The 57,671-nt window shown below is 43.2% G+C and carries 44 protein-coding genes, 1 tRNA gene and 1 pseudogene (1 of these 46 running past the window's edge); 37 read left to right on the top strand and 9 right to left on the bottom strand.

Going from position 1 to position 57,671, the window contains the following annotated elements; all coding sequences use genetic code 11:
- From RZO55_RS01710 to RZO55_RS01625, 18 genes are all read left to right on the top strand, one after another.
- Positions 1-816: the 3' portion of a 6-phospho-beta-glucosidase gene (locus RZO55_RS01710; RefSeq protein ID WP_318062572.1), read on the top strand. It extends 573 nt beyond the left edge of the window; only the last 816 of its 1,389 coding nucleotides appear in the window; its start codon lies beyond the left edge, outside the window; the stop codon is at positions 814-816.
- Between the two features lie 66 nt (positions 817-882).
- The gene (locus RZO55_RS01705) at positions 883-2,718 is read left to right on the top strand and encodes a beta-glucoside-specific PTS transporter subunit IIABC (protein ID WP_318062571.1); all 1,836 of its coding nucleotides are present in this window, start codon (positions 883-885) and stop codon (positions 2,716-2,718) included.
- Between the two features lie 12 nt (positions 2,719-2,730).
- Positions 2,731-3,903 carry a mandelate racemase/muconate lactonizing enzyme family protein gene (locus tag RZO55_RS01700; RefSeq protein ID WP_318062570.1) on the top strand — a complete coding sequence of 391 codons (1,173 nt, stop codon included), beginning with the start codon at positions 2,731-2,733 and terminating at the stop codon, positions 3,901-3,903.
- Between the two features lie 258 nt (positions 3,904-4,161).
- Positions 4,162-4,542 (top strand): GntR family transcriptional regulator, encoded by a 381-nt coding sequence (locus tag RZO55_RS01695; RefSeq protein WP_318062651.1) that lies wholly within the window; start codon positions 4,162-4,164, stop codon positions 4,540-4,542.
- A gap of 28 nt (positions 4,543-4,570) precedes the next feature.
- Positions 4,571-5,122, top strand: coding sequence for a UvrB/UvrC motif-containing protein (locus RZO55_RS01690; protein WP_318062569.1), 552 nt, complete (start codon positions 4,571-4,573; stop codon positions 5,120-5,122).
- A complete protein-coding gene (locus RZO55_RS01685; RefSeq protein WP_336624242.1) occupies positions 5,106-6,149 on the top strand; it encodes an ATP--guanido phosphotransferase in 1,044 nt (347 codons plus the stop codon). Before RZO55_RS01690 ends, RZO55_RS01685 begins: the two co-directional genes overlap by 17 nt.
- A gap of 16 nt (positions 6,150-6,165) precedes the next feature.
- Complete coding sequence (locus tag RZO55_RS01680; RefSeq protein ID WP_318062568.1) at positions 6,166-8,619, top strand: ATP-dependent Clp protease ATP-binding subunit; 2,454 nt, start codon at positions 6,166-6,168, stop codon at positions 8,617-8,619.
- A gap of 95 nt (positions 8,620-8,714) precedes the next feature.
- On the top strand, positions 8,715-9,128 hold the full coding sequence (locus tag RZO55_RS01675) for an endosialidase (protein WP_097003634.1): 414 nt from the start codon (positions 8,715-8,717) through the stop codon (positions 9,126-9,128).
- A 78-nt stretch (positions 9,129-9,206) separates the two neighbouring features.
- Entirely contained in the window at positions 9,207-10,598 is a 1,392-nt protein-coding gene (gene radA / locus RZO55_RS01670) for a DNA repair protein RadA (protein ID WP_318062567.1), read from the top strand.
- Positions 10,599-10,783: 185 nt separating this feature from the next.
- The gene (locus RZO55_RS01665; RefSeq protein ID WP_318062566.1) at positions 10,784-12,142 is read left to right on the top strand and encodes an ABC transporter substrate-binding protein; all 1,359 of its coding nucleotides are present in this window, start codon (positions 10,784-10,786) and stop codon (positions 12,140-12,142) included.
- Between the two features lie 96 nt (positions 12,143-12,238).
- The gene (locus RZO55_RS01660) at positions 12,239-13,093 is read left to right on the top strand and encodes a carbohydrate ABC transporter permease (RefSeq protein WP_318062565.1); all 855 of its coding nucleotides are present in this window, start codon (positions 12,239-12,241) and stop codon (positions 13,091-13,093) included.
- Entirely contained in the window at positions 13,093-13,917 is an 825-nt protein-coding gene (locus RZO55_RS01655; protein ID WP_318062564.1) for a carbohydrate ABC transporter permease, read from the top strand. The genes RZO55_RS01660 and RZO55_RS01655 overlap by 1 nt, the downstream gene beginning before the upstream one ends.
- Before the next feature lie 79 nt (positions 13,918-13,996).
- The gene (locus RZO55_RS01650) at positions 13,997-15,733 is read left to right on the top strand and encodes a sensor histidine kinase (RefSeq protein WP_318062563.1); all 1,737 of its coding nucleotides are present in this window, start codon (positions 13,997-13,999) and stop codon (positions 15,731-15,733) included.
- 20 nt (positions 15,734-15,753) lie between these two features.
- Positions 15,754-16,527: a response regulator transcription factor gene (locus RZO55_RS01645; RefSeq protein ID WP_318062562.1), complete on the top strand. Its 774-nt coding sequence runs from the start codon at positions 15,754-15,756 to the stop codon at positions 16,525-16,527.
- Between the two features lie 17 nt (positions 16,528-16,544).
- On the top strand, positions 16,545-17,666 hold the full coding sequence (locus RZO55_RS01640; RefSeq protein ID WP_318062561.1) for a glucuronyl esterase domain-containing protein: 1,122 nt from the start codon (positions 16,545-16,547) through the stop codon (positions 17,664-17,666).
- Between the two features lie 193 nt (positions 17,667-17,859).
- Positions 17,860-18,792 (top strand): ABC transporter permease subunit, encoded by a 933-nt coding sequence (locus RZO55_RS01635; protein ID WP_318062560.1) that lies wholly within the window; start codon positions 17,860-17,862, stop codon positions 18,790-18,792.
- Between the two features lie 12 nt (positions 18,793-18,804).
- Positions 18,805-19,716 (top strand): carbohydrate ABC transporter permease, encoded by a 912-nt coding sequence (locus RZO55_RS01630; protein ID WP_336624241.1) that lies wholly within the window; start codon positions 18,805-18,807, stop codon positions 19,714-19,716.
- A gap of 11 nt (positions 19,717-19,727) precedes the next feature.
- Positions 19,728-21,485 (top strand): extracellular solute-binding protein, encoded by a 1,758-nt coding sequence (locus RZO55_RS01625; RefSeq protein WP_318062559.1) that lies wholly within the window; start codon positions 19,728-19,730, stop codon positions 21,483-21,485.
- 23 nt (positions 21,486-21,508) lie between these two features.
- On the opposite strand, the gene RZO55_RS01620 is transcribed toward RZO55_RS01625, so the two are convergent.
- Positions 21,509-23,071, bottom strand: a complete 1,563-nt coding sequence (locus RZO55_RS01620) for a response regulator (protein WP_318062558.1) — start codon at positions 23,069-23,071, stop codon at positions 21,509-21,511.
- Entirely contained in the window at positions 23,068-24,876 is a 1,809-nt protein-coding gene (locus tag RZO55_RS01615; RefSeq protein WP_318062557.1) for a sensor histidine kinase, read from the bottom strand. Before RZO55_RS01615 ends, RZO55_RS01620 begins: the two co-directional genes overlap by 4 nt.
- A 167-nt stretch (positions 24,877-25,043) precedes the next feature.
- Here RZO55_RS01615 and RZO55_RS01610 point away from each other — a divergent pair, with 167 nt between their 5' ends.
- Complete coding sequence (locus RZO55_RS01610; protein WP_318062556.1) at positions 25,044-25,847, top strand: hypothetical protein; 804 nt, start codon at positions 25,044-25,046, stop codon at positions 25,845-25,847.
- Between the two features lie 133 nt (positions 25,848-25,980).
- Here RZO55_RS01610 and RZO55_RS01605 read toward each other — a convergent pair.
- Positions 25,981-26,051, bottom strand: a tRNA-Trp gene (locus tag RZO55_RS01605).
- A gap of 433 nt (positions 26,052-26,484) precedes the next feature.
- Between RZO55_RS01605 and RZO55_RS01600 the strand changes: the two genes are divergently transcribed.
- The 3 genes from RZO55_RS01600 (at position 26,485) to RZO55_RS01590 (ending at position 29,691) form a co-directional block, all read left to right on the top strand.
- Positions 26,485-26,709 carry an HPr family phosphocarrier protein gene (locus RZO55_RS01600; protein ID WP_336624240.1) on the top strand — a complete coding sequence of 75 codons (225 nt, stop codon included), beginning with the start codon at positions 26,485-26,487 and terminating at the stop codon, positions 26,707-26,709.
- A 92-nt stretch (positions 26,710-26,801) separates the two neighbouring features.
- Entirely contained in the window at positions 26,802-29,213 is a 2,412-nt protein-coding gene (locus RZO55_RS01595; RefSeq protein WP_318062554.1) for an ATP-dependent DNA helicase, read from the top strand.
- A complete protein-coding gene (locus tag RZO55_RS01590) occupies positions 29,182-29,691 on the top strand; it encodes a GNAT family N-acetyltransferase (protein WP_318062553.1) in 510 nt (169 codons plus the stop codon). Before RZO55_RS01595 ends, RZO55_RS01590 begins: the two co-directional genes overlap by 32 nt.
- On the opposite strand, the gene RZO55_RS01585 is transcribed toward RZO55_RS01590, so the two are convergent.
- Entirely contained in the window at positions 29,692-30,567 is an 876-nt protein-coding gene (locus tag RZO55_RS01585) for a LysR family transcriptional regulator (RefSeq protein ID WP_318062648.1), read from the bottom strand. It abuts the gene before it with no gap.
- Positions 30,568-30,693: 126 nt separating this feature from the next.
- Here RZO55_RS01585 and RZO55_RS01580 point away from each other — a divergent pair, with 126 nt between their 5' ends.
- On the top strand, positions 30,694-31,296 hold the full coding sequence (locus tag RZO55_RS01580; RefSeq protein WP_318062552.1) for a sigma-70 domain-containing protein: 603 nt from the start codon (positions 30,694-30,696) through the stop codon (positions 31,294-31,296).
- A gap of 15 nt (positions 31,297-31,311) precedes the next feature.
- The gene (locus RZO55_RS01575) at positions 31,312-31,938 is read left to right on the top strand and encodes a histidine phosphatase family protein (protein WP_318062551.1); all 627 of its coding nucleotides are present in this window, start codon (positions 31,312-31,314) and stop codon (positions 31,936-31,938) included.
- Between the two features lie 14 nt (positions 31,939-31,952).
- Here RZO55_RS01575 and RZO55_RS01570 read toward each other — a convergent pair whose 3' ends face one another.
- Positions 31,953-32,270 (bottom strand): hypothetical protein, encoded by a 318-nt coding sequence (locus RZO55_RS01570; RefSeq protein ID WP_318062550.1) that lies wholly within the window; start codon positions 32,268-32,270, stop codon positions 31,953-31,955.
- 280 nt (positions 32,271-32,550) lie between these two features.
- Here RZO55_RS01570 and RZO55_RS01565 point away from each other — a divergent pair, with 280 nt between their 5' ends.
- Together RZO55_RS01565 and RZO55_RS01560 are read left to right on the top strand one after the other, a co-directional pair.
- Positions 32,551-33,789: a 6-phosphofructokinase gene (locus RZO55_RS01565; RefSeq protein ID WP_439100009.1), complete on the top strand. Its 1,239-nt coding sequence runs from the start codon at positions 32,551-32,553 to the stop codon at positions 33,787-33,789.
- A gap of 174 nt (positions 33,790-33,963) precedes the next feature.
- Positions 33,964-37,713 (top strand): phosphoribosylformylglycinamidine synthase, encoded by a 3,750-nt coding sequence (locus RZO55_RS01560; protein WP_318062549.1) that lies wholly within the window; start codon positions 33,964-33,966, stop codon positions 37,711-37,713.
- Between the two features lie 56 nt (positions 37,714-37,769).
- Here RZO55_RS01560 and RZO55_RS01555 read toward each other — a convergent pair whose 3' ends face one another.
- Entirely contained in the window at positions 37,770-38,573 is an 804-nt protein-coding gene (locus RZO55_RS01555) for an AraC family transcriptional regulator (RefSeq protein WP_318062548.1), read from the bottom strand.
- A gap of 280 nt (positions 38,574-38,853) precedes the next feature.
- Here RZO55_RS01555 and RZO55_RS01550 point away from each other — a divergent pair, with 280 nt between their 5' ends.
- From RZO55_RS01550 to RZO55_RS01530, 5 genes are all read left to right on the top strand, one after another.
- A complete protein-coding gene (locus tag RZO55_RS01550) occupies positions 38,854-40,815 on the top strand; it encodes a glycoside hydrolase family 20 zincin-like fold domain-containing protein (protein ID WP_318062547.1) in 1,962 nt (653 codons plus the stop codon).
- Between the two features lie 32 nt (positions 40,816-40,847).
- Positions 40,848-42,197, top strand: a complete 1,350-nt coding sequence (locus RZO55_RS01545) for an ABC transporter substrate-binding protein (RefSeq protein WP_318062546.1) — start codon at positions 40,848-40,850, stop codon at positions 42,195-42,197.
- Between the two features lie 79 nt (positions 42,198-42,276).
- Positions 42,277-43,149 (top strand): carbohydrate ABC transporter permease, encoded by an 873-nt coding sequence (locus tag RZO55_RS01540; protein WP_336624239.1) that lies wholly within the window; start codon positions 42,277-42,279, stop codon positions 43,147-43,149.
- Between the two features lie 11 nt (positions 43,150-43,160).
- Positions 43,161-44,036 carry a carbohydrate ABC transporter permease gene (locus RZO55_RS01535; protein ID WP_318062545.1) on the top strand — a complete coding sequence of 292 codons (876 nt, stop codon included), beginning with the start codon at positions 43,161-43,163 and terminating at the stop codon, positions 44,034-44,036.
- A gap of 6 nt (positions 44,037-44,042) precedes the next feature.
- Positions 44,043-45,911: a sialate O-acetylesterase gene (locus RZO55_RS01530; RefSeq protein ID WP_318062544.1), complete on the top strand. Its 1,869-nt coding sequence runs from the start codon at positions 44,043-44,045 to the stop codon at positions 45,909-45,911.
- Positions 45,912-45,961: 50 nt separating this feature from the next.
- On the opposite strand, the gene RZO55_RS01525 is transcribed toward RZO55_RS01530, so the two are convergent.
- The 3 genes from RZO55_RS01525 to RZO55_RS01515 all read right to left on the bottom strand — a co-directional run bounded on the left by RZO55_RS01525 (position 45,962) and on the right by RZO55_RS01515 (position 50,111).
- Complete coding sequence (locus RZO55_RS01525) at positions 45,962-46,756, bottom strand: MerR family transcriptional regulator (protein ID WP_318062543.1); 795 nt, start codon at positions 46,754-46,756, stop codon at positions 45,962-45,964.
- Between the two features lie 107 nt (positions 46,757-46,863).
- Positions 46,864-48,714, bottom strand: a complete 1,851-nt coding sequence (asnB, locus tag RZO55_RS01520; protein ID WP_318062542.1) for an asparagine synthase (glutamine-hydrolyzing) — start codon at positions 48,712-48,714, stop codon at positions 46,864-46,866.
- Between the two features lie 26 nt (positions 48,715-48,740).
- Positions 48,741-50,111, bottom strand: a complete 1,371-nt coding sequence (locus RZO55_RS01515) for a citrate transporter (protein ID WP_318062541.1) — start codon at positions 50,109-50,111, stop codon at positions 48,741-48,743.
- Between the two features lie 128 nt (positions 50,112-50,239).
- On the opposite strand from RZO55_RS01515, the gene RZO55_RS01510 reads away from it, so the two are divergent.
- From RZO55_RS01510 to RZO55_RS01485, 6 genes and pseudogenes are all read left to right on the top strand, one after another.
- Positions 50,240-52,093 (top strand): ATP-dependent nuclease, encoded by a 1,854-nt coding sequence (locus RZO55_RS01510; RefSeq protein WP_318062540.1) that lies wholly within the window; start codon positions 50,240-50,242, stop codon positions 52,091-52,093.
- Positions 52,094-52,194: 101 nt separating this feature from the next.
- Positions 52,195-53,718, top strand: coding sequence for a xylulokinase (gene xylB, locus RZO55_RS01505; protein ID WP_318062539.1), 1,524 nt, complete (start codon positions 52,195-52,197; stop codon positions 53,716-53,718).
- 34 nt (positions 53,719-53,752) lie between these two features.
- Complete coding sequence (gene fsa / locus RZO55_RS01500; RefSeq protein WP_318062538.1) at positions 53,753-54,406, top strand: fructose-6-phosphate aldolase; 654 nt, start codon at positions 53,753-53,755, stop codon at positions 54,404-54,406.
- A 20-nt stretch (positions 54,407-54,426) separates the two neighbouring features.
- On the top strand, positions 54,427-55,053 hold the full coding sequence (locus RZO55_RS01495; protein ID WP_318062537.1) for a DUF4867 family protein: 627 nt from the start codon (positions 54,427-54,429) through the stop codon (positions 55,051-55,053).
- 60 nt (positions 55,054-55,113) lie between these two features.
- Positions 55,114-56,595, top strand: a complete 1,482-nt coding sequence (locus tag RZO55_RS01490; RefSeq protein WP_318062536.1) for an L-fucose/L-arabinose isomerase family protein — start codon at positions 55,114-55,116, stop codon at positions 56,593-56,595.
- Positions 56,596-56,934: 339 nt separating this feature from the next.
- A pseudogene (locus RZO55_RS01485) lies at positions 56,935-57,671 on the top strand (hypothetical protein); the annotation flags it as partial.

Raw genomic sequence — 57,671 nt, 5'->3', positions numbered from 1 at the left:
GATTTAAACTACCAATTTGCAGGGCTGAACCATTTCCATTGGCACAGAGTATTTGATAAAAATGGCAATGAAGTAACCGGACAGTTAATCGACCACATCAACGAAAAGAACGGCGGAACACCGGCCAATATTTATCAGGCTGAATTTCCGTTAGAATTGTTGCATTCAATGAATTTGCTGCCATGTGGATATCATCGTTACTATTATCTTGGAAAAGAGATGCTTGAACATAGTATAGAAGAATTCAAAAAAGGCGGAACCCGGGCGGAACAGATGAAGGCAGTGGAGGCTTCCCTCTTTGAAATATATAAAAATCCTGACTTAAATAAAAAGCCGGAGGAGCTTCAAAAACGTGGAGGTGCTTATTATAGCGAGGCTGCCTGTGAATGTATTAATGCAATCTACAATAATAAAGGAATTCATATGGTGGTAAGTACCCAGAATCAGGGAGCAATCCCCTGTCTGGATACAGATTCAATTGTAGAAGTATCCTGTTTAATTTCCGCAAGAGGAGCCACACCTATGGCATGGGGAGACATGGGATCATTTGAAAGAGGGCATCTTCAGGTTATGAAAGCAATGGAAGAATGTACAATCAGTGCGGCATTATCGGGTGATTATGGTATGGCTTTACAGGCATTTACCATAAATCCGTTAATACAAAAGGGAGGTGAAGCCAGACTGGTGTTAGATGAATTGCTGGTAGCACATGAAAAATATCTTCCGCAGTTCAAAGAAAAAATAGCTGAGTTAAAGAAGTTGGGGGTAGAGTCTAAAGATCCTGTAGTATTGGATTTAATGAAGAATGGCTATTGATTGCTTTTGCTTGATCCAGGGGTTACTAATTATAATTAAATATTGATGTATAGGAGAGGATCCGGTATGAATCAGAGAGAGATTACTAATTTAATTATCAAACATGTTGGTGGAGTGGAGAATATCGGTGATATGTATCACTGCATGACGCGATTAAGATTTAATTTAATTGATAAAGGGAAATTTAACACAGAGGAATTGAAAAAGATACCTGGTGTTATTAACACAGTACAGTCCGGTGATGAGTCCCAATTAATTATCGGAGCGGAAGTGGATAAGTTTTACAATGATTTACAGGCCCAGGGTATTGGGAAGAATAAGGGTGGAGGAAACTCAAAAACACCGTTTAGCGTATCAAACGTTTTAAAAGCTGTTTTAAATACAATTGTTGGTATTATGGCACCAATTCTGCCCATCATTATCGCAGGTGGTATGGTAAAGGTGATACTTGCCGTATTAGTAATTCTGGGTATGAGCAATGATACACAAAGTTATAAAATTTTATCACTGATATCCGATGCACCATTTTATTTCCTGCCGTTTTATATCGCTAACAGTGCTGCGAAGAAATTTCAGACAAACAGCTATATGGCAATGGTAATTGCCGGTGTCATGCTTCATCCGAATTTTTTGAAATTAGTAGCAGATGGTGATAAAATTTCTTTGTTTAATTTACCTGTACATTCCGTAAAGTATGGGGCCAGTGTAATCCCGATTATTCTGACTGTATGGTTTATGAGTTATGTGGAAAAAGTTGTAGAGAAATTCACGCCCAAAATGATAAAGACTATGTTAAGGCCTATGCTGCTATTAATTATAACAGCCCCTGTTGCATTGATTGTAATTGGACCAATCGGCGCTTATATGGGAGATGGAATTTATTTCATTATTAAGAATATTAATGAAAATATTCCTTGGGCTGTACCAACTTTAATGGGTATTTTCTCTCCTCTTCTTGTTATGGTAGGCATGCATTTATCAATCACACCATTTGCCGTTCTGTCTGTTTCCCAATTAGGTTATGAGACACTGATGGGTCCGGGAATGCTGGGAAGCAACGTTGCACAGGGCGGAGCAGCATTGGCAATTGCTTTAAAAGAAAAGAAACTGGAGAAACGGGAAGTTGCAATATCAGCTGGTATTACTGCATTATCAGGAATTACGGAGCCTGCATTGTATGGTGTTACATTAAAATATAAGAAAACCTTAGCCTGTGTAATGATTTCAGGTGGAATTGCAGGATTTTATGCAGGTATTACAGGATTAGTAAGATATGCGATTGCATCTGCCGGATTTTTATCTTTACCTGTATTTATTGGTGATAATCCTCAAAACCTTATTCATGCAGTAATTACTGCAACAATTGCTTTAGTACTTTCCTTTGTTCTGACCTCTATATTTGTAAAAGTGGATCGTGAAGAACAAATAGTGGTTCCAAACAGCAGTAAAACAGGTGAAATCTTAAAAAGTGTAGCCCGTGGAACCGTAATACCTCTTGAAGAAGTAAAGGATGAGGCATTTTCATCAGGCGCATTAGGAAGCGGAGTTGCAGTTCTGCCGATGGAAGGAACCGTTTATTCTCCCGTTGAAGGTCAGATTTCAATGATTTACCCAACTGGACATGCAATAGGAATAACAACCAAAAACGGCAGGGATGTCCTGATTCATATCGGGATTGATACTGTAAAGATGGAAGGAAAAGGATTTAAATCCTATGTGGAAAAAGGAGCTATGGTTCGCCCAGGTGATCGTCTTGTTGATGTTGATTTAAATTTAGTAAAAGAAAATGGATATGATACCAGTATTATTGTTCTGGTATTGAATTCAACGAATGAGGATATAACAGTGACCGGTAAAGGGGAATTATCCGTTAATGATGAATTGCTGCAAATAAAGAATTAAAGGGGGATTTCAATGAAAATTACGAATGTGGAAGTGTTTTGCGCAGATTTTGACAAAAGTGCTCCAAATGAACCGATATTTATAAGGATCAATACGGATGAAGGAATTTACGGATTAGGAGAAGCCGGGTTAGCCTATGGAAATTCCAAAATGGGTGCGATAGGGCAGATCCAGGATTTTGCTAAATTAATCATTGGACAAAATCCCATGCAGATAGAAAAAATCTGGAATCAGCTTCATAAAGAAACCTTTTGGGGCCTGGGCGGAGGTACCGTGATTTTTTCCGCCATAAGTGCGATTGATATTGCGCTTTGGGATATAAAAGGAAAGTTTTTAGGAGCACCGGTTTACGAGTTATTAGGCGGAAAGGTCCGTGATAAAGTAAGGGCATATGCCAGCCAGATTCAATTTGACTGGGATAAAAACTCCCATCCGTTAGGAGGAGTGAAAGCGTATGGAGAAGCTGCCGCAAAAGCGAAAGCTGATGGTTATACTGCTCTCAAAATCGATCCATTACAAAGGGATGAGAATGGAAAGAAAAATTACCGGAATGATGGATTACTGGCAGGGGAGAAGCTGAATCTGTGTAAAGACCGGTTAGTGGCGATCAGAGAAGCTGTCGGCGATCAAATGGATATCATTTTGGAACTTCACGCAAAGACAGACATTAACGCAGCGTTACAAATCAGCAAGCTTGTTGAAGAACTGAATATTTTTTATATGGAAGAGCCGTGCGGCCCGTTAAATCCGCAGTTAATGTCACTCTTAAAAGAAAAAACCAGAATTCCTCTGGCTGCGGGAGAGCGTATTTACTCCAGATATGGATTTCTTCCATTTATACAGAGCAGAGCTTTGGACGTAATACAGCCTGATGTAGCTAACTGCGGAGGAATATCCGAAGCAAAGAAAATATGTGATATGGCTCAGATTTATGATGTGTTAGTTCAGCCTCATGTATGCGGAGGACCTGTTTCTAACGCTGCTGCACTTCAGATAGAAGCGGTTATTCCTAATTTTTGCATTCATGAACATCATGTCGGTAATCTGACTGATTTTACCAGAAGCCTGGGAATTTATGAGGACCAGCCGGTTAATGGTTATATCACAATATCTGATCGTCCTGGAATTGGGCAGGATATTCCTGAAAAGATTCTGAACAAATGTACAAAGACAGTGATTCGTTAGAATTTTAAAAATTAAATTTAAAGCAACAAAGGGGAGATTTGGTGCTGCTTCATTGCAATTTTGCGATGAAGCAGCATTTTTGATTCAGGCCCCTGCTATTGAAAAGCGTAAATTGGTTTGTTATAATGGTTATCTAAAAGAAAAAGAATATTGCCATTTTTAAACTGCATTTTAAGATTTGGCATATAATATATATTGAAAAATGAATTATCGTGTGCTATTATGTGTATAACAGATATAACGAAAGATGGTGAAAAGATGATATTGCAGATTGATTTTAACAGTGATGAAGCGATTTACATTCAGCTTCGGAACCAGATAATCATAGGAATCGCCACGGAAAGTATAAGAGAAGGAGACCCCTTGCCTTCCGTGCGCCAGATGGCCGATAACATAGGCATTAATATGCATACGGTAAATAAGGCGTACTCTGTACTCAAACAGGAGGGATTTGTGAAACTGGACCGCCGGAAAGGAGCGGTTGTTTCCCTTGATGTAGATAAAATGCAGGTTCTTGATGAAATGCGCAGGGATTTAAGTGTTGTATTAGCAAGAGGCATCTGTAAAAATATTTCGTGTGATGAGGTTCACCAGCTGGTTGACGAGATCTTTCAGTCTTTTATGAAAAGCCAGAGATAGCAGTGATTCCCAGGATTGGAGGTTCTATATGTTATGCGAGAAATGTAAGATTCGCGAAGCAAATATTCAATATACGGAAGTGGTGAATGGTGTAAAGAAAGAACACCATTTTTGTGCCCAATGTGCAAAGGAGATGGATTTTGGTGTATATGCAGCTATTTTTGACGGGGAATTTCCCCTTGGTAAGCTGCTGTCAGGTCTTTTAGGCATAGAAGATAGTGAAAAAGGACCTGATAAGCTATCACAGATTGCCTGTCCATCCTGCGGTACCAGTTACAGTGAGTTTGTGAAGGACAGCCGGTTCGGCTGTGCAGACTGCTATAGCGTGTTTGGTCCTCTGATGGAGGACAGCATTAAGCAGCTGCAGGGAAATCTTATTCACACAGGTAAAACACCTGTTTATCAAAAAATGGATCAGATTAACCAGAGCGCTGAGGAAGAATTAAGTACCGCATCTGATGAGATTTCTGAATGGGATGCGAAACTAAAGGAAGCGCTCCGATTTGAGGATTATGAGACGGCAGCTGTTTGCAGAGATCGGATCAAAGAACTCAGGGAGGGGAATGAAAGCGATGCTTAAATGGTTTGAACAGACTGACAACAGCCGGTGCGGAGTAGTCAGCAGCCGGATTCGTCTGGTCAGAAACTGGAAGGAATATAAATTTCCCTCTAAACTGGATGAGAAGGACAGCAGCGAGATGATTCACCGCCTGGAGTTCGGTTTAAAGGATTTAAATGAAGAGATTGGAAAGCCGCTGTCTTTTTCCATGCTGGAAGACTTAAACGAACTGGACAGGGTGGCATTAAAGGAACGAAGAGTATTAAACAGTTCCATTGCTGCAAAGCAGTCACCTGTGGGATTTTTGCTGTCAGACAATGAGGATACAGGGATTGTCTTTAACGGAGATGATCATATCCGGATCCAGGTGTTAAAAACCGGTCTGCATCTGGATGAACTCTGGGAGCAGGCGAATCGGATTGATGATTATATGAATGAACGTTTTCCATATGCATTTGATGACCGGTACGGCTACTTAACGGCATTTCCTACGAATGTAGGAACCGGACTCAGGGCATCGGTTGTGGTACATCTTCCCATGTTATCCCAGGGACGGAAGTTTTCAAGCCTGATTGGAGAGATGGGACGGTTCGGAGCTGCTGTACGTGGTGTTTATGGAGAAGGAGAAGAGAATTTCGGCGCTCTTTATGAGGTTTCCAACCAAAAGACACTGGGACAGACCGAGCGGGAGATTGTTGATACTGTTACAAAGGCAGCCATACAGCTGGCCAATCAGGAGATGCAGGTAAGAAAGCTATCCCTGCAGCGACGGAAAATTGAACGGGAGGATGAGATTTATAAGTCCTATGGTGTGCTGAAATATGCCAGAAGGCTGACTTCCAGAGATGCAATGATATTTTTGTCACAGATGATGGCAGGACTGGAAGACGGTCTGATTCATACAAAGGAAGAGTTCAACGTTTACCGCCTGATGTTAGGCATCTGGCCGGCAAATCTGCAGAAAATATCCGATCGTCCTCTGAACAAAGAGGAATTGGACATGGCCAGGGCGGAGTTCATCCGGGAGAAGCTGCCGGAATTAAATTGACAGGAGGAATGCATTTATGATAGACAGATTTACGACAAAGGCCAGAACGGCCATTAATCTGGCAGAGCAGGCAGCAGGCCGGCTTGGACACAGTTATGTGGGAACAGAGCATCTGCTTTTAGGACTGTTAGAGGAAGGCAGCGGTGTAGCAGCCAGAGTACTGATTGAAAATGGTGTCAGGGAAGATAAGGTCCTCGGTCTGATCAGCCAGCTGATTGCACCGGACCAGGCTGTAAGAATGAGAGAAGATGGCGGTTATACGCCAGGTGCCAGGAGAGTACTGGAAAACAGTTACAGGGAAGCAGTTCGTTTTAAAGCCAATTTAATCGGTACGGAACACCTGCTTATTTCTATTATCAGGGACAATGACTGCGTTGCCTCAAGGCTGCTTAATACCATCGGCATCAGCGTTCAGAAGCTGTATATTGACGTTCTGGCTGCCATGGGAGAGGATGCACCTGCCAATAAGGAAGAACTGATGAAGTCTTCCAAAGGGAAAGGAAGTACACCGACTCTGGACAGCTACAGCCGTGATTTAACAGAACTGGCTGAAAATGGAAAGCTGGATCCTGTAATCGGAAGAGAGGCTGAGATTACACGCCTCATTCAGATCTTAAGCCGCAGAACAAAGAATAATCCATGTCTCATCGGGGAACCTGGTGTTGGAAAGACGGCAGTTGTGGAAGGACTTGCTCAGATGATCGCATCAGGTGAAGTACCGGAGACAATTGCAGGGAAACGGCTTCTGACTCTGGATTTATCAGGCATGGTGGCAGGTTCCAAATACCGGGGAGAATTTGAGGAACGAATTAAAAAAGTAATTGCAGAAGTGATAGATGATGGAGAGGTACTTCTGTTTATCGATGAGATTCACACCATAATCGGAGCCGGAGGTGCAGAAGGGGCGATTGATGCATCTAATATCTTAAAGCCATCCTTAGCCAGGGGGGAACTGCAGTTAATCGGTGCAACCACCATAGAGGAATACCGCAAATATATTGAAAAGGATTCCGCTCTGGAACGGCGTTTTCAGCCTGTGAAAGTGGAAGAACCTTCGGAAGATGCAGCGGTTGGTATATTAAGAGGTTTAAAAGTCAGATATGAGGATCATCATAAGGTAACGATTACCGATGATGCGATTATGGCAGCTGTGAAATTATCTGCCCGTTATATCAACGACCGTTTCCTTCCTGATAAAGCCATCGATGTTATTGATGAGGCCTCCTCTAAGGTCCGCCTTGCTACATTTACAGAGCCGCCGGAAATCAAGGTATTGGAAGCAGAGATCGAGGTGCTGGAAGATCAGAAGGAAGCTGCCATTAAGGCAGAAGCCTATGAGAAGGCAGGAACTATAAAAAAGAGGCAGGAGAAAAAACGGGAAAAGATAGAAAAGATCCGTGATAAATGGCAGAAAGAAAAGACCTCCAGAACACCTGTCGTTGACGAAGGAGAGATCGCAGATGTTGTATCAACCTGGACGAAAATTCCGGTAAAGAAGTTAGAAGAGGGTGAAAGTGAGCGCCTCAGAAACTTGGAATCCATACTTCATGAACGGGTGATTGGTCAGGAAGAAGCTGTCACTGCCGTAGCAAAAGCCATACGAAGAGGAAGAGTAGGATTAAAGGATCCCAGACGTCCTATCGGTTCGTTCCTGTTTCTGGGACCTACCGGAGTGGGAAAGACGGAACTGTCCAAAGCCCTTGCAGAAGCAATGTTTGGCATGGACAGCGCGCTGATCCGTGTAGATATGTCTGAATATATGGAGAAGCACAGTGTATCCAAAATTATTGGTTCTCCGCCAGGATATGTAGGCTATGATGAAGGCGGTCAGTTAAGTGAGAAGGTCAGAAGAAATCCTTACTCCGTAATTCTTTTTGATGAGATTGAAAAGGCCCATCCTGATGTGTTCAATATTTTACTTCAGGTTCTTGATGATGGTCATATTACAGATGCCCAGGGAAGAAAGATTGATTTTAAGAATACCATAATTATCATGACTTCTAATGCAGGAGCTGAAAACATCATTTCACCGAAACGCCTGGGATTTGGCGCTGTTGCTGATGAAAAAGCGGATTATAAGCTAATGAAGGACCGTGTTATGGAAGAAGTCAAGAAGCTTTTTAAACCGGAGTTTATTAACAGAATTGATGAGATCATTGTGTTCCATCCGCTCAATAAGACGCATATGAAGGATATTGTAACCATCATGATGAAGGATATTACGAAACGTACATCGGATCAGATGAGTATCACAATTGAGATTGACGAGGCAGCGAAGGACTATCTGATTCAGAAGGGCTATGATGAAAAATACGGTGCAAGACCCCTGCGGCGTACCATTCAAAGCAGCTTGGAAGATAAGCTTGCAGAAGAAATCCTTTCCGGAGCGGTAAAGACAGGCGACACAGTTATGATTACAGCAGGAGAAGAAGGTTTGAAATTTTCTGTCAGAGAACTGATAAACAGCTAGCCATTTCTCCGCAGTTCGTGTATAATAATTACAAGCGAAAGGATCTTTTTATCGCCAACAGGGATAAGTAAAGAAAATACTAGGAGGGCAAACCAATGCCGGTAATTGAAGAATTAATCCGCACAGAAAAGAACGGTACAATCAGCTTTGGTAATTACAAATTAGGAACAAAGTCAAAATTACAGGATTTTGAGCACGATGGTGATTTATATAAAGTTAAGACATTTTATGAGATAACCAAGCTGGAACGAAACGGCATGTTTGTATACGAATCCGTGCCAGGTACTGCAGTGGAGATGTTTGCAGTATCAGATAATGGAGTAGAATTTGAAGTGGAAGGCGATAAGGACGCTCAGCTGACAGTTCAGCTGGCAGAAGACACGGAATATGAAGTCTTTGTGGACGGCGCAGCAGCTGGCGGCATGAGAACCAATATGAGCGGGAAGCTGTCAGCCAGTGTGGAACTGAACGAAGGAACACCAGTGAAGGTAAAAATCTGCAGAAAGTAATGAAACTTCAGTCCGGGTCCGGCTCTTTTTTTAAAAGAGAATGGGACCCGGACTTTTTTCTATGGCGAGGAGGGACCAATGGCAAAAGGAAAATCAACCGCATTTTTTTGCAAAGAATGCGGTTATGAATCTGCAAAGTGGCTGGGACAGTGTCCGGGCTGCCATGAATGGAATACATTTGTGGAGGAACCGACAGCAAAATCAGAAGCAGCAGGCAAACGGGGCATGTCAAGGATCAGGGCTGAAGGCGGGAGAGGCGAGGCGATAAAGCCTGCCAGACTTTCGGAGATTCAGCTTGATGAGCAGGATCGTATGAAGACAGGGTACGAGGAACTGGACCGGGTTTTAGGAGGAGGTGTGGTGAGAGGCTCTTTAATCCTGGTTGGAGGTGATCCGGGTATCGGGAAATCCACCCTTCTTTTGCAGGTATGCAGGAATCTGGCGTTATCAGAGAAAAAAGTACTATACATATCAGGAGAAGAATCTTTAAAGCAGATTAAACTGCGGGCAAACCGTATCGGAAAAGTAAGAGGAGAACTGCTGTTTTTATGCGAGACCAGTCTGGATCTTATCGAAGCTGCCATTCAGGAGGAAAAACCGGATGTTGTGATTATAGATTCCATTCAGACCATGTTCAGGGAAGAGATTTCATCAGCACCAGGCAGTGTAAGCCAGGTGAGGGAATCCACGAACCTGCTTATGCAGATTGCAAAGGGGAAAGGAATTGCCATCTTTATCGTAGGACATGTAACGAAGGAAGGCGTTGTTGCCGGTCCCAGAGTCCTGGAACATATGGTGGATACGGTTTTATATTTTGAAGGGGAGAGAAGTGCTTCCTACCGGATCATCCGGGGAGTAAAGAACCGGTTTGGTTCCACCAATGAGATCGGTGTGTTTGAAATGATAGAAAGCGGACTGGCAGAGGTGAAGAATCCTTCTGAATTTATGCTCAGCGGAAGACCTGAGGATGCGTCAGGAGCGGTGGTTGCCTGTTTAATGGAGGGAACCAGACCCTTGCTGATTGAGGTGCAGGCACTCATTACTCCTACTGCCTTTGGTATGCCGAGGCGTACGGCAGCAGGGACGGATTACAACCGTGTGAATCTACTGATGGCAGTTCTGGAGAAGAGAGGACATTATGATCTGTCTCATTTTGATGCATATGTGAATATCACCGGGGGTCTTCGTATGAATGAACCGGCACTGGATCTGGCTATACTCATGGCAATTGTTTCAAGTATGAAGGACCGGGCCATTGATTCCAAAACGATCATATTTGGAGAGGTGGGATTATCAGGAGAAGTGAGAGCGGTATCCATGGCGCAGCAGAGAGTGAATGAGGCAAAGAAACTGGGTTTTCATACCTGCATTCTGCCGAAGATTTCTCTGGATAAACTGGGACCTATGGAAGGAATTAAGCTGCTTGGAGTGGAGAATGTAAGAGAAGCCATTGCTGGTATTTCCAATTGACGAGAAAGTAACAGGTATTTGCAGGCAGGTTACAAAAACCTGCCTTTTTTTGTGGTACATTTACGAAAAATGACAAAAAATATAATAATACAGCCAAATATTCATATATAACCTGACGCTTTCGTCTGCTAAAATATAATTATCATGCAACATCAAAAATGATATTTTTATAAGGAGGAAGTACTATGAAAAAAACGTATTTAAAACGTGTTTCTGCTCTCGTGCTGGCCGGTCTCATGGCTGCGTCTGTGGTTGGGTGTTCCGCAGGGAAAAAAGAGGAGACCACTGAGGCTGCAGCAGAGGAGACCACAAAAGCAGAGGAAAAGGAAACAGAAGGCCAGACTAAGCAGGCTGCAGGAGGGGATGCTGTAACTCTGCGTCTGGTACATTATATGGGAGAGCAGTCCAAACGTGATGCACTGGATGCAATGCTGGAAGCATTTAAAGCAGAATATCCAAGCATTAATGTTGAAGTGGAGGTTGTGGCATCTTCTTCCTATATTGCTACTTATAAAAATTACATTGCAGCAGGAGAAGCTCCTGATATCATGTTCGGAAAACCGCAGACGATGAAAGAGTTCGTTGACGGCGGATATTTCATGGATCTTTCAGGAGAAGAGTGCATGGAAAATGTTCTGCCGATGCTGAAAGATGAGTGTACGGTGGATGGAGGCGTTTACGGATTCCCACTGGATGCACAGGTAAAGGCATGCTTCTACAATAAAAAAATGTTTGAAGAAGCGGGAGTAGAGGTACCAAAGACCAGAGAAGAGTTATTTAAGATTGCGGATACATTTGAAGAAAAAGGAATTAAACCGTTTATTCATCCATATAACTTCATTCATGGAGTATTCCATGAATTAGATTCCTTCTATACATCTATGGCTGCAGGCACAGGCAACCAGACAGTTTGGAAAGATTCCCAGGAGGGATCAAAAGAGTTATCCGATAACGCAACAGTAAAAGATGCTTTGGAGATGTTTTCTAAATTTGCATCTTATAAAGATCCGGGAGACACTGCGGTTGACCAGACACAGGGAATTCAGAATTTTGCTGCAGGTCAGAGACCGATGTACATGAACGGCGGATGGCTGATGGGCGATGTAATTGCTGCAAGCCCTGACGGTGAGTTTGGTATGTTCCCAACACCATGGTCTGATAAACCAGAGGACAATAAGCTTTGGGTTGGTATCGACGATGTGTTTGTTGTATCTTCTCAGACAGAGCATAAGGATGAGGTTATGGCATTACTTAGCTTTTTCGCCAATGAACAGTCCTCAAAGATCTGGATGGAAACGGCTAAGCTTATGACCAGCAATGTGAACGTGTCTACGGATGATTCCGATGAATTCATTAAGGAAATCAAATCTTATATTGATAATGATATGATTGTATCAAAGAGTCAGGTTCCGGATTATACATCTGAGTACAACACAGCATTCCGTACCAAGCTTCAGGAATTTGTCACATTAGATGACAGCCAGCGTGATGTTACCAAGTTACTTCAGGACATTGATTATGAGATTGCATCCATTCGACAGTAGATTTTGAAGTAATGATATAAATTCAGAAAGTCAGGGTGGCAGTGTAGCGGGAGCTATATGACTCCCTGGCTTTTCTATTCCCAGGTTGGAGGCAGTATGAACCGAAAAATGAAAAAACAGCTTCAGGAGTTTACTTTTATTATACCTGCACTGATTTTGTTTACAATCTTTGTAGCATATCCGTTTCTGCAGGGATTTCCTATTTCTTTTACGAAATGGGATGGCATGAGTCCAAACAAAGCATATGTGGGACTGCGAAACTATTTGAGAATCTTTCAGGATGCAAATGTAAGGAATGCGGTTAAGAACACGTTGCTGTTTACGGCTGTTACAATGGTTTTTTCCAATTTGTTCGGTTTGTTGTTTGCCCTGATGATTTCTAAAAAATCAAAACTAAATAATGTTTTAAGAACCTGTATCTTTATGCCTTACTGCTTAAGTCTGGTGCTTTCATCCTATATCTGGCGATACGTTTACAGCGATGTGTTTTATGACAAATTAAGCATAGCCAGCCCGCTTGGAAGTACGACCTGGGTAATGATCGGACTTGCTGTCATATCCGTATGGAGAGATGCCGGATACTGCATGGTGGTTTATATTGCTGCGATTCAGGGAGTATCAAAAGACTATTATGAAGCAGCAGAACTGGAAGGTGCCACTTCAAGGCAGAAATTCAAGGCAATTACATTTCCGATGATCGCTCCGGCGGTTACCGCTAATTTTACTCTTCTGCTTGCATGGGGAATGAAGGTATTTGATTATCCCATGGCAGCGACAGGAGGCGGTCCGGGAAGAGCGTCGGAAACGGTGGCAATGTTAATTTACAACAATCTTTTTACCTATTTTAAGGCAGGCTACGGCCAGGCGATAGCAGTGGTATTCACCATTTCTATTTTTGTAGTCAGTACGCTGGTTTCAAAAACTTTAAGAGCCAGGGAGGTGGAAATTTAATGAGTAAGAAATTCCAGAAATATTTGTCCATGTTTGTGAAGCTGGCCATAACGCTGCTTGTGATCAGTCCCTTTTATATCGCGCTGATTTATTCTGTAAAATCAAAGCAGGAAATGGTAACAGACCGCCTGGCATTTCCAAAGACCATACACTGGGACAATTTTACAAGAGCTATAGAGACCTCCAATTTCGGCCTGGCACTGAAAAACAGCCTTCTTACTACTGTGTTTGCAGTTTTATTCATTACGTTGACCTGTACCATGGCTTCCTATATTATTGCCAGGAAAAACAACCGTTTTTATAATCTGATTTACTATCTCTTTGTGGGTGCCATGATCATTCCCTTTCAGTCCATCATGACTCCGCTCTATATTGACATGGCAAGATGGAAGCTTTTAAATACGCTTCATGGATTTGTTTTTGCTAAAATCGGCTTTCAGATTGCATTTACGGTGCTTCTGGTTTCGGGATTTGTAAAAAGTATACCAAAGGAATTAGAGGAAGCTGCTTCCATTGACGGAGCAGGTATGTATTCGGTTTTCTTCCGGATTGTGTTTCCTTTGATGAAACCCATTGTTCTGACCTCCATTGTATTAAATGCGTTGAATGTGTGGAACGATTTTCAGATGTCACTGACACTGCTTCAGCAAAAACAGGTACGTAACATTCCACTGACCCAGTATTTCTTCTTTGGGGAAAACAGCATCGAACTGGGCCTGGCATTTGCGCTGTTTATACTTTCTGTAATTCCTATACTAGCGTTATATCTGATACTGCAAAAATATATTATCGGGGGAATTACCCAGGGTGCAGTAAAAGGTTAGGGTCATAATCAATGCTCTGATCTGGCGTTGACAATCTTTTTCCAACTTGTTATAGTGGGAAAAGACAGGGGGGTTATTGATGGAATCAGCAGAGAAACGCATTCATTTCAGAAAGACGCTTTATTTTAAAATGATTGCAGTGACAGCATTATTGGGATTGACATTTCTGGCAGCATTAATATGTATTTATCATGTTACATGTAAATGGTTTAAGACAGAACTGACGTATCAGTCTGACACATTAACGGAACAGATTTGCAAGAATGTGGATATTTCCCTGACGGAACTGATGGAAGGAACGATTCCATTAACTGCCACCAATCAGCGGCTGACTCCGCTGCTTCGTACTGTGTCAGGGCCAGGCCAGGAACCTGATCCGTTTTTAAAACCCAGGGTGAGAAAACAGCTGGAAGAAATATTAAGTACCAACTATGACATTAACTGGGTGTCTGTTGTTGATATGGCAGATACGGTATATCTGGCATGCAGGGACAGCAGACCGAAAGAGGGCAGACCAAATGAAGAATCGGTACGGAAGCTCTTTCATAAGAATCAATCATATGTGTCACATCGTCCGGGCAATACCATTTGGACAGGCAGTACCAGTGATGACGGAATCATTGTGATGAGGTATTTATTTGATGAGAATACCATGAAATTCAGCGGCTGTGTGATTGCAGAGCTTAAAAATACCGTTCTGAAAGATATTTTTTCCGAGATAGACAGCAGTAAAGTGGGAAATTTTGCGCTTTATGATATGAACGGCAATCTTTTGTTTACCACAAGCAAACGGAATCGTTTTAGTGCCCGTACAGTGCGGGCAGAAGAGAAAGATAGCTATTTATATGCAGAATACCAGATCAACAGGGGAAGACTTAAAATTGCTCATGAGGTGGACTTAAAAGCTAAGAACAGACGGTTTTCAGACCTGCTTTATTTTGTATCTTTTATCGGACTGTTTCTTTTCCTGCTGATCATTATCTTTTTGTGGCTGATGTTTGGTAATATGGCCAGTAATCTCCGGATCCTGCTGAGCAATATTGCGCGGGTATCCAGAGGGAACTTTAAGCTGGAGCCCACTTCATTTGCCAAGGGAGACCAGATGGACCTTTTATCTGATCATATCAGTCAGATGGCTGGACATATTCAGACTCTCATGGATGAGATCAGAAATGCAAAGGAGATTCAGCAGCAAAATGAATATAAGCTGCTGGAGTTTCAATATTATGAGCTGCAGGCTCAGATCAATCCGCATTTTCTGTTTAATATTCTCCAGTCCATTCATGGAATTGCACAGATTAACGGAGATCACCAGGTAAGCAGACTGATCGGTCTGCTGGCCCGTTTTTTCAGAAGAAACATAGAGCGGAGCAGGAGCACCTGCAGTTTAAATGCAGAAATTGAATATATAAAAAATTATACAGAGCTATATAAGAATATTTATCCGGACAGACTGGAAGTGGAATGGGCTGTAGATGAGTCACTTCTTGACATGATGGTTCCAAGCTGCATCCTGCAGCCCATAGTGGAGAATTCGCTGGTCCACGGAATGGAACCTAAGATTGGGCTTTGCACGATTCGTATTTCTGTTTACAGTGAAGATGAGAAGTTTGTAATTAAAGTATGGGATGATGGCCTTGGCATTCCTCCGGAAAAGCTGGGAACATTATTTGAGACAAATGAAGCGAATAAACGGATAGGGATAAAAAATGTAAAGGATCGGATACAGCTGATGTACGGAACTGATTACGGTGTGTGGATCGAGTCAGTATATCATCATTTTACAGAAGTCAGACTGGAATTTCCTTTGTATTAATTTACGGGAGGGGGAATGTTATGTACTCGGTATTAGTCATAGATGATAATAAGATAGCAGTAACAGCAATCGTAAAATCCACCAGCTGGGAAACATTTCATTGTGAAGTAACCGGAGTCGCCTATGATGGTATTTCTGGTTTGGAACTGATTCATAAAAAAAACCCGGATATTGTAATCATCGACATTCAGATGCCAGGATTTAATGGGCTGGATATTATTGAAAAGATCAAACATCAAAGGCCTGACATTCAATTTATTATAATATCTGGCTACAATCAGTTTGAGTATGCCCAGCGGGCCATCCGGTATGGAGCCAGTGATTTTCTGCTGAAGCCTGTCATGACGGAGGAGTTAGAGCAGTCACTGGAAAAGGCAGCTGGTATGTTACGGAAAAAGGAACGGCTGGAAACAGAGAAGGTTCCGGATACCCTGGAAGAGAGAATCCGGTTTATCAGACAGAAAAAACAGGAATATTCAACAGCAGTTTCTGAGGCGCTTGAATACGTTGACCAGCATATCCATCATAATATTTCTCTGGGGATTATATGCCGGGAGCTTTTAATTTCCACCTCATATTTCAGTAAGTGCTTTAAGAAAGAGACTGGGGTTGGATTTGTTAATTATGTTACAATGGTGAAAATGGAAAATGCCAGAATTCTTCTTAAAAATCCCCAGAACCGGGTGAATGAGGTGGCGCATATGCTGGGATACCGTGATTACTCTTATTTTTTTCAGGTATTTAAAAAGCAGTTTGGCTATGCACCCAGCGATATTAAGCTTTACAGTAAGTGAGAAAGAAGGACAAACGGATGAAATTACCGGAAAATAAAAGAAACCTGCCCTCTGTCCTGACCTGTATGGATGGAACAGAGGTAACTGATTGGGAAATATGGCTGTCAAAACGCAGGCCGGAGCTTTTGGAGCTTTTTCGAAGAGAAGAATACGGACGACTTCCGGATATGAGTGATGTTGAGCTTCATATCCGGGTGGCAGATTCCAGGCAGTCAGAGGATATCCTGGAAGGGCGGGCAGTCCGAAAGACCGTGGAGGTTCTGGCAGCCCGAAAGGGAATCCATTTCAGCTTCTGTTTCGTTGTATTCATTCCTGTCGGTTCCATAAAACCGGTTCCGGCTTTTGTGACCGTATGTAACAGGGGAATCAAGGACAGTGATCCTGCCAGGCATTTTTTAAGCCCGTTCTATCCGGTTGAGACGATTATTTCCAGGGGATATGCCTGTGCAGCCTTTCGCACCCAGGAGGTTTCTCCGGATTATGAGGAAGGTTTTACAACCGGATTTTCAAGACTGTTTCCTGAGTTTGTAACGGACAGGCCGGACGATGCGTGGGGCGCAATCACCGCCTGGTCCTGGGCTGCAAGCCGAATCATGGATTATTTTGAGACTGAGCCACTGATTGATGAAAGAAGAGTGGCTCTGGTAGGGCATTCCAGAGGCGGTAAGACAGCCCTTTGGGGAACGGCCCAGGATGAGCGTTTTGCCATGGCTGTCAGCAGCTGTGCAGGAAACAGCGGAGATGCTCTTTCCAGAGGGGCAAAAGGAGAGAGGATTAAGGATATTGTAACCCGTTTTCCTTACTGGTTCTGTAAGAATTATCAGAAGTACATAGATAAGGAAGAGACACTTCCGTTTGACCAGCATATGCTGGTTGGATTGATTGCGCCCAGACTGGTATATACCTCCTCCAAAACCTATGATAAATGGGCAGATCCACAGGGACAGTTTGAGTCCCTGGTACAGGCAGACCTGGTGTACCGTCTGTTTGGGATTGAAGGCCTGGAGACCGATAAAAAGCCTTTGCCGGAGCAGCCGCTTTATCAGGGAAGGATCGGACATCATTATAAGACAGGGAATCATGATATGGATGAATATGACTGGAATTGTTATTTGAACTATGCGGATATTCATCTTTGAGAAATGAATAAGAATAGATACTATATTTACTGCATAAAAACAGGGTAGAAATCTGTAGTTCGGATTTCTGCCCTGTTTTTGTTAACCTCTAAAAAGTACAGCAGTTTTCCGCTGATTATGATGGTTATCGGAAAAAGATCCCTTTGCTATAATAGTATTATTAAAGTAAAAACTCAGGGGGGGAATGTGGACTATGAGATCAGCGCCGGCAGGAAAAACTCCAAGAAGTACGGTCCAGAGCCGCAGATTATTCTATTGTATCGTGCCATTTATTATTCTATCTTTTCTGTTTTCCTATTATCCGCTTTACGGCTGGATTTATGGTTTTTTTGATTATAAACCGCCGTTAAAGCTGTCTCAGTGTGAGTTTGTCGGTTGGAAATGGTTCACAATGCTGTTTGCCAACAAGACGCAGGTTGGGCAGATGGTACAGGTTATGAAAAATACCTTTGCCATGAGCCTCCTTAGTATTGCCACTTCATTCCTTCCCATAGGGTTTGCTGTTTTTCTAAATGAAATTCCATGCAGGTGGTTTAAAAATCTGGTGCAGACACTGACTACCCTGCCGAACTTTATCAGCTGGGTGCTGGTATACTCGGTGGCATTCTGCCTGTTTACTGACAGCGGAATGGTCAATACTTTTTTTCTCAGTCACGGGTTGATCCAGGCGCCGGTCAAATTTCTTGACAGTGATACACATACGTATCTGTGGATGACGCTGTGGAGCCTCTGGAAAGGGCTTGGCTGGGGAGCTATCATGTATCTGGCTGCCATAGCAGGGATTGATCCTGAGCTTTATGACGCGGCACGTGTAGATGGAGCCAATCGGTTCCAGCTGATGAAGAGCATCACAATTCCCTGTCTGCTTCCAACGTTCTTTGTACTGTTAATGCTGTCCATAGCTAATTTTTTGAATAACGGTATGGATCAGTATTATGTATTTCAGAATTCTTTTAATAAGACTCATATCCAGGTGCTGGATCTTTATGTATACAACATTGGTATGACAGGAAGCAGCTTATCACTGGCAACGGCTGTCAGTATGCTTAAAAGTCTGGTAAGTGTCACCTTGCTGCTGATTGTTAATTATGTCTCGAAAAAAACCAGGGGCGAAACCATAATCTAGGGGGGGAGAGCAGTGATTGCAAAACAAAAAAAAGAAAAACTGCGTGATAGGGTCTTTTATATTGTCAATTATCTGATGTTTGGTATCATCACTCTGATATGTGCATACCCGTTTTATTACATGATTATTAATACTGTCAGTGCCAATGATCTAAGTGCCAACGGATTTATCAATTTTCTGCCTAAGGGATTACATCTGGAAAACTACAGACAAGTGCTGGGGCTGCGGGGACTTTCCGCAGCGGCTGCTGTTTCCGTTGCCAGGACAGTTTTAGGAACTGCATGTACAGTATTTGCCTCAGCTTATTTAGGATTTATGTTTACACAGGAGAAGATGTGGCACAGGAAATTCTGGTACCGGTTCTTTGTGATTACCATGTATTTTAACGCAGGACTGATTCCCATGTTCATTACCATGAAGACGCTGCATCTGACTAATTCCTTCTGGGTGTATGTAATCCCCACCGTCGTACAGCCTTTTTATATCATTCTGGTGAAAACGTATATTGAATCGATTCCAAAATCGCTGCAGGAAGCAGCAGAAATTGACGGAGCAGGAATTTTTACTGTTTTTGCAAAGATTATTCTGCCGGCAGCGCAGCCGATTATGGCGACTGTTGCCATATTTGCGGCAGTTTCCCAATGGAACTCCTTTCAGGATACGTTAATTTATGTGACTGACCAGAAACTGTATTCCCTGCAGTATTTATTGTATACCTATATTAATCAGGCCAGTTCCCTGGCGGCGATGGTGAGAAGCAGTGGAACAGGTGCAATCAGCGGGGCGGCTCTTGCCAGCAAGCAGACGCCTTCTTCCATACGAATGACGGTATCGGTGATTGTAGTGCTTCCGATTTTATTTATCTATCCCATATTCCAGAGATTTTTTGTAAAAGGAATCATGATCGGTTCCGTAAAAGGTTAGGAGGAGAGGAAATGAAAATGAAACAGATATGTGTGATCTTATGTACGGTAATTTCAGTCGCCGTCATTTTATCCGGGTGCAAAAAAGAGGTTTCTGCAGGAAATATCACAGGCAACAGCAGCTATGATAAGTTCATCACAGTGGATGTATTTGATACTCTTGCCAATTATCAGGGTATCCAGAGCGGATGGTTTGCAAAGATTGTGAAAGATAAATTCAATATGGAGTTAAATATCATAGCACCCAATGTTGCAGGAGGCGGAGATACGCTGTTCCAGACCCGTTCCGCTGCCGGCAATTTAGGAGATTTAATTATTACAAAAACTGAGAACGGTCGTTTTGAAAATATGGTCAAAGCTGGTCTTTTAATGGATATGGCTCCTCTTTTAAAGGATAAAAATGTATATAAAGATTACGAGGACGCCATTTTAAATATGAATAAGGGATTGGAGAAGGAGGGCATTTATGCCATTCCCAGTGAAATTTCAAACCAGTCCCCCAAGGTATCTGCAGAAGGAATCGAACCTTTGGTAGCACCTTATCTTCGCTGGGACGGCTACAAGGCAATTGGTTATCCTGAAATGAAAACACTGGAGGACATGATACCTGTGATGAAACAACTGCAGGAGCAGATCCCAAGGAGTGATTCCGGTAAAAAAACCTATGGTCTGTCTCTGTTTAAGGACTGGGATGATAATATGATGATGATTGCCAAAAATTTTGCTTCTTTATATGGTTATCAGGAAATTGGTTTTGTTATGGAAAAATTCGATGGCAGCGATTTCCAGAATATCATTGATTCCGACAGCTATTATGTGAAAGCTCTCCATTTCCTCTTTGATGCCAATCAGGAAGGGTTGATCGATCCCGAATCTACGACCCAGAACTATGATATTTTATCGGATAAATACCGTGATGGGCAGGTGCTCACGTCCTTATGGTCCTGGCAGGGACAGAGTTACTACAATACACGGGAACGCAAAGAGGAAGGAAAAGGCATTATGCCTGCGTTCATTGAAGATATGGCACCCTATACAGATGGCTGTTATTCCATGGGGAATGGGAGAGCCGTAATTGCCATTGGCAGTCAGGCAAAAGATCCGGAACGTCTTGCGGATTTTATCAACTGGATGTATTCTCCGGAAGGAATGGAACTGGTAGGGCAGGCCAATGGTGGTGCCGGTCCCAAAGGCCTGACCTGGGAGATGAAAGACAATAAGGCAGTCTATACGGATTATGGCTGGAAAGCACTTCCTAACAATGATGTGCCGGTGCCGGAGGAGTGGGGCGGCGGCAGCTGGAAAGACGGGGTGAGTGCCTTAAATTATAAGCCGATAGCAGTGGTGGATACGGATCCCCTGACCAATGAGCCTTATTTAACCACAATGTGGAGCTCTGTGCTGGAGATGAATCGCACACCGGTTGATACTGACTGGCAGAAGTATGCACAGGGCGCGAAAACAACGATTGAATTATTGGAAAAGAAGGGTGCTCTTTCGGTAGCGCCTGGTACTTCTTATATTCAACCTAAGGAAAGCTCTGATATTACATCTCTGCGGGGACAATGCAAGGCAGTAATCGTTGATGATTCCTGGAAAATGGTCTTTGCGGCGGCTGAGGCTGAGTTTGATTCGTATTTGCATCATATGCAGGATACCGTGCGGGGGCTGGGTTATGACCAGGTACTGGAAGTGGATTTGAAAAATGCAAAAGACCGGGCGGCAACGAGAAAAACGGCTATGGATGTATATAACAGCCGCAGCAAATAAGAAACTGAAAAGAGCAGCATAGCCTACGGAGCGGACGTTTTTATGTCTGCTCCGGCGTGTGTTCTCCGGTATTCTACAGGGCTGATTCCCGTATATTTTCTGAACTTTTTATGGAAGTAGTCCACATTTGAGTACCCCACTAATTGTGCGATTTCGTATACTTTATAATTCTCATTCATCAGGAGACGCCTGGAGTTTTCAATCCGCACTTCATCTAAGTAGGCATTGAAATTACTTCCAGTAGTTTTTGTAAAAACTTTTCCAAGATAGGAGCTGTTATAGCCAAACAGCGCTGCAAGGGAGCCCAGCTTTAAATCCTCCTGATAATTGTGGCGGATATACTGAAGGATATTATTTAATACACTGTCCCGGGTTGGAGAGCCCATGGCATTCATACACATTTCAAACTGCAGAGTGAAAAACTCCAGGATTTCGTAGAGATAATATTTCTCTTCAATTGTGTGAATGATGGCCGCATGATTGGGAAACAGCGTTTCAAGATTGCCATAAGCATATATGATACTGGATTTCACCTGGATCATAATATCCTCCAGGTAATGTCTGATGTTTGAAATCTCCAGACCGGAGCAGTAGAGAGTCTGGCGCAGTTTTTCTAAAACATCAAGCATCATATGACGATTTCCTGACTGAATACAGTCCGACAGCTGCTGTGAATATGTATAATCCATGACAAAACCCGTTCTCTCAGGCTGAGCTTCAACCGGCATATCTTTATAACACATTACATGCTGGTTGAAGCTGCAAAAGAAGCGTTGTTTCATAAGCCGTTTCGCCTCGTTGTAAGATATATGAATCTGTTCTATAGAGCTGACCGGACGGCCGTAAGTTAGGAATAAAGCATCCAGAGGGGAGCCTTTCTGGGGCTGATTGATGTAGTGATCTGCAAGCTCTTCGAAACGTCTTAAGGCCAAATCACCCTTTAATATGATGACATTGTGGTTTCCATTGCGGATATAGTCCACAGAATTGTGGTTGCGGTTAGCCAGCCGCAGGATTTCGGCAAAATCCCAGATGGATTGAGGGGATTCCTGATTATAGCTGGTGTAGAGAACAACCTGAAAAACAGCTGCCTCTAACTGCAGATCACGGCAGTCGGACAATGGGTATGAGACCTGATTATTAAGAATGTCATATAAAATAGATTCTCTTGCCCAGTCCCGGTACAGTACAAGCCGTTTTTGTTTTCCCTGTTCTTTTAAGAGAAGCTGTCTGGCATCCAGCACCGCCTTTTCAAGTTCTTCTTCGTCAATGGGTTTTGTGAGATAACAGGTAACGCCGAAGTGCATGGCTTCCTGGGCATAAGAGAAGTCAGAAAAGCCACTGACAATGATAAATATACCGGCAAAACCCTCCTCTTTTGCAAGCCTTACCACTTCCAGTCCGCTTAAATGCGGCATCCGGATGTCTATTAGAACAACGTCTGGCTGCAGTCTGCGGATCTGATCCAGTGTATCCTGACCATTTTTTCCTTCTCCGCAGATGGTAAAGCCCAGTGAGGACCAGTCTAACAGACAGCGGATCCCTTCTCTTACATCTATTTCATCATCAGCGATTAATAGCTTCATGATTTAACTCCCTCCTGTATATTTTGTGCAGGGATGACCACAGTCACCAGGGTTCCCATAGATTTTTTTGATTTAATAATAAGACCGAATCCGGTTCCGTAGCAAAGTTTAATTCTGTGCTGGATATTATAAAGGCCGATGCTCTGGAAAGAGTCGTTGAGGTTCTGACCGATCCGCTGATTTATAAGCTCCAGTTCCATTGCTGTCATACCACAGCCGTTATCAAATATCTGAATGTGCATTGTTTCGTTTATCAGACAGATCCTCATGATTATTTTACCATTCTGTTCTACATCCTCCAGTCCGTGAAGAAGTGCATTTTCTACAATGGGCTGTAAGATGAGGGGCATGATCTGGTAATCCTTAAGATTTAGTCCCGGGCATATTTTAAGGGAATAATTAACGCGGTCATGAAATCTCAATTTCTGAATTCTTAGGTAAGTCTCAATATAATCCAGCTCCCTGGCAAGGGAGGTGACGGCAGTGGTGGTGTTTTCCAGAACATAGCGCATGGATTTGCCTAAGAGTTTTATTGCATCAGCCACCTCTAAATTGCCGGCTTTCACTGAGCGCATGCGTATCGTCTCCAGCGTATTGTATAGAAAATGGGGATTGATCTGGCTGGAAAGCATCTTGAATTCCATCTGCTGCTGCTTATTGATTAAGTCCTGGGTTTTAAGCTGTGCCTGATAGACTGAGGTTTCTTTTTTCAAAATTTCATGGATCATCAATTTTAAATCCGAGAATACATCGGAGATTTCATCTTCCCCGCGAAAGCTGTCGGCAATCTCATAATCTCCCTGGCTGGCTCTGTGCATGCTTTCGCGCAGCATAACAATGCGCAGGCTGAAGTAATGGGAAAAAACGCAGATAAACATGCTGGTGATAAACAGCACCATTGCAAGAATCCCCAGATAAATGCCGGTAATTCTGTTTAAATATGGGTAGCCGTCGTAACTTAAGGAGGCCATGTAAAAGGTGTCGTCGCAGTTGATGGCAGAGAGTGAGGATATGCAGCCTATAACCGTTTTGTTATCCAGATCAATTTTTCCTGCATAAGAGCAGGTGCCTTCGGAGTTATAACTGTATTGCTCAAGTCCGGGGGTTATTACCTGCTTATCACTGGTATAAAGTATGCCGTTGTCATTAAGCCATATGACGGTATGCATGGAGCTGGTTTCAATGCGGTTACGGATATGGTTATTACTGGCTGTGAGCTTTAAGATGGCGTAGCTGTGTATCTGCGGCAGAAAGATACGGATATGCAGGCAGAGATTTTGCATTTCGGTGTTGTATCGCTCACTTTTCTCCAGTTCCACTGTCCAGAATGGGGTAACAGAGGTGCTTGCACGCTTAAACCAGGGTTGCGCCTGGATGCTGTTCGTAATGGGATGGATGTGGGGACTGTCTGCAATGGCAGGATTCCAGGTATAGACGGCAATGTCACGGATAGAGGCATCACCGGAGAGAATTGATTCGATGCCTTTGTATGAGCTCATTGCTGATCTGCTCTCATTTGCGGAAGAGTATCGGGTGCTTAAAAGCGTAATTAAATCCTGATCAGAGACCAGTTCCTGGGATTTGTTATAGATGCTGCATGTTAAATCAAGTATCAGGGATTTTACCCGTAGATTATCGGAATAAGTCTGTTGGGAATAGTGGTCGAATAGCAGTGTTCGGGTATGATAGATCAGATAGCCTTCAACCGCTGTTACAGGAATAAAAATGGCAATAAAAAAGAATAGATACAGCTGTTTCTGTACCTTGACTTTAGTGAAAATATCCATAAACTGTTTTCCGCGCATAATTCCCCCCTTATTGCTGCTTTTTGCTGCAGTAAATGTGTTTAGTCGGAAGTAATTGTAAAATTACTATTTTTAAAATATTTGATTAATTATTCCAAGTATGTTACAATATCTATCTATTTGAGTGGAGGTATTTTAATGTATAAGAAAACAATATTTTTAGTATTATGGTGATTTGCTTTTTTGTTGCAGGTTGCGGAAAAAAGGCTGTAAAAGTTGAAACGCAAACGCAACCCTTAATCATTGAACAGGAGTCGGAGGCTACAAATAATACAGATGAGCCGGAGACTATAGATAATAGAGATGAGTTGGAGACTAAAGATAATACAGATGAGTCGGAGACTGCGAATAATATTGATAAGCCACAAGCTGCTGATCAAAGTTACACGATGTCGATTTATACAGACGCACCCAATAAAAATAGTTCAATAAAAATACAATATCCAAAATTCATTAACAATGATACGCTAAATACATTGATTTATGATAAGGTACAGAGTTTTGCAAAAATTGATACATCAATATTTTCGAGTGATGCCGTCCTGACTGTTGATTATCAGTCTGCAGTTACATTGCAAAACAATAAAATAGTAAGCATTGTATTCTGGGGAACAAGCTATATCAAAGACGGTGCCTATCCGGTTAATAATCTAAACACGCTTAACGTAGATTTACAGTCTATGAAAGAAATTACCTTTAAAGATTTGTATACAACCAATGCTGACTTTGAAAAGGTGTTTTTTGATAAAGCTGCTTTTCCTTCAAATCCACTAACTTCATATGATGAAGCCAGTTTTCCGGAAATGCTCAAACTTCAATCACCGGAATATCAAACAGTGGACCCTTTTACTATAGCTGATAACATTTCCTGTTTTCTTAAGCCTGATGGCGTTGTGCTGAGACTATTACTGCAATATGTTGAACCATTGCCACCTGATACTGCTGCATCAAGGGCTTTAAGGGTAGATTGAATTTGCAAATTCAAAAAATAAAAAGAAGAAATTTTTAAATATGTAAACAATTATCTTATTGCCACATAAAAAAAGTCTGGAAATCATTAAATACCAATGATTTCCAGACTATATGCACAGCCTATAAACTTAGCAGGGGAAGAGGGGCTCGAACCCCCATTTACGGTTTTGGAGACCGTTGCTCTACCATTGAACTATTCCCCTAAATGGTCAAATAATGTGCTCACCCGAGCACTTTGAAAGTATAGCATAGAACATTTTAAATTGCAACAGTTTTTTGAATAAAATAAAAAATTTATTCTGCTGTTCATAAATAAATGATTGTGGTAAAATGTATATATCAATCGTTTGCGGAATAAACAATCATTATGGCGTTTTTGATAAAAATATAACATAAAAACCGTGAAAATGAATTATTAAAAAAGAGCGATGCGAAGATTATTCCTTATTTTAAATTTGTCTTAGTAAAAAGATGCTTAATTCTTGCGGCTTTTTTTAGCTGAAATTACGAATAGTGCACAAAAAAAGGCGACATAATCGTATATGAAACAGAATTTGACAAATGATGTCAAACATGTTATAAGTACTTCATAGCATTTATAAAAAAGGGAGTCTGCTTATGAAACAGTTTAAGATTATGTTACCGACAGTTGCTGAGGCCAAAAAGTTTGTTGCTGTTGCTTCCAGATGTGAATTCGACATAGACGTTTTTTATAATCGGGTGATTATTGACGCAAAGTCTATATTAGGTGTTTTAAGTTTGGATTTATCCAAGATTCTTACTGTCCAGTTAAATGGTGAAGATAAAGAATTTGAAAAATACTTAAAACAATTAGCTCCGAAGAACTACTCAGCAGCATAAATGATAAAGCAACGAAAAGAGGAAATTGTAGCCGTACGGTCTGCAGTTTCCTTTTTTTCAGTTTAAGCGCGATGTGCGGGAGGGGGACCGGAATGGAAAAGGAAGAGAAAAAGATCTTAAGCATATCCGTCAGGAATCTGGTAGAATTTGTGCTTCGTTCCGGTGATCTGGATAACCGCCATAGTTTCACTGCAGAAAAGAATGCTATGCTGGAGGGCGGTCGGATACACAGAAAGATTCAGCGGCGCATGGGGGCAGATTATAAAGCAGAAGTGACATTAAAGCATGTGGTGGAGGAAGATCAGTTTCAGATTCTGGTGGAAGGAAGAGCGGACGGGATTATTGACAGGCCGGACGAGCTGATCATTGATGAAATTAAGGGAATCTATATGGACTTATCCTATCTGGAGGAGCCGTTTTCCGTACATCTGGCCCAGGCTATGTGCTATGGTTATTTTTACTGTTTTGATAAACAAAAGAATGGTGCGGTTATACAGATGACCTACTGTAATATAGAGACGGAAGAAATCCGCCGTTTTCAGACGGAGAAGACGTTTGAGGAACTGGAAATCTGGTTTCAGGGACTGATTCATGAATATGTAAAATGGGCCAGGTACTTATACTCCCATGGAATCAGGAGAGATGAATCCATCCGGGACTTAGAATTCCCGTATCCCTACCGCCAGGGGCAGAGGGAACTGGCTGTGTCTGTATTTCGCAGTATAAAAAGAAAGCGGAATTTATTCATACAGGCACCCACCGGTATCGGTAAGACCTTATCCACCGCTTTTCCGGCTGTAAAAGCAATTGGAGAGGGATTGGGAGATAAGCTTTTTTATCTGACTGCAAAAACCATTACAAGGGGAGTTGCAGAGGAGTCATTTGATATTCTTAGAGAAAAGGGGCTTTACTTCAGCACTGTCACCATTACTGCGAAGGAAAAATTGTGTTTTCTGGAGAAGCCGGAATGCAATCCCGATGCCTGTCCTTATGCCAAAGGTCATTTTGACCGTGTGGGGGATTGTATCTATGATATTATTCACAAGGAATTTGGCATCACCAGGGAGGTGATACTGCGGTACGCCGGGGAGTATCGCGTGTGTCCATTTGAATTGTGTTTAGATATCAGCAACTGGGTGGATGGTGTGATTTGTGATTATAACTATGTCTTTGATCCGGATGTCAGGTTAAAACGGTATTTCTCAGAAGGTATTACCGGGGACTATTTATTTTTGGTGGATGAGGCGCATAATCTGGTTCCGCGAGCCAGGGAAATGTATAGCGCCACAATATGGAAAGAGGACTTTCTTCTTATTAAAAAGGTAATAAAGCCTATGGACGAAAAAATAAGCCGTTTGCTTGACCGGTGCAACAAAGAATTACTGGAAATGAAACGGCAGTGTGAGAGCTTTCGCATTCTGGAAGATGTCCGTTTCTTTGTTACCAGCGTTATGACTTTATTTGGCGAGATGGAGCCTTTTATGGAGAAGAACCCCGAATTCGGAGACAGAGATCTGGTGCTGGATTTCTTCTTTGCTTTACGACAGTTTTTAAATATCTATGACCGTCTGGATGATAATTACCGGATTTATACAGAACTTATGGGGGATGGACGCTTTATGCTGCGTCTGTTTTGTATAAACCCGTCAAAGAATTTACAGGAATGTCTGAATAAAGGAAACAGCACCATATTCTTTTCTGCAACGCTGCTCCCGGTTTCCTATTATAAAGAACTGCTTAGCGGAGACCAGGAAGAGTATGCTGTTTATGCCCATTCCCCGTTTGATCAGAAAAATCGTCTTTTAATGATAGGAACTGATGTGAGCAGCCGCTATACCAGGAGAAACCGGAACGAATACAGGAAAGTTGCGGACTACATCAGTAATATCGTTTCAGCCAGAAAAGGGAATTACCTTGTGTTCCTTCCATCTTATCAATATTTAAGGGAAATGGAAGCGATCCTGCCGGAACGGATTTCCCAGGACGGTACGATTACCTGTGCCGCACAGGCGTCCCATATGAATGAGCAGGACAGGGAGGAGTTCTTAATGGAATTTTCCAGGGAGCGGGAGGATTCCTTTGTAGGTCTTTGCGTTATGGGAGGTGTATTTTCCGAAGGGATTGATTTAAAGGAAGAACGATTGATCGGTGTTATCATTGTGGGGACCGGACTTCCAATGGTCTGCACAGAACAGGAGATTTTAAAGGATTATTTTGAGGAACGGTCAAGTAAGGGCTTTGATTATGCATATCAGTATCCTGGAATGAACAAGGTAATGCAGGCTGCAGGCAGGGTGATCCGCACAGTAAAAGATGAAGGTATCATTGCTCTTCTTGATGAACGTTTTTTACGGCCTGATTACCAGGTGCTGTTTCCCAGGGAATGGGACAGCTTCTATGAAGTGAAATTAAAGAATGTGAAAGAGGTTGCCGGTCATTTCTGGGACAGCCGGCATGAGGAGGAAAAAAGCGATGGAATACACACTGAGATTACGACCATATAAAAGAGAGGATGGGACCTGCTTGTCCCGCTGGCTGACAGACCGGCGTATGCTGGGAATGTGGTGCAGGGAGAATTTTTCGTATCCGCTGACACAAGAACAGCTGGATGGTTATTACCGGGAACTGGAGAATGATCCATGCTGCTTCGGCTTTACAGCCCTGAATGATCATGGAACACCAGTTGGAAGCTTTCGCATGTCAAAAGTGGATTATGAGAAAAGATGCGTGCACCTTGGATTGATTGTCGTAGATCCCAGTCTCAGAGGGCAGGGGCTGGGGGAACAAATGGTTTCTTTGGCGGCCCGTTACGGGAGAGAATTCCTGCAGATGGACCGGATCACATTAAATGTATTTGACTGTAATCCGGCTGCAAAACGATGTTATGAGAAAGCGGGCTTCGTGGCAGAGCAGTTTAAAGAAGCTGATTTTGCTTTTGAAGAGGAGCAATGGGGTAATTACTTAATGGGATACCGCATTTGACTAAAGCATGTCCATAAATTGTCTGGAAGCCTGAGAAACGGGTATATTTTCATTATAAGCAACCACCATCTGGCGTGTCGGCAGCTTTTGTGTAAGCCTGACCTGGAATAAATCTTTGTCATTAGACGGAATGCAGAAATCAGGAACAAAAGCGATCCCAAGTCCGATCCGTGCCAGATCAATTAAAAGATCGTTGCTGCTTAGTTCGATCTCAGGAACCAGGTCCAGCTGTTCCTTCTGAAACATATGATGGAGAAATTCACTTGTGGTGCTTTTTCGGTCCAGCATGAGTATGGGGTAAGTCTGAAGCTTTTGAAGGCCGACTGTCTCCCCCTTTAATGGGAAGTATTCCTGGTTTGCTACAAATACATCTGCAAATTCATTGATTACCCGAACTTTCTGGGAACTTAGAAGACCGGAGTTGGGATAGTTGGTGATAATGAAATCCACCTGGCCGTTCTCAAGTAAATGGGCGCATTCAATGGAGGTCTGGTTTGTAACCTTGATGTGCACATTGGGGTAGGCTTTGTGGAATTTGTTTAAATAGGGAACCAGATAGTAGCGGCAGATGGTATCGCTGGCACCGATACGCAGCTGGCCTCCGTTTAAGGTATTGGCTTCCAGAAGCTGGTTCTCTCCTTTTTGAATCAGGTTGATTGCTGGTTCTATGTGTTTTAGAAGAATCTCACCTTCGGGGGTGAGCTGTACCTTTTTGGTGCTTCGGATAAAGAGTGTCTGGTCTAATTTCTTTTCCAGCACCTTTATGGACTGGCTGACTGCAGACTGGGAAATAAATAGCTGCTTGGAGGCCTCCGAGAAACTAAGTGTAGCGGCAACATGATAAAAAACTTTGTACAGTTCATAATTAATATCCATCATTAGCCCTCCTTATAAATATAAGTATATTTTATCACAATATTGATTGATTTGTAAAGGAATTTGACAAATTTGTTGGACTGCGGTATAGTAACGGGCACAGGAATCAGGCCATTAAATAAAGGAGTGAAGAAAAAGATGCACGATAATTTTTACCAGATGTATTTGGAAGAAATGGGAGAAATCACTCCCTGCACAGGAGAAGAACAGGATAAGCTGGTTGAAGAGATAAAAAGAGGGAATCAGGAAGCGAAAAAAAGGCTTGTGGAAGGGAATTTAAGAATTGCACTTGAGTATGCCAAAGAGTTTGAGGGAAAGGGTGTACTTTTGACTGATCTGGTGCAGGAAGCCAATATGGCGCTTTTCCTGGCAGTGGATGAATATGCTGCAGCAGGAGGAGAGAATGGTTTCGACAGTTATGTGGGTCAGAAAATAAAGAAAGCACTGGAGCTGGCTGTGGAAGAGGAACAGTTTGCAGACCAGACCGGAGAAGAACTGACGGCCAGAGTCAACGTTCTGACCCAGATCTCTCAGACTCTTGCGGCAGAGCTTGGACGTGAGGCCACTGTAGAGGAACTGGCGGAAAAGATGAAGATGAGCGTGGATGAAATACAGGGAATCATGAAAATGGCATTGGATGCAGTGAGTCTCAACGCAGATAATTCGGAACTGGAAGCGCTTGCTGATATGGATGAACTGAAAGAGGAAGATTACGATTACGAAGTCTAAGATACCGGGAGAAGAATGATGAAGATATATCTGATACGCCATGGACAGACCGATTGGAACATTCAGGGAAGGATACAGGGAAGCCATGATATTCCTTTGAATGAAACAGGACTTATGCAGGCACAGATGCTGGCAGAAGGAATGGAGTCCAAACCTGTGAAAAAAATATTTTCCAGTACATTAAAAAGGGCGCTTGCTACAGCAGAGGCTCTAAGAAACAGGCAGCAGGCAGAAATCATTCCTATGCCACAGCTGATCGAAATGGAATTTGGAAAGTGGGAAGGGCTGACCTGGGATGAGATTGAGGAAAAATATCCGATCGAATACAGACACTGGGTGTTAAATCCTTCGGAGGCAGCACCTCCGGGCGGAGAAAGTCAGAACCAAATCATAAAACGCTGTATGGAGGTATTGCATATAATCGTGGAACAAACCGGGGGCAGGGAAGATATCGCAGTGGTTTCCCATGGGGCTACGCTTGCGTGGCTGGTATCTGTCATGCTTGGACCGGATATGCAGGAGGAAAGCATCATTGTTGAGAACGCCAGCATTACTACCGTACATTACAGCCCGCTGACTGAAATTTTTACTGTGTTGGAACGCAATGATACGTCACATATAAAAAAGGGGAAGCTTATTTAAGCTTTCCCTGATCTTTAATCAAATAATGTTTCCACCAGAATTTTCATCATGGAAGGGGTAGTTCGGATAAACAGCCTGTCGCGTCCGCTGCAGCGAATGGTTGTTTTAAGCAAAATCTCTTTTGAGGCGGAATTATCAAATATGCTTACCATATTGGCGCAGGATTCCACAATGGAATTGAGCTGTCCGGCCTTTTGAATAAAAGTATCAATGTGGTTTTCATTAAGCTGCAGGCAGACTTCCAGATTGGGAGACTGCTTATCGGTCTGATACTTCGTGCTTTCAAATAAGTATTTCTGGGTTAAATCTTTTAATTGCTGATCGAGTTCCATTAAATTAACGCTCCTTCATAAAAAAATCCTTTACTACTATATTGTAAAATCTGTTTTTTTTCAAGCAGTATTAAAAAATACGATTAGAATTGTCGAAATTTGTCGTTTTGTAATTCGGACAGATGTTGTTTCGCTGCTGTTTCTATTGTAAGACAATGAAAAATTGTGAATCATTTATCTAGGGTTGATTTTCTGATCTCTCTATATTATGATAACATTAACAGAAAATTGTAAGTACTTACAAAAAGGCGTCAGGGAGGAAGCTGTAAATATGAAGGAAATCAGGGGAAATGTAATTGTCGGCCAGTCGGGTGGACCAACCGCAGTAATTAACTCAAGCCTTGTGGGCGTGTATAAAACGGCAAAGGACAGAGGCGCGAACATCGTATACGGAATGCTTCATGGAATTCAGGGGCTGCTGGAAAAACGGGTGGTGGACTTATCCGGTCACATAAAAAGTGATCTGGACATTGAACTGTTAAAGAGGACACCTTCCTCGTATCTTGGCTCCTGCAGGTATAAACTGCCGGAAATCCAGGAGGATCAGGAGATTTATAAGAAGATATTTAAAATTCTTGATGACATGGAGATTGAATATTTCTTTTATATCGGTGGAAATGATTCCATGGATACCATAAAGAAGCTGTCCGATTATTCTATATTAAATGGCAGCAGGATACGCTTTATGGGAGTTCCTAAAACTATTGACAATGATCTGGCTGCAACTGATCATACTCCTGGATATGGAAGTGCTGCAAAATATATCGGTTCCATCACAAAGGAAGTAATCCGGGATGGTCTTGTATACGACCAGCAGAGTGTGACTATGATTGAGATTATGGGACGGAACGCAGGCTGGCTTACCGGTGCGGCAGCACTTGCAAAGTGTGAGGACTGTGAAGGACCGGATATGATCTTCCTTCCGGAGATTCCATTTAATATAGAAGACTTTATGATAAAGGTGGCGAAGCTTCATGAACGGAAGAAATCAGTGGTGGTTGCTATTTCTGAAGGAATCCGGGTAGAGGACGGCAGGTATGTCTGTGAATTGACAGATAATGTGGATTATGTGGATGCCTTCGGTCACCGCCAGCTTACTGGTGCTGCCAGATTCCTTGCAGGACGTATTGCAAGGGATACTGGTTGTAAGACAAGAGCCATTGAATTTAGTTCTCTCCAAAGATGTGCTTCCCATATGGTTTCCAGGGTGGATATTACAGAGGCCTATCAGGTAGGCGGAGCAGCTGTGAAGGCAGCGTTTGAAGGAGAGACCGGAAAGATGGTGATTCTAAAACGGATATCGGATGACCCCTATATCTGCGTAACAGATATTTATGATGTCCATAAGATTGCAAATATCGAGAAAAAGGTTCCGAGAGAGTGGATCAATGAAGAGGGGGATTATGTAACAGATGCGTTTATCAGCTATATCCGCCCTCTGATTCAGGCGGAACTTACCCCCATCATGGCAGATGGTCTTCCAAGACATCTGTATTGCCAGGATCATAGGAATGAATAAGGAAACGGTGCCGGAACGGATTTAAGTTCGGCACCGTTTTATTAATAAAAGTGATTAATGACATAAGATATATTAATTTCTCTAATTGGTATGTTTTATGGTATGATATTTGTACGATAATAACAGGGAAGTCTGACCTGATGGATCATAAGGATTCTTTACAAGGAGGAAATTATGAGTGTAAGAAGAGTGTACGTTGAGAAAAAAGCAGCCTATGCCGTAAAAGCAGGAGAACTGAAAGAGGAGATCTCCAATTATCTGGGTATCTGCACAGTGACTGATGTGCGGGTACTGATCCGGTATGATGTGGAAAATTTATCAGAGGAGACCTACCAGCTGGCACTTACTACCGTTTTTTCTGAACCTCCCGTTGATCTGGTTTATGAGGAAGAAGTTCCGGTAAAAGAGGGAGACACCATCTTTACCGTGGAATATCTTCCGGGACAGTTTGATCAGAGAGCAGATTCTGCCCAGCAGTGTGTGAAGATTCTCAAGGAAGATGAAGAACCGGTGATTAAGTCTGCAGTTACTTATGTCATATCAGGTGCGCTTACTGATGCTCAGGAAGAGGAGGTGAAGTCCTTTTGTATTAATCCGGTGGATTCCAGGCAGGCAGAGGAGACAAAACCCCAGACGCTTGTAACCGTATTTGATATACCGGAGGATGTGATTGTTTTTGACGGGTTTCAGAAGCTAAAAGAGGAACAGCTAAAGGATTTATATGACTCCTTGAATCTTGCCATGACATTTCAGGATTTCCTCCACATTCAGAATTATTACAGGGCAGTGGAACACAGAGATCCAACCATGACAGAGATTCGTGTGCTGGATACTTACTGGTCGGATCATTGCCGTCATACCACTTTTCAGACAGAGTTAAAGGAAGTGGCATTTACAGACGGGGATTATAAAAAGCCCATGGAAGAGACATACCGCCGATATCTTACTGACCGTGAAGAAGTATTAAAAGGAAAAAGCGGTAAGTTTGTCTGTCTTATGGATCTGGCTCTTATGGCCATGAAGAAGCTGCGCCTGGAAGGAAAGCTTGAGGATCTGGAAGTATCGGATGAGATCAATGCCTGCAGCATAGTGGTTCCGGTTACCATTGACGGAAAAGAAGAGGAGTGGCTTGTAAATTTCAAAAATGAAACCCACAACCACCCGACTGAAATAGAACCTTTCGGAGGTGCAGCAACCTGTCTTGGCGGTGCAATCAGAGACCCCCTTTCCGGTCGTACCTACGTTTATCAGGCCATGCGTGTGACCGGTGCTGCTGATCCCACCAGACCTTTAAAGGAGACATTAAAGGGAAAGCTGCCTCAGAGAAAGATCGTGACTGGAGCGGCCAGGGGATATAGCTCTTACGGAAATCAGATCGGTCTTGCAACCGGTTATGTAAAGGAGATATACCACCCCAGCTACGTAGCCAAGAGAATGGAAATCGGAGCAGTTATGGGCGCAGCACCCAGGAAAAATGTGATCCGGGAAACTTCCGATCCTGGAGATATTATTATTTTGCTGGGGGGGAGAACCGGACGTGACGGCTGCGGAGGCGCTACCGGATCTTCCAAGGTCCACACAGAAGATTCCATAGAAACCTGCGGCGCAGAGGTTCAGAAAGGAAACGCTCCTACTGAACGAAAAATACAGAGATTATTCCGCAGGGCAGAAGTCAGCCGTATCATTAAAAAGTGCAATGACTTCGGCGCAGGCGGCGTTTCCGTAGCAATCGGAGAGCTGGCGTCAGGACTTAAAATTGACCTGGACAAGGTTCCGAAAAAATATGCGGGACTTGACGGTACAGAAATCGCGATTTCCGAGTCCCAGGAGCGTATGGCAGTGGTCATTGACCCGAAGGAGGTGGACCAGTTCCTTTCCTATGCAGCAGAGGAAAACTTAGAGGCGGTTGCAGTGGCAGTAGTAACGAAAGAACCAAGACTTGTTATGAGCTGGAGAGGAAAGACCATTGTTGATATCAGCCGTGAATTCCTGGATACCAACGGAGCTCATCAGGAGGCCTCCGTTATTGTGGAGGTTCCGTCAAAGGAGGGCAGTGCCTTTAAGAAGAAGGAAGTCACAGATGTAAAGAACACCTGGCTGAATATGCTATCCGGTTTAAATGTATGTTCCCAGAAGGGGCTGGTGGAGATGTTTGACGGTTCCATCGGTGCAGGTAGTGTCTTTATGCCCTATGGAGGAAGATATCAGCTGACAGAAACCCAGTCCATGGTCGCTAAACTTCCTTTAGAGCAAGGTACGACGGATACGGTTACCATGATGAGCTACGGCTTTGATCCTTATTTATCCAGTTGGAGCCCATACCATGGCGCTATCTATGCAGTTCTGTCATCGGTGGCAAAGATCGTCGCAGCAGGCGGTGATTACAGAAAGATCCGTTTCACGTTCCAGGAATATTTCCGCCGCATGTCGGAGGACCCAGCACGCTGGAGCCAGCCTTTTGCAGCACTTTTAGGAGCTTACCATGCCCAGATGGGCTTTGGTCTGCCTTCCATTGGAGGAAAGGACAGTATGTCAGGAACATTCCAGGATGTGGATGTTCCGCCTACCCTTGTTTCCTTCGCAGTGGATACTGCCAGCTATAGGCATATCATCACTCCGGAGTTTAAACAGCCGGGAAGCCGGATTGTTCTGGTTACAATTAAGAAGGATGAATATGATCTTCCGGTTTATGAACAGGTAATGGACATCTATGGAAAATTATTTGAGGATATCAAGGCGCATCGTGTGATTTCCGCGTATGCAGTAGAAGCAAATGGTATCTGCGAAGCAGTGAGCAAGATGGCATTTGGAAATAAGCTGGGAGTTAAGCTTGATGAGACAGTGAAGCCGGAACAGCTCTTTGAGGCAGGTTGGGGAAATCTTGTATGTGAGATTCCTGATGGCAAGGAAGCAGAGCTTTTAATTCCGCATACCGTAATCGGTGCAGTGACAGACAATGGATTGTTTGAATATGCGAATGTGAAAATCTCCGTAGAAGAGGCAATTCACGCATGGACAAAGACTCTGGAGGATGTATTTCCCACCAATGCAGGTGCAAGAGGGGAAGCGGCAGCTGAGAAGATATATGTGACATCAAAGCTCTATGTATGCAAGAACAAGGTTGCAAAACCAACTGTATTCATTCCGGTATTTCCTGGAACCAACTGTGAATACGACAGCACCAGAGCCTTTGAAAAGGCTGGCGCAAACGTGGTTACCCGTGTATTTAAGAATTTAACTGCGGGGGATATCCGGGAATCCATTGAGTGCTATAAGACAGAGATAAGCAAATCCCAGATTGTCATGTTTCCGGGAGGATTCTCAGCTGGTGATGAGCCGGATGGCTCTGCCAAGTTCTTTGCAGCAGTATTCAGAAATGCTGTCATAAAGGAAGAGATAACAAAGCTTATGGAGGAAAGAGACGGTCTGATGTTAGGCATCTGCAATGGTTTCCAGGCACTGATTAAGCTGGGGCTGGTACCGGAAGGTGCAGTAACAAAACAGAGGGAGGATTCCCCCACTCTTGCCATGAATACCATTGGACGCCATATATCCAAAATGGTATATACGAAAGTGGTTTCCAATAAATCACCATGGCTTACCGGAACAGAACTGGGCGGCATTTACTGCAATCCTGCTTCTCATGGTGAGGGACGGTTTGTTGCTAATGAGGAATGGCTGAAAAAACTGATGCAAAACGGACAGGTGGCAACACAGTATGTAGATGCTGCCGGCTGCCCCACCATGGTTGAGGAATGGAATCCAAACGGTTCTTATATGGCAATTGAAGGTATTACAAGTCCTGACGGAAGAATCCTCGGCAAGATGGCACATTCCGAGCGGCGGGGAGACGGCGTTGCCATGAATATTTATGGGGAACAGGATATGAAGGTATTTGAGTCAGGTGTGAATTATTTTAAATAAAAGAAGAAAAGATCAGCCGGGCTGCGGATTTAACTGTCGCAGTTCCGGCTGATTTTTTATAACTTTTTCACTTCATGAAAGCATGCAGAAGGCGGAATGCCTTTCTTCGCCTTAAACAGCTTACTGAAATAAAATATATCAGAAAAACCGCATTGCAGCGCCACTTCTCCCACGCTGTATTCCCCGCTTTTTAAGAGGTTTTCCGCGTAATTTAACCGGATTGAAATAAGGTACTGTTTAAATGTCATACCAGTGGATTTCTGAAAGAGATTGCCATAATAAGCTGGATGGAGATGGAATCTTCTGGCCATTTTTTCCGTTGTTAAATTCTCCCAGTAATGGGCACTCATATAGCGGATGCTGTTTTTAATGCGGGGGTCGTCCTGCGCGTTATTCGTTTTGTTTAAGAGCTGGTCTAAAATCAGATGCAGGATTAAACACAGAAACCCCCTTACTTTCAGCATATAACCAAAATTATGCTGCAGCCATTCACTGTGCATATCATTATAAAGTGCAATGAGCTGAGGGTTAGTGCCGATATGGCTAATAACAGGCAGTGGCAGCGATACATTCTGACCGGTTTTGTTGCGGAGTAGAAAATTGGTAGCGTAGCACTCAATCAGATCATCTGGAATAGTGACTGCTTCCCGGTAGCTATTCTGAGGAATGCAGATTAAATCTCCTTTATTTACAATATAGGTCTGGTCATTAATGGTATATTCAGCTTTACCATGCATGACATAGGTGATATCAATAAAGGCTGTAATACAGGGTTCAATCTTCCATCCGGGAGTAGGTTTCCTGTGAATGTAGTAGTGAAGTTCAGGGATAAGATTGTTAAAATCCAGTTCTTCGGTCATTTGGATCGCTCCTTTTTGGTGTTATTAAATTAATACAAGAAGAAATTCGCGGGAAATTGGGATTTAAAGTGCATATTTCTATTATATGGCAAGAAAATGAACAATTCAAGATCATAAGCAGAAAAAATAATCTTTAATAATTACAAAAATCTTAAATCAATCCATTCTATTACTTTGTGCAATTTGCTATGATACTTCTGTCAGACGAAGCTTTGTTTGTATTGTTTTACAGAGTAAGATCAAATTATAATTGTCGGACTGAGTACGGGAAGGAATAGGAATGTTTGAAAAAAGAGATTTATGCTGGTTGCTCAAGCCGGTAAATAGTAATGAAATAGTGACCTGGTTTATGGAAGATAAGAAAGATTCTACGGTGGCCCGGACCATTGAATATGAGATGCCCCTTTTATTTCATGGAATCTCACGATCGCAAAAGGAGAATGCCTCTGTTGTATTAATTCTTACAGAAGAAGGCAGCCTTGGAGAAGAAGGTTATTCCATAGACAAAAAAGAATCGGGATATGAGATCAAAGGCAGCACGCAAAAAGGTCTCCTCTACGGAATATTCGGTCTGCATCGTCTGTTAATGTGCAAGAAGGGAAACTTCCCTTATATTAGTATACCGGATCAGAATTATCGAATGATCAACCATTGGGATAACTTTGACGGAACAATTGAACGGGGATACGCCGGAAGTTCCATATTTTTCGATCATAATGAGTTTCGGGGCGATATGGATCTGATCCGACAATATGCAAGACTGCTTGCGTCTGTGGGCATTAATGCGGTTTCCATTAATAACGTCAATGTCCACAAGTATGAACGGTTTTTCATAACTGCAGATTCCCTGAAGGAAATTAAAAAAATAGGGGATATTTTCACTGCATATGGCATTAAGATTTTCCTTGCCATTGATTTTGCAGCGCCAATTTCAGTCGGGAAGCTTTCCACTGCAGATCCCTTGTGTCCGGAAGTGGATTCCTGGTGGAAACAGAATGTGGAAGAGATATACAAAATTATTCCGGATTTCGGAGGTTTTGTTGTAAAAGCCGATTCTGAGCATGAGCCCGGGCCATTTACATATGGAAGAAGTCATGGAGATGGGGCGAATATGCTGGCCAAAGCGGTCCTGCCATATGGAGGAATCATTGTCTGGAGATGCTTTGTCTATGACTGTACCCAGGACTGGAGAGACCGGAGTCTTGACCGTGCCAGGGCTGCCTATGATCTGTTTAAGGATTTAGATGGCGGATTTGACGAAAATGTAATATTACAGATCAAAAACGGACCAGTTGATTTTCAGATCCGGGAACCTGTTTCTCCGCTGCTTGGATCTTTAAAGAAAACAAATCAGATTCTTGAGTTTCAGATCACCCAGGAATACACCGGACATCAGATAGATATCTGTTACCTGGTTCCCATGTGGAAGGAAACTATGGATTTTGACACCGGACATGGAGTGTCTGGTCAGGTAAAAAAGGCAATCAGGGATTATTCCCCAATTCATAAGCTTTCGGGACTCAGTGCCGTGGGTAATGTGGGAATGGATCGGAACTGGACAGGAAACAAGATGGCACAGGCCAACTGGTATGGATATGGACGTCTGGCCTGGGATAATAATTTGACGTCTGGGGAAATTGCAGAAGAATGGCTGGATTTAAGCTTTGAACTGACGAAAAATGCAAAGAAAAAAGCATTGTCGATTCTCCTGTCCTCCAGAGATACCTATGAGGATTACACCTGCCCCCTTGCTGTGGGATTTATGTGCAAGCCTGGACTGCATTACGGGTGTGATATTGATGGATATGAATACGACTGCTGGGGTACGTATCACTATGCGGACAGAGACGGGCTTGGAAGAGACCGGACCGCTGCTACCGGAACGGGTTATACAAAGCAGTATTCACCCGCCAGATTTGAAGAGTACGAAGACATTGCTTCCTGTCCGGATGAGCTTTTACTGTTCTTCCACCACGTACCATATACCCATAAGCTGCATTCCGGCAAATCGGTGATTCAGCATATTTATGACACTCATTTCAGTGGAGTGGAAAAGGTGAAAGAATACCAGACTTTGTGGGAGAGCATTAAGGAAGATCTGGATGAGGACAGCTACCAGAATGTAAAGGAGCGCCTTAATCTGCAGCTGAAGCACGCCATCGAATGGCGGGATCAGGTGAATACGTATTTTTATCGTAAATCAGGTATTCCGGATGAAGCAGGAAGAACGATCTACGATTAAATAATTTAAACAAGTGAAGGAGGAGTTTAGAAATGGGTTTAAGGAAAAAAACAGGTATGGTGTGTGCAGCAGCGCTTGCAGTCAGTTTGCTTGCGGCAGGATGCAGCAGCAAGACCGCAGATCCGGTCAAAGGGGATACGGCAGGGAAAGATGCCGGTGGTGTTGCAGAATTAACTTTTTCCTGGTGGGGAAATGATGACCGCCACCAGGCAACACAGAAAGCAATTGATGCTTTTAACTCAGCTCATGAAGGGAAGATTAAAGTAACAGGAGAGCCTTCCGGCTTTGGTAATCTGGAAGAGACGTTTGCTACCCGTTACGCAGGAGGCACAGCAGCTGATGTCATGACAGTTAACTATCCATGGCTTCTTCAGTACAGCCCGGATGGCAATGGCTTTTATGATTTGGATCAGGTAAAGGATATCTTTGATTTCAGCCAGTATGATCCTGAGTTCTTAAAATTCGGCGAGAGAAAAGGAAAGATGCAGGTAATCCCATACGGACAGAATACGCTGGGAGTTTATCTGAATAAGTCGGCATTTGAAAGAGCTGGAATTAAGGAACTTCCTAAAACCTTTGACGAGTATAAGAAAGCAGCAGAGGCCTTTACAAAAGCAGATCCCAACTCTTATTTAATCGTCAGCCCAACCTTCCGCTTTGCAGCGATTTACTATCTGCAGCAAAAAACCGGTAAGGGAGAGTTTGCCGATGATTTAAGTATGAACTATACACAGGAAGATTATAAAGAAGCGCTGGTATGGTATAAGGATCTGGCAGATGCCCATGTATTCTGCTCCAGAAAGGATTATATTGAGAATGTAGGCAATGAGCCTGTAAGTATTGCTCAGAATGCTAAATTTATTAACGGTGGTTATGCAGGTGTCCTGGAATGGACCGGTGGAATTGCTTCCAATGCAAAAACCTTATCCGATAAAGGCGATGAACTTGCAATTGCTCCCCTTCCCGTAATTGATGGCGCAAAATTCCAGGGAACTATGGCAAAGCCTTCTCTGACCTTCGCGATTTCTAAAGATTCCAAAAATCCAAAGGCAGCAGCAGAATTTTTACAGTACATCTTAAATGATCCAGAGGGAACCAAATTAATGGGATCCACCAGAGGAATGGTTGCATCAAAGGCAGCAAAAGCATCTTTAGAAGCAGACGGACAGATTACCGGAGTTGTAAAAGACGCTTATGGCTTTACTGAGAATGCGAAAGTAATAAATAATTCTCCGATTTTTGAAAATGCCATATTCACAAATGCATATGAAAAAAATTACGAGAAATTTGAATTCGGACAGAGTACAGCAGATGAAGCAGCAAAAGCAATTTTTGATGCCATCAGTGAAGAGAATACCAAGCTGGTACAGCAATACAAATAAAAGCAGAAAAAACTGCTGGTTAATTGTCACGCAGAGGAATATGATTCTTCTGCGTGACTGAATCGAAGGAGGGAGCTTTTTGAAACACAGTAAAATCGGATTGTTATATATTCTTCCATGGCTGGCAGGTATGATAGTTTTAACATTATATCCTTTTGTGAATGCCCTTGTTATCAGCTTTACTGATTATAATCTTGTAAGGGAGCCCAATTTTGTAGGATTTGAAAATTACGTAACCCTGTTTAAGGATGCTGATTTTTTATCAACCCTGACAGCTACCGTTAAGTATACAATTTTCACCGTACCATTTCAGTTAGCCTTTGCCTTATTTATTGCCTATATATTAAATTTCAAGCTGAAAGGTATTAATTTTTACCGTACCGCCTATTATATTCCGTCCCTGCTGGGAGGAAACGTGGCAGTAGCCGTACTTTGGCGTTTTTTATTTCAGCAGGAGGGTTTTATCAACCGCTTTATCGGGCTGTTCGGAGCTGCTCCGATCCCCTGGTTTTCATCCGTTAACGGAGCAATGGCTGTTATCGTATTTTTAAAGGTCTGGCAGTTCGGGTCCTCCATGCTGATCTTTTTGGCTGCCTTAAAGGATGTTCCCCAGGAACTGTATGAGGCGGCAAGTGTGGACGGTTCCACCAGGTTCTATTCCTTTTTCCGGATAACCATTCCGCTGATCACACCTACCATTTTCTTTAACCTGGTTATGCAGATGGTAAATGCCTTTCAGGAATTCAACGGTCCCTATCTGGTCACTGGAAGAGGTCCGTTAAATGCAACTTATCTGACTTCTATGTATATCTATGACAATGCTTTTAAGTATTTTAATATGGGATATGCCAGTGCGGCCAGCTGGGTTTTATTTATCATTATTATGGTCGTAACAGCGGTTCTCTTTGCCACACAGAACCGGTGGGTATTTTATTCCGATGAAGGCAACTAAGGAGGGGACATATGAACCGGTTAAGTAAGCTAGAACAACGCAGACGCCGCCGGAACTTAATCAGTGCAGTGATACGCTACGGGATTTTAACCGCAGTGGCTTTGATCATGATTTATCCGATTCTCTGGCTGGTAGGCGCAACTTTTAAAACTAATAATGAAATTTTTACAACTGTTAATTTTATTCCCAATAGAATCGATTTTACACCATACATAGAAGGCTGGAAGACAAGAACCCAGTTCACATTTACAACCTTCTTTCTGAATACCTTTAAATACGTAATTCCAAAGATCCTGTTTTGCCTGGTATCCAGTACTCTGGTTGCTTATGGTTTTGCCAGATTCCAGTTTCCATTAAAGAAGTTTTTCTTTTCTATACTGATGGCAACCATGTTTCTTCCGGCAGTCGTAACCAGAATCCCGCTTTATATTCTCTGGAAAAATCTGGGACTGTTAGATACTTATGTTCCGCTAATTGCACCTACGGTGTTTGCAAACGAGCCATTTTTTGTTTTTATGCTCATTCAGTTTCTTCGTTCCATTCCCACCTACCTTGATGAGGCGGCAACTGTGGATGGCTGTAATTCCTTTGAGATTCTGATCCGCATTCTTCTGCCTGCTTTAAAGCCGGCAATTGTCAGCTGCACCATTTTTCAGTTTATCTGGAGCTTTAACGACTTTCTTGGACCACTTATTTACGTTACCACCTTATCCAAGTATCCGGTTGCACTGGCACTTAAGATGTCTATTGATCAAAGCAGCGGTATTGTTGAATGGAACCAGATCCTTGCCATGTCATTTCTTGCCCTGCTTCCTGCTCTGATCCTGTTTTTTGCAGCTCAGAAATACTTTGTGGAGGGAGTTACATCCACAGGTGCGAAGGGGTAGGTGGATATGCAAAACAAGGTAAAAAGGCTTGTACTTCCTAAACTGATCAGCTCTGGCTGTGTCCTGCAGACGGGAGAGAAAACAAGAGTCTGGGGATCTGCTGCTGCTCAGGAAACGGTAACTCTACGGCTTTTAGACCAGGAGATTACCTGCAGGGCAGATGCTTTGGGAAACTGGGAAGCTTATTTTTCCAGGCTTTTACCGGGCGGACCCTTTCAGATGGAGATATCCAGTGAATCCGGTGAGGTGATTTGGCTGTCAGATGTTTATCTGGGGGAAGTGTTCCTATGCAGTGGGCAGTCCAATATGGAACTGCCCATGAACCGTGTTAAGGACAGATATCCTACTGAATTTGAAAAGCAAAAAGATCCGCAGCTCAGGCTGTATAAAGTAAAGGAAAACTATGAATTTCAGACTCCGCTGAAGGATCACAGGGAGGGCTGCTGGAAGGAATGTGCACCTGAGACAATCGGAGAATTTTCAGCTGTTTCTTATTTCTTTGGAACTTTTATGCGCAAGAACCGGAACGTTCCCATTGGTCTTATTAATGTAAGCCTTGGGGGATCCTGCGTGGAAGCCTGGATGGGCGAAGAAGAGATCGGCATGTATCCCGACATGAAGGAAGAACTGGAACAATGCCGTGATGAAATGCGTTTCAGTAAAAAAATTGAAGAGCAGAATAAGGCACATGAGGACTGGTATAACAGAATCAGAGACATAGAAAAAGGCATGGATTGGAACAATGGTCAGTGGAAAGAAGTAACACTTCCTGCCTTTTTAGAGGATTTTGGTCTCTCTGATTTTAACGGTGTGATCTGGTTTAAGAAACGGATCGTAATTCCTGACCGGCTGAAAGGTAAAAAAGCAAGACTCTGGCTGGGAACCATGGTGGACAGCGACAGAACCTATGTAAACGGTGTTCTGGTCGGAGAAACCGGATATCAGTATCCTCCGCGGAAATATAGCATACCAGAAGGCGTGTTACAGGCAGGGGAGAATGAGATCTGTATCCGTCTGGTCTGTGAGCATGGAACAGGCAGAGTTACTCCTGGAAAGGTGTATGCTTTATTTGTGGAAGATGAAGTAATTACCTTAGACGGAACGTGGGAATACCAGAGCAGTGTGAGGTGCGAACCTGCTCCCCTGGTGGACTTAATGTCCCAAAAGCCCACAGGACTTTATAATGGAATGCTGGCTCCCTGTTTTCGTTATCAGATCAGAGGGGTTTTATGGTACCAGGGGGAAAGTAACGATGCAAGGCCGGATTCCTATGAGGAACGGCTGCAGCAGATGATACTGCTTTGGCGAAAGAAGTGGGAGACAGAACATCTGCCGTTTGTAATCGCGCAGCTTCCCAACTTTTCCATTGATTTGGATAACAGGAATGATGCATGGCCAAAGATCCGGGAAGCGCAGAGAAAAGCCGGCGGATTAGAAAATGTTGCAGTTACGGTAAATCTGGATGCAGGAGAAGACAATGATCTCCATCCTCTTAATAAACAGGAAGTTGCGTACCGCATGTCCCTGGCTGTAAGAAGCATGATATTTGGAGAGCCTGTGGTTTATTGCGGTCCCCGGCTGTCTGACTTTGAAGTGTCAGGGGAGTGGGTAAAGCTGGTATTTGATACAGCAGATAAAAAAGGCCTGGTTGTTCATGATGGAACTGGGCTGGAAGAGTTTGAGGCCGCAGGTGCGGACGGACTCTTTTATCCCGTAACCGGAGAGATTAAGGATCATGTGGTTATGATACACAGCAGCCAGGTAAAGCAGCCGGTTATTATCCGGTACGGCTGGTCCAATGCTCCAAAGAAGGGCCTTTTGTACAATGAAGCAGGACTGCCTGCCTCTCCATTTAAAATATCAATACATTCATAAAAAAAGTCCCGATCAGGCTATTAACTGCCGATCGGGACTTTTTTCAGGATTTATGTGGAAACAGGAAGATAAAGCTCCAGATAATGTATGGTTTTCACTGGATCTTCTTCTGTTTCGTCTTCCTTTTTTGGTTTAGGAGCGTATCCTGTGACTGGACCGCAGTAAGCGGTGCCGGTCAAAGAATAGCCCTGTTTCTTTCCCCAGTTAACAGCCGCCAGTATCTTCTCTTCATCCGGAATCAGGGAATCGGAATCAATGACAGTGTAAACACAGGTTTCCCATTTAAGAATCGGGAACTTTTTAAGATCAGAATTCATCCGCATAGCAGAAGCTGTTTCTTCTGAAAGAAGAAAAAAGTCTTTCTTGCGTTTCACATGCTTCTCTTTTATCTCATACTCCTGAAATGGAGCGCATAAGTCAGGGATTCCCAGGTCGTTGACCTCTTCATTGTCCTCGATTTTGTAATGGGAGAGCATCTTACCGATCTGGTATCGGTTGAGACCTTGCTTCACATTGTCATAATTGGTCTTCAATTGATTTAGATGCATCAGTGACTGCCGGTGAAGTTCCAGCTGTTCTTTTTCTTCTGTAATCTTTTCCTGAATCATGGAGCGGCTTGAATGAAGGGAACTTTTATAAAGAAACCGCTCAATGTCTTCCAGACTGAAATTAAGTCTGCGGTAATACATAATGTCTAACAGCCTGCTGATGTCTTCGTAGGTATAACTTCGGTAACCATTATCCTCTTTGTCTGGCTGTATGATACCTTTCTTTTCATAGAACCGGAGTGTATCGCGGCTCAAACCTAACCGAAGGGAGACTTCTCCAATACTGTATTTTTTCATGTTAACTCCTTGCGTTTAGTTTGTTGCTGCCACTTTTATTCTAACATATATAACCAGTTTCTTTCCCTTACGGTTTTCTTTCTATGCTTACGAAATATTAACAGAATTTATACAATCCCTATGGAGTAGATCTCAAGCCAGTAATTTATCTGAAGAAGATAGGCAAGCATCTGTGGGCCTGCCATCAGCTGCCCGTACCAGGGTTTACCGTAATCCGAAGGCCGGGAAAGGAAATGTTCCAGCTTGTTTTTATCCAGAAATTCCATCACCGGTGCTTTGTGGTCAGACATCATTTCCCTGACTCTGGTAATCAGAAGCGCTTCATAATTGGTATCGTAGGTTTTGGGATATGGGGATTTTTTTCGGAAAAGAATCTCATCTGGAAGAAGACCTTTTCCTGCCTGCCGGAGAAGACTCTTTACGACTCCGTCTCTTGTTTTCATATCCCAGGGAACATTCCACACATACTCAATAATCCGATGATCGGCAAAGGGAACTCTGGCTTCCAGTCCTGAATACATGCTGTCACGGTCCATGCGGTTTAAAAGAGTCTGCATAAACCATCGCAGGTTCAGATAGGAAATCTCCCGCCGTCTGGCCTCTGTCGGACTGTCTTCCAATAATACAGGTGTCTCTGCAACTGATTTTTCATAGGTCTCTTTTACGTACTGATCCATGTTCAGATATTGTAAAAAATCATCCTTAAGCAATGCTTTGCGGGGCTGTAAATCCATAGTCCAGGGGAACGAATGGGCTTTGAAACAGTCCTCTTTGTGAAACCAGGGATAGCCGCCGAAGATCTCATCTGCACATTCGCCGGTTAAGGTTACTTTATTATAAGGCTTCACCATGGAACAGAAATGCAGCATGGAGGAATCGATATCTCCCATGGCCGGAAGATCATGAGCCATGACCGAGTCATAGAGGCGGTCAGCCTGAGTCAGATTATCACACTCCAGATAGTGGTGGTCGGAGTCCAGATATTCGACCATACGATCTACGAAAGGACGGTCCTGCGACGGCTGGAATGCACTGGCTTTGAAATACTTATCATTGTTTACAAAATCAAAGGAAAACGTATTCAGCCGCCTGCCCTGTTTTTTTAACTCTGCAGCACAGACTGCAGAGACAATGCTGGAATCCACACCTCCGGACAGGAAGGTACAGATGGGCACATCGGAAACCATTTGCCGCCGGATGGAGTCGGTAACTAAGAATGCCGTTTTTTCAACTGTTTCCTCATAGCTGTCCTCATGGGGATGGCTTTCAAGCTTCCAGTATGATTTTAGCTGAAAACCATCTCCTGAGCAAAGAAGCATGTGTCCGGGAAGCAGTTCCTTCACGTCTTTAAATACTCCGCAGCCGGGAGTGCGGGCAGGACCGATAGAAAACACTTCATTCAGCCCTTCTTTATTCAGGAGAGGCCGGAATCCAGGATAAGCAAAAATCCCCTTCAGCTCAGAGGCGAAAAGAATTTCCTCATCCCGGATGGTATAAAACAAAGGTTTTACACCGGAACGGTCCCTGCACAGGCAGAGGCATTTTCTGTATGGGTCCAGTATGGCATAGGCAAAGATACCGTTTAGCTGTCTGACAAAATCGGGTCCATACTCCATATAACCGGTAAGGATGACTTCCGTATCACAGGTAGTGGAAAAAGAACGGCCTTTCCTGATGAGGTCATCGCGAAGTTCTTTGGTATTGTAGATTTCGCCATTGTATACAATCCCGAACGTTTTCCCAGACTCTGTTTTTTTCATGGGCTGGCATCCATTTGTTAAGTCAATGATGGATAAGCGGGCGTGAGACAACCCTCCATGCCTAAACAGCCAGGTTCCGGAAGCATCTGGTCCACGATGCCTTTGAATGGCAGCCATATCCTCCAGTATGTGGCTGTAATAGGGTTCATCTTTTAAGTAATCCCGGTTTGGGTTATAGAATCCGGAAATTCCACACATATTGATTCCTCCTTTGGGTGAATCGGTTATAAGAGAAAACAGGCGACAAAGAACGTCGCGGCAAATCCCAGGAAAACGGGCAGAATATTTTTCCTGGCAAGGTCCAGAGGATTGACGCTGCATATGGCTGCAACAGGTATCAGCCCCCAGGGAACAATGGTTCCTCCGCCCACATAGATAGCGGTAATCTGCCCAAGAGATGCCAGAACGGGTACGGAAGCTTTCACAGCTACGCCTAATGTCCCGGCCAGCGCTCCTGTAAGCGGAAGTCCGGAAAAACCGGATCCGTCAAGACCAGTCAGGCTGCCGGCAGCCATCTGAAGGATCGCAGCCATATATTTGTTTAACGGTGTATTTTGAGCCAGCCAGATTGCCCAGTCATTTAAAATCCCTCTTTGAAACTGTTCTCCTAAAATAGAAGAAATCCCGTTTCCTCCTAAAAAGAAAAATGCCCCGATGATGATAACGGGAGCAAAGATCCGTATTGCAAAAAGAAAACCATCCGTTACATAGATAGTGACCTTTTCCAGAGCATGAATGCCAAAGCCAGAGTATGCTCCAATGCACATAATCAAAACTGCAGTTCCCGAAACAAGACTTGTAGCATCGCTGCCCTTTAATTCGAAAACAAGCATCAATATGATATCGGCAGCAAAAAACAGGGGAGTCAGAAGTGCCATAAAGATAGCTGAAAATTCTGATTTATGAGGTTCTTCTATATTTTGTATCCGGACCTGGCTGCAGCAGGCTTTCATCTGTTTCCTGTTTAACAGATATGCAGAAACTGTGGTGACAATGCCCATTACGAGAAAAAGAGGGCGTCCTTTTGTTAATATATCCGAGGGGGATATGGCTGCAGCTCCTGCGGAAATGGAGGGAGCACCCTGGATAACCAGATCATAGCTTAAGGCAAAGCCGTGTCCGAAAAGATTCATTGCAATAGCGGCGGCCAGCGGGTCCAGCCCGGCTTTTAATGCAAATGGAAGCACAATGGCACCAATTAAAGCTACAGAGGGGGAGGGCCAGAGAAAAAGGGAGAAGACCAGCATGGTAAGGCCCAGAATCCACCACGCTGCAGTGGGCGATTTCATAACCTTAGCCATAGGAATCATCATAATGTAATCGCTGCCTAAATCCTTTAAGCATTTGGACAGAGCAGTAATTAACGCAATGGTTGCAATAATCTCCATAAATTCTTTTGCTGCAAACACAATCGCTTTAAATATTGTCATAATGCCGCCGGTCACAGATCCAAGTCCCACAAAGCCAATCAGGAACAGAAAGGCAATGCAGACGAACGGAGTATCCCGCCGTAATATCATAACCGTTAAAATTGTAAGAACGCCTATGAGATAGAGATAATGCATGGGCGTAAGAACCAGATTGGTATCAATCATAGGAATCACTCCTGGGAAATAATATAATCTATTGTATGAGGGAAGGGAATGGGCAGTGTGATTTTTTAATAGGAACTTGAATTTTTTCGTCCAGCATTTTATACTGAATTCTATAAAGGAGAAATCTTATGCAGATCATTTCGGTTCATATTAAAAATTTTAAGTCAATTGAGGACATGGAGATCACGGACATTGAAAATGCTCTGATACTGGTAGGGAAGAACAATACAGGCAAAACTGGAATCCTGGATGCCATACGGGCTGCTGCCAGTGCCTATGATGTGACAAAAGAAGATTTTAATGAGAAGAAACAGAAAATTGAGATTATTATGACTCTGGCTATGACGCAGGAGGATTTAGAACTGTTTCACCGTGAGGGAATTGTCAGCCAGTATAAACGGTTCGAAACCTGGCTTCACGATTTTAAGGCAAAGCTGCCGTCTTACCAGGAAGGGAAACTAACATTTACCTATCAGGCAAGCTGGAACGGCGAGATCCGGTTCTTTGACGGTCATCATAAAAACAACCGGTATATTAAAGAGGTAATGCCAAGACTGTACTATATTGATTCCCAAAGAGAACTAAATCAGTTTCAAAATGATCTGCTGCTTTTCCAGGAGGATGACCAGCTTTCACGGTTAAGAGACCATGTCTGTATGTTTGACAGCGCCAGAGAGTGCAGCCAGTGTTTCCAGTGCATCGGATTGATCAATCAGAAAAAACCAGAGGAACTTGCGGTCTATGAGACTGCCAAGCTTCTGGAATATAAGATGTATAAACTCAATCTTAATGATTTTGCTGCCAGAGTCAATGAAAACTACAGAAAAAACGGGGGGTATGAAGAGATCCGCTTTTCCCTGGTCTGTGATCCGAACCAGATGTTCCAGGTGACGGCAGAGACTTATCACGAAGAAAGGGGGAAAATAAGCCCTATCAGCAATTTAAGCAATGGTATGAAAAGTTTATACATGTTGTCCCTTCTGGAAGCATATACAGAGGATGGGAAGAAAATTCCCAATATCATCATCGTGGAGGATCCGGAGATTTTTCTTCATCCTCAGCTTCAGAAGACTTCCAGTGAAATTCTCTACCGCCTGTCAAAAAAGAATCAGGTGATTTTTACCACCCATTCGCCGAACATGCTGTCTAACTTTACCAGGCGCCAGATCCGTCAGGTGGTTCTTGACCGGGGGTATTCGGTGGTCAAGGAAAAAACGGATATTGATGTAATTCTTGACGATCTGGGATACGGAGCCATTGATCTTTTGGGAGTCAGCTTTGTATTTATTGTGGAAGGAAAGCAGGACAAGAGCAGACTGCCCCTGCTGCTTGAGAAGTATTATTCAGAAATTTATGACAAGGGAGGTAACTTATCAAGAATTTCCATAATCACCACCAACAGCTGTACCAATATCAAGACCTATGCCAATTTAAAGTATATGAATCAGGTCTATCTGCGGGATCAGTTTTTGATGATCAGGGATGGAGACGGGAGAGATCCGGAGGAACTGGCGGGAGAGCTGTGCCGGTATTATGAGGAAAGAGGAAAGGAGGAAATTGACAGACTTCCCAAAGTGACCAGAAGAAATGTTCTTATTTTAAAATATTATTCGTTTGAAAACTATTTCTTTAATCCGAAGATCATGGAACAGCTGGGAATTGTGGAAAGTGAGGAATCCTTTTATCAGAAACTGTTCGAAAAATGGAACGAGTATCTTCACCGGTTAAAGAGCGGAAAACAGTTTTTAGAGGCAGTTGGTAAGAACATGGAAAGCCCGGAAGAACTAAAGGAGCATATGGAGGAATTTAAAATATATATGCGGGGGCATAATCTGTTTGATATCTTTTATGGACCATATAGAAAACAGGAAGCAGAGATTTTAAGAAAGTATATTGATCTGGCCCCCAGAGAGGAGTTTAAAGACATTCTGGATGCCATTGACCGCTTTGTATATTTTGAAAACAGAAAAATGGAAAAATGAAAAAAGGCAAGAAAGTGCTATTACTTGGACAAATAAAAGCACGCTTTTTTACGGCATTTATATTATAATCAGAGTATGAGATTTTACCAGGAGGTACGAGGATGAATTATCTGATAGGGATCGATGTGGGAACATCGGCGACGAAGACCGTTCTGTTTGATGAAAAAGGACAGGTAGTGGTTTCTGCTTCCAAAGAGTATCCTCTTTACCAGCCAAGTAACGGCTGGGCGGAGCAAAAACCTGAGGATTGGCGGGATGCGGTTCTGGAGACGATTTCCCAGGTAGTAAAAAAATCCGCAGTTTCAAAGGAAGAGATAAAAGGAATTGGTTTATCGGGCCAGATGCACGGACTGGTTATGCTTAATGAGAAGAACGAGGTAATTCGTCCTTCCATTATCTGGTGTGATCAGAGAACTGGTGCAGAGGTAGAGGATATGCTTTCCATCATGCCCAGAGAGCGTTGGATAGAGATCACGGCAAATCCGCCGTTAACCGGTTGGACAGCAGCAAAGATTCTGTGGGTAAAGAAGAATGAGCCGGAGAATTACAGCCGGTGCAGACATATTCTTCTGCCGAAAGATTACATACGGTTTGTTCTTACAGGGACCTATGCAACAGAGGTCTCCGATGCCAGCGGAATGCAGCTTCTTGATGTGCCCGGAAGATGCTGGTCACAAGAAGTACTTGAAAAGCTGGATATTGACCCGGCGCTTTTAGGGAAGGTTTATGAATCCTGTGAAGTGACCGGTACGGTTCTTCCTGAGATTGCTGAAAGGACAGGGCTGTCTGACGGGACAAAGGTAGTCGGCGGTGCCGGAGATAACGCAGCTGCGGCTGTGGGAACCGGTGTTGTAAAGGATGGAACAGCATTTACAACAATCGGAACCTCAGGAGTTGTATTTGCCCACAGCAGTCAGGTGACCATTGATCCTAAGGGAAGAGTTCATACCTGCTGTGCTGCAGTACCCGGTACATGGCACGTTATGGGTGTTACCCAGGGAGCAGGTCTTTCTTTAAAGTGGTTTAAGGATCAGTTCTGCCAAGATTATGTGAAAGAAGCAGAGAGGGAAAAAATTGATGTTTATGACATCATTAATAAAGAAGTGGCAAAGGTGGAAGCTGGAAGCGGACGGCTGTTATATCTTCCTTATCTGATGGGAGAGAGGACGCCCCATCTTGATCCGGACTGCAGAGGTGTATTTTTCGGACTTTCTGCCATACACACCCGGGCCCACATGCTGCGTGCCGTTATGGAAGGTGTTTCCTATTCCTTAAATGACTGCAATGACATTTTAAAAGAAATGGGAATTCATGTAGATCAGATGATGGCATGCGGAGGCGGAGGAAAAAGCCCGGTATGGCGTCAGATGCTTTCAGATATGTACCAGTGCAGCGTAAAAACAGTTGCTCAGACGGAAGGACCTGCGTTAGGTGTGGCAATTCTTGCCGGAGTAGGATGTGGATTATATGAGAGTGTGGAGTCAGCCTGTGAAGCACTGATTTCAGAAGACAAGTCCACAGAACCTGATACAGAAAAAGCACAGATATATATAAACTATCACCAGCTCTACAAAAAGCTTTATGAGGACTTAAAAGGAAGTTATAAGATACTGGCAGGTTTATAAATCACTTACTAACAGAAAGCAGGAGGATTAGAATATGCGTTTTTTTATTGACACGGCAAATGTAGAAGAAATCAGAATGGCAGATGAGATGGGAATTATATGCGGAGTAACCACAAATCCGTCTCTTATCGCAAAGGAAGGGCGTATTTTTAAAGAAGTAATTGCAGAAATTGCTTCTATTGTAGATGGCCCCATAAGCGGAGAAGTAAAAGCGACAACCACTGATGCAAAGAAAATGATCGAAGAGGGCAGGGAAATTGCGGCAATCCACCCTAATATGGTAGTGAAAATCCCCATGACTCCAGAGGGATTAAAGGCTGTAAAGGTTCTGCATGCAGAAGGGATCAAAACCAATGTGACTCTTGTGTTTTCTGCTGCTCAGGCACTTTTGGCTGCAAGAGCAGGTGCAGCCTACGTTTCGCCATTTCTCGGACGTCTGGATGATATCTCTATGCCGGGTATTGATTTAGTCAATGATATTATGGAGATTTTTCAGGTTCATGGAATTGAAACAGAGATCATAGCAGCCAGTGTGCGCAACCCTATTCATGTAATTGACTGTGCAAAGGCTGGCGCAGATATTGCAACCGTTCCTTATAAGGTGCTTCTGCAGATGACCGCTCATCCTTTAACTGATCAGGGGATTGAGAAGTTTAAAAAGGATTATTTGGCAGTATTCGGAGAATAGAGAAAAAGAGAGGGATTATTATGGGGTTAGAGATAAAAGCGGTAACAGATCCTGCTTTTGGTGCTTATGGAAAGGTCGTAACGGGTTATGAAATTAGTGATCTTTTAAATAAGATGGAGGAAACTCCACTCCCGGACGATGTGACATATGTTGCTTCCGTACAGGAACTGGAAGCACTTCCTGTATGCAGGGAGATGGAGACCAATCTATACGGACAGATGCCGATACAGGTGGGTTATTGCAACGGACACAATAAAAAATTAAACGCAGCAGAGTATCACAGGAATTCCGAAATTAATATTGCTGCCACTGATCTGGTGCTGATCCTTGGCAGACAGCAGGATATTACACCGGATTATAGTTATGATTCAGGTAATATGGAGGCATTTCTTATTCCCAAAGGCACAGTAGTGGAGGTTTATGCCACAACACTCCATTATGCACCCTGCCATACAGAAGAAAGCGGTTTCCGCTGTGTGGTCATTCTCCCCCAGGGGACGAATACCGATTTAACGCCTCTTGAGAAAGCTGTGAACAAGGAAGATAAGCTGTTGTTTGCTAAAAACAAATGGCTGATCGGTCATAAAGAAGGCGGTCTTTCAAAAGAAGCTTATATCGGTATTACAGGAGAGAATCTTTCCATTTAAAGAACAAATAGTATGATGAGGCAGACATAAAAGCCTTAGGATAACAGGAGGAGTCATAATATGTATAATATCCCGGAATTAAAAGTAGGTATCGTTGCGGTAAGCAGAGACTGTTTCCCGGAAACATTGTCAGTAAACAGAAGAAAAGCCCTGATCAAAGCTTATGAAACAAAGTATAATGGTGCTAATATCTATGAGTGTCCTGTGTGTATCGTGGAAAGTGAGATACATATGGTGCAGGCATTAGAGGATGTTAAGAATGCAGGCTGTAATGCCCTTGTTGTTTATCTTGGAAACTTCGGCCCGGAGATTTCCGAAACCCTTCTTGCAAAGCATTTCGACGGACCGGTTATGTTTATCGCTGCTGCAGAGGAAAGCGGAGACAGCTTAACCCAGGGCAGAGGCGATGCCTACTGCGGAATGCTAAATGCCAGCTATAACTTAAAGCTGAGAAACATTAAGGCATACATTCCGGAATACCCGGTTGGAACAGCCGAAGAATGTGCAGATATGATTGAGGAGTTTCTTCCGATCGCAAGATCTTTAGTCGGTCTTTCCAGCTTAAAGATCATCAGCTTCGGACCACGTCCATTAAACTTTTTAGCTTGCAATGCGCCAATTAAGCAGCTTTATAATTTAGGTGTTGAGATTGAAGAAAACTCAGAACTTGATTTATTTGAGGCATTTAATAAACATGAAGGAGATCCCAGAATTCCTGATGTCGTAAAAGATATGGAAGCTGAATTGGGCGAAGGAAATAATAAACCCAATATTCTTCCGAAACTTGCTCAGTATGAGCTGACTTTACTGGACTGGGTTGAGCAGCACAGAGGATATCGCAAATATGTTGCAATTGCCGGAAAATGCTGGCCTGCATTCCAGACTCAGTTTGGATTTGTACCCTGCTACGTAAACAGCCGTTTAACCGGAATGGGCATTCCGGTATCCTGTGAAGTTGATATTTATGGAGCACTCAGTGAGTTTATTGGTACCTGCGTGAGCTTAGATGCTGTAACGCTTCTTGATATCAACAATACGGTTCCGGATGATATGTACGAAGGTGATATCAAAGGAAAACACGATTATACACATCAGGATACATTTATGGGATTCCACTGCGGAAATACCTGCTCCAGAAAGCTTTCCTCATGCTCTATGAAGTATCAGATGATTATGGCGAGAACTCTTCCGGAAGAGGTAACACAGGGAACGTTAGAAGGAGATATTCTTCCAGGAGATATCACATTCTTCCGTTTACAGAGCACTGCAGACAACATTCTTCGTGCCTATGTAGCGCAGGGAGAAGTGCTTCCTGTAGCAACCCGTTCCTTTGGATCCATTGGAATCTTCGCAATACCGGAAATGGGAAGATTTTACCGCCATGTTCTGATTGAGAAGAATTTCCCACATCATGGAGCGGTTGCTTTCGGACATTACGGAAAAGCTTTATTTGAAATCTTTAAATATCTTGGTGTGGAAGAGATTGGATTTAACCAGCCAAAGGGTATGCTTTATAAGACAGAAAATCCATTTTGTATCTAATATGTCATAAAATAGTTCAGGAGGAAAGCCATCCATTATGGATAGGACTTTCCTCCTTTTTTGATTTTTAAAAAACCAGTTATCATTTACTTTAACTTATATCTTTGTAAAAGTAGATGATGTAGTTTTCAAAAAACATTTTGCTGTAAGGTGTTTAAATATCATGTCAGGCGGCAGCACCCATCTTCACAAAGAGGTGCCTGCCGTCTTTTGATTTATAACTTTCCTCTACGATACAATGGGAACTGGCAAATTGTATCGAAACACTTTTTGCTAACATACATTACTTATAGGCGTATTTCTTATAAGCGCCTTATTGATACGATTGGAGGATTATTTATGCCTAACAATGCTCTTCAAATAGAACTAAATTCAGCGACAAGTGTAGCATCAGGTGCAAATGTACTTTTTGATACAATTGTTTATTTATCAGGAAATATCACTTATAACCCAGTTACGGGAGTAATTACTTTTCTGGAAGCCGGAAGATATGTAATTGACTGGTGGCTGGCGACTCAGGCATCTCAGTCAACAAATGGGACATCCTTCGCCCTTTCCTCATCCCAGGGAGATTTACTGGAAGGAAATTCACCAATAAAAACAGGCGAAGTATTTGGTGTCAGCATCATAGAGGTGGCTGCGGCACCTGTCACGGTGTCTCTTGTAAATATCAGCACTGCTACCGTATTCTTTTCTCAGATAGTTCCGTTAATAGGAACCCTGGTAGTGGTACAGGATGATTTATCCGGGGCTGGTCCGACAGGAGATACAGGTCCAACAGGTCCAACAGGAGCAACGGGACCGACAGGTCCAACAGGTCCAACGGGAGCAACTGGTCCAACCGGAGATACAGGTCCAACGGGTCTGACCGGGGATACCGGTCCAACTGGAGATACAGGAGCAACGGGACCGACTGGGGATACAGGCCCAACGGGTCCAACCGGAGCAACAGGTCCAACGGGTCCAACCGGAGATACGGGTCCAACGGGACCGACCGGGGATACCGGGCCAACAGGTCCGACAGGAGATACGGGTCCAATCGGTCCGACGGGAGATACAGGCCCAACAGGTCCGAC

The sequence above is a fragment of the Clostridium boliviensis genome (assembly GCF_033342255.1).
Taxonomy (GTDB): domain Bacteria; phylum Bacillota; class Clostridia; order Lachnospirales; family Lachnospiraceae; genus Lacrimispora; species Lacrimispora boliviensis.
The sequence above is the reverse complement of the archived record's forward strand: the minus strand, read 5'-3'. Positions and strand labels throughout refer to the sequence as shown.

Excerpts from the sequence above, each read along its gene's own strand:
- RZO55_RS01705 (WP_318062571.1), top strand. The coding sequence starts at position 883 with ATGAATCAGAGAGAGATTACTAATTTAATTATCAAACATGTTGGTGGA.
- RZO55_RS01700 (WP_318062570.1), top strand. The coding sequence starts at position 2,731 with ATGAAAATTACGAATGTGGAAGTGTTTTGCGCAGATTTTGACAAAAGT.
- RZO55_RS01695 (WP_318062651.1), top strand. The coding sequence starts at position 4,162 with ATGATATTGCAGATTGATTTTAACAGTGATGAAGCGATTTACATTCAG.
- RZO55_RS01690 (WP_318062569.1), top strand. The coding sequence starts at position 4,571 with ATGTTATGCGAGAAATGTAAGATTCGCGAAGCAAATATTCAATATACG.
- RZO55_RS01685 (WP_336624242.1), top strand. The coding sequence starts at position 5,106 with ATGAAAGCGATGCTTAAATGGTTTGAACAGACTGACAACAGCCGGTGC.
- RZO55_RS01680 (WP_318062568.1), top strand. The coding sequence starts at position 6,166 with ATGATAGACAGATTTACGACAAAGGCCAGAACGGCCATTAATCTGGCA.
- RZO55_RS01675 (WP_097003634.1), top strand. The coding sequence starts at position 8,715 with ATGCCGGTAATTGAAGAATTAATCCGCACAGAAAAGAACGGTACAATC.
- radA (WP_318062567.1), top strand. The coding sequence starts at position 9,207 with ATGGCAAAAGGAAAATCAACCGCATTTTTTTGCAAAGAATGCGGTTAT.
- RZO55_RS01665 (WP_318062566.1), top strand. The coding sequence starts at position 10,784 with ATGAAAAAAACGTATTTAAAACGTGTTTCTGCTCTCGTGCTGGCCGGT.
- RZO55_RS01660 (WP_318062565.1), top strand. The coding sequence starts at position 12,239 with ATGAACCGAAAAATGAAAAAACAGCTTCAGGAGTTTACTTTTATTATA.
- RZO55_RS01655 (WP_318062564.1), top strand. The coding sequence starts at position 13,093 with ATGAGTAAGAAATTCCAGAAATATTTGTCCATGTTTGTGAAGCTGGCC.
- RZO55_RS01650 (WP_318062563.1), top strand. The coding sequence starts at position 13,997 with ATGGAATCAGCAGAGAAACGCATTCATTTCAGAAAGACGCTTTATTTT.
- RZO55_RS01645 (WP_318062562.1), top strand. The coding sequence starts at position 15,754 with ATGTACTCGGTATTAGTCATAGATGATAATAAGATAGCAGTAACAGCA.
- RZO55_RS01640 (WP_318062561.1), top strand. The coding sequence starts at position 16,545 with ATGAAATTACCGGAAAATAAAAGAAACCTGCCCTCTGTCCTGACCTGT.
- RZO55_RS01635 (WP_318062560.1), top strand. The coding sequence starts at position 17,860 with ATGAGATCAGCGCCGGCAGGAAAAACTCCAAGAAGTACGGTCCAGAGC.
- RZO55_RS01625 (WP_318062559.1), top strand. The coding sequence starts at position 19,728 with ATGAAAATGAAACAGATATGTGTGATCTTATGTACGGTAATTTCAGTC.
- RZO55_RS01620 (WP_318062558.1), bottom strand. The coding sequence starts at position 23,071 with ATGAAGCTATTAATCGCTGATGATGAAATAGATGTAAGAGAAGGGATC.
- RZO55_RS01615 (WP_318062557.1), bottom strand. The coding sequence starts at position 24,876 with ATGCGCGGAAAACAGTTTATGGATATTTTCACTAAAGTCAAGGTACAG.
- RZO55_RS01610 (WP_318062556.1), top strand. The coding sequence starts at position 25,044 with ATGGTGATTTGCTTTTTTGTTGCAGGTTGCGGAAAAAAGGCTGTAAAA.
- RZO55_RS01600 (WP_336624240.1), top strand. The coding sequence starts at position 26,485 with ATGTTACCGACAGTTGCTGAGGCCAAAAAGTTTGTTGCTGTTGCTTCC.
- RZO55_RS01595 (WP_318062554.1), top strand. The coding sequence starts at position 26,802 with ATGGAAAAGGAAGAGAAAAAGATCTTAAGCATATCCGTCAGGAATCTG.
- RZO55_RS01590 (WP_318062553.1), top strand. The coding sequence starts at position 29,182 with ATGGAATACACACTGAGATTACGACCATATAAAAGAGAGGATGGGACC.
- RZO55_RS01585 (WP_318062648.1), bottom strand. The coding sequence starts at position 30,567 with ATGGATATTAATTATGAACTGTACAAAGTTTTTTATCATGTTGCCGCT.
- RZO55_RS01575 (WP_318062551.1), top strand. The coding sequence starts at position 31,312 with ATGATGAAGATATATCTGATACGCCATGGACAGACCGATTGGAACATT.
- RZO55_RS01570 (WP_318062550.1), bottom strand. The coding sequence starts at position 32,270 with ATGGAACTCGATCAGCAATTAAAAGATTTAACCCAGAAATACTTATTT.
- RZO55_RS01560 (WP_318062549.1), top strand. The coding sequence starts at position 33,964 with ATGAGTGTAAGAAGAGTGTACGTTGAGAAAAAAGCAGCCTATGCCGTA.
- RZO55_RS01555 (WP_318062548.1), bottom strand. The coding sequence starts at position 38,573 with ATGACCGAAGAACTGGATTTTAACAATCTTATCCCTGAACTTCACTAC.
- RZO55_RS01550 (WP_318062547.1), top strand. The coding sequence starts at position 38,854 with ATGTTTGAAAAAAGAGATTTATGCTGGTTGCTCAAGCCGGTAAATAGT.
- RZO55_RS01545 (WP_318062546.1), top strand. The coding sequence starts at position 40,848 with ATGGGTTTAAGGAAAAAAACAGGTATGGTGTGTGCAGCAGCGCTTGCA.
- RZO55_RS01535 (WP_318062545.1), top strand. The coding sequence starts at position 43,161 with ATGAACCGGTTAAGTAAGCTAGAACAACGCAGACGCCGCCGGAACTTA.
- RZO55_RS01530 (WP_318062544.1), top strand. The coding sequence starts at position 44,043 with ATGCAAAACAAGGTAAAAAGGCTTGTACTTCCTAAACTGATCAGCTCT.
- RZO55_RS01525 (WP_318062543.1), bottom strand. The coding sequence starts at position 46,756 with ATGAAAAAATACAGTATTGGAGAAGTCTCCCTTCGGTTAGGTTTGAGC.
- asnB (WP_318062542.1), bottom strand. The coding sequence starts at position 48,714 with ATGTGTGGAATTTCCGGATTCTATAACCCAAACCGGGATTACTTAAAA.
- RZO55_RS01515 (WP_318062541.1), bottom strand. The coding sequence starts at position 50,111 with ATGATTGATACCAATCTGGTTCTTACGCCCATGCATTATCTCTATCTC.
- RZO55_RS01510 (WP_318062540.1), top strand. The coding sequence starts at position 50,240 with ATGCAGATCATTTCGGTTCATATTAAAAATTTTAAGTCAATTGAGGAC.
- xylB (WP_318062539.1), top strand. The coding sequence starts at position 52,195 with ATGAATTATCTGATAGGGATCGATGTGGGAACATCGGCGACGAAGACC.
- fsa (WP_318062538.1), top strand. The coding sequence starts at position 53,753 with ATGCGTTTTTTTATTGACACGGCAAATGTAGAAGAAATCAGAATGGCA.
- RZO55_RS01495 (WP_318062537.1), top strand. The coding sequence starts at position 54,427 with ATGGGGTTAGAGATAAAAGCGGTAACAGATCCTGCTTTTGGTGCTTAT.
- RZO55_RS01490 (WP_318062536.1), top strand. The coding sequence starts at position 55,114 with ATGTATAATATCCCGGAATTAAAAGTAGGTATCGTTGCGGTAAGCAGA.